Here is a 57,671-nt window from a genome sequence, read left to right on the forward strand (position 1 = left end):
CAAGACTGCGTAGATTCAAAAATATCACCATTATTAGCCAATGAAGCTACTTGAGTAAAATTAACACCAGCATTTGATGATTTATAAACACCTCTAAAACCATAGCTATTATCCGATAGCAAAACATAGACCACGTCAGGATTTGCAGGTGTTACATCTATAACCATTCTAGAAATACCATTAAAAGGTAACCCTCCAGTAACCAATGTAAACGATTCTCCGCCATCAACAGATTTATAAAACCTGTTGCTAGATACTGCGTATAAAATATTTGGATCTGTTGGCTTAATTTTTATGTCTTTAATATTTAATCCTACAGTACCATTAGAAGCGCTAGACGAATTAAGATTGCTCCAATTTGTACCTCCATCAATAGTTTTATAAACGCCATTACTAGTAGCTACCCATAACATATTAGAATTTGATGGATTGATATAAATATCATTCATAGAGTTTGGTGCATTTCCAGGATTTAATCCTGTAGTATTCCACGTTAATCCACCATCTATAGATTTCATGACACCTACACTAAAAGAATCTCCTGCGTCATCATCTCCTGTAGCTATATAAATAATATCACTATTATTGCTATCAATAGCAATTCCCGAAACTCCTATTTGAGGTAAATCATCTGTTGTGGTAATCCACGACAAACCAGAATCAATAGACTTCCATAGACCTCCAGCAGGTGCTCCTGCATAAATTGTAGTAGGTATATTTGGATCTTGCACTACAACATTTATTCTACCTTGTCCAGAAGACCAAGATCCAGTATTAGAATGCGTGAAAGGACCAACAGGTTGCCAATCACTCTCATCAACCATTATATTGCTACTTTTTAAGTTGCTTTTTGAATTAACAACGTCTAAATATGTATTCCATAACTCCAAAGATGTTGGAAGTGTACCGTCTGGTTTTACATAATTTGACCAATACGTTTCCCATCTTTTAAATGGTTTATAACCACTCCCTTTTTGTTTAGGGTCTCTAGTTTCCCAATAGGTATTAAAGGCGTCAACTATATCCTGAAATTTTGCAGGTTTTGATTTATCGTTTGACGTTTGCTTAAGACTACTCATCCATGGAGCATCTTGATTAAATTGAGCAAAAGTTAAAGTACTAAAAAGCACAAAAACTAAGAGTAACATTTTTTTCATTTTTTCTAACATTTTAAAATCAAAAATAGAAGTTTTTTATTTAACTACTGACGTATTAACAAAAAACATCGACAAAATACATTATTTTTTAAGTATTTAGTAGTTTTTTAATAATTTCAACTTTAAAAAGCTATCTGATACCTTTTTTAAATTTGTCACTTCACTTACATTATCATTTGGAATTGCTATTGACAAGACGTAATGTTTAACCTTCCATACATCGCCAACTTTTTCAACAATTCCAGATCCTCTGCAAATTTCCATTTGTGTATCTAATAATTCGTCAAACCACGCTAATTTTTGATTTTCATAAACATAAATATTTCTTGATATTGTAGTAAAACGCCATGCTTTTCCTTTATCAAAATAAGGTTTAGCAAATGCCTTGAATTGATTGTTTTGCCAATTTTCGGTTGCATCTGTACCTATAAACACGCCATCTGTGGTCATTAAATTAAAATAAGCATCAAAATTGGCTTCTGCAGCAGCTTTATGCCAAGCTTCCAAACTATAATTTATATCTACTTTTTGCTTTGCAAAATCCACTTGCACTTCTGCTACTTTACACGAAAACAATAGGGTAAGACCTATTAGACAAAAAAATACGTATTTTATTTTAATAAGGCTTTATAATAGTTTGACTATCTTTTTCTATCTTTTTGTTTATCTGAAGGTTTAAATTAGAAAGCGCAACAAACACTTGTTGTATTGCCAATAACTTATCTTTTTTTGAACTTGTATTTAAACTTTCAATTTCTTGAAACTTAAAAAGCATAGTTTTTAGAACCAAAACTCTAGCTTTAATAGGCTCAGTATTGATACCTTCAGGTATTGTTTCTTCTAAATCTTTAAGGCTAGAAACAAACAAATCTGTATCTGCATTAAAAAATGAAAAATCAGGAAGTTTGATTTTTTCTATTCCGTTAACAACATTTAAATATGGTTGCCAATTTGAAATAACCTTATTAGTCTTTGCATCTAAACCAATGTCTTTATAATTAACTTTAGAAATATCTTTCTTAGTTAATTTTAACGAATCCGTTACAACTGTATTTTGCTTTGATACCTCTTCAGCTGTTATTTCTGTGTTTTCCTTTTTACAAGATGTAAATAATAACACAGTAATTACTAATAATTTTATAAATCTCATGATTAAAATTAAATGTTTGACACACAAATATATTAGATTAAAGAGTTAAATATTATTAAAACTTAAAATTGTTTATTCTGACCACTTTTATAATTTTTTTATTAATAAATCTTTAAAATGTTATTACTTTTGAGCGCATATTTTACACATAATCCAACAAAATGAGCGAAAAAATATTAATTATTGGAGCAGGAGGACAAATAGGTTCAGAATTAACCTACAAACTTAGAGCTATTCATGGTGATGCTAATGTTATTGCAAGTGATTTAAATTACAATAACCTTGATTTAGTCAATTCTGGCACATTTGAGATTATCGATGCTATGGATTATGCATCCATTAAAATATGTTGCGAAAAACATAATATTGATACCATTTACCTAATGGCAGCTTTATTAAGTGCTACAGGAGAAAAGTATCCAATGAAAGCTTGGGATTTAAACATGCAATCACTTTTTCATGTATTAAATTTAGCCAAAGCTAAAGCTATTAAAAAAGTATTTTGGCCTTCTAGTATTGCTGTATTTGGACCTACTACTCCAACAGAAAACACTCCTCAATACACTGTTATGGAACCAACTACTGTTTACGGAATTACCAAGCAAGTTGGTGAACGTTGGTGTGAATATTATCACGAAAAATATGATGTAGATGTAAGAAGCTTACGTTATCCAGGAATAATTAGCTGGAAAACGCTACCTGGTGGAGGAACAACAGATTATGCTGTAGAAATCTATCATGAAGCTTTAAAAAATAAAAATTACGAGTGTTTTTTAACCGAAAACACAGCGCTACCAATGATGTACATGGATGATGCTATTAAAGCTACTGTAAATATTATGTCTGCAAATTCTGACAAAATAAAAATTAGATCTTCTTATAATCTTTCTGGAATTAGCTTTACCCCAAAAGAGATTGCAGAATCTATAAAAAAAGAGATTCCAGAATTTAAAATCAGCTATAAGCCTGATTTTAGACAACAAATTGCAGACTCTTGGCCAAGTAGTATTGATGACACTGAAGCTAGAGAGCAATGGGATTGGAAACATCAATTTGATTTAGATGGAATAACCAAAGACATGCTAAGCAACTTAAGTAAAAAGTCTTAGTTGTATTAAATAATCTAATTTGTAGATAGTTAAATATCTAAAAAAGAATCTCTAACTAAATTTATACATTATCGAAACAAACGTTTAATTACAATGAAAATAAGGATATATCTGTTATTTATTGTACTAATAGCAAGTCAACTTGCTCAAGCACAATATACTCCTTATTTTGAAAATTTTTCGTTTTCGCAATATGATGCAGGAAACCAAAACTGGGGCGTTTCTAAAGCTGAAAACGGAAAAGTCTATGTTGCAAATAATAATGGTTTACTAGTATATAATGGTTTAAATTGGAAACTAAACGCATTACCCAACAAAACTACAATCCGCTCTGTTTTAGTTGTTAAAGACAAGATATATACTGGCTCGTATGAAGAGTTTGGCTACTGGCAATACAACAACAAAGGAGAACTAATTTATCATTCGTTGTCGCATTTAATTAATCGAAACAAATCACTTAATGAGGAGTTTTGGCAAATTCTACAACATGACAACAAAATAATCTTTAGATCTTTTTTAAACGTTTATGTTTTAGACAACAATACCATTACAAAAATTGAATCTACTGATACAATCATCTCTTGTTCTGTATCTAACAATACGGTTTATGTTAATACATTAACCAACGGAATATTTACACTAAAAGACAATACCTTAACACCTTTCTTATTTAGCGATGATCTTGTTGACGCTAAAATTATTGGAATAGCCAACTACCAAAATAGTTTATTAATTACAACTGCTTTAAAAGGAAGCTTTACGTTAATAAATAACAACCTACAACCAACTAAGCTTCCAATTAATGATATAATAAAAAAACATCAACTTAATAGTTTTTTAAAATTAGAAAACGGAAATATGGTGTTTGGAACTATAAAAAATGGAATTTATGTTACAAACAACTTAGGGCAAGTCATATTTAATATTAATAAAGAAAATGGACTAGTTAACAACACCGTTTTAAATATAATAGCAGATAATGATGCTAATATTTGGGTTTGTTTAGACAATGGATTATCCAAAATAAATTTAAAAAACAACATAACATACTATAATGATGTTTCTGGTAAACTAGGTGCAGTTTACGATGTAATAAAGTATAATGACACCATTTATATTGGTAGCAACACAGGTCTATATTATTTAAACAATCAACATCAATTAATATTTATTGAAGGGTCTCAAGGACAAGTATGGGATCTTAAACTGATAGATAATCAGTTATTTTGTGGACATAATGATGGTACTTTTTTAGTAAAAAATAACACCATACAGTTAATATCAAACTTTACAGGAGGTTGGACAATAAAAAAAATACCTGATAACAACAGCTATGTTCAAGGAACTTATGGTGGATTAGTAAAATTTAATAAAACAGAAGAAAGCTGGGCTGCATCCTACTTAGGACAACCAACAATCCCAATAAAATATTTAGAGTTTGAAGACAAAAATAATATTTGGGCAGCACATGCTTACAAAGGCTTAATAAAAGTAAAGTTAAATAACACCTTTGATTCCATTATTGATTATAAGGAATATAACACAAAAGCAACTGCTTCCGACTACAACATTAAAGTCTATAAAATTAAAAACAATATTTGCTTTAAAACCAATGATGGATGGAAAACCTACGAGCCATTGGCTGACAGCATAATTCCATATAAATTTTTAAACGACAAAATAGGTCCTCAATCTGATGTCGTTTCAGAAGATTTAACTAATAACTTATTTTTTAAAAACAATAAAGGCATCATTCAACTTAAAGCCACTAACAACGATAAATTGGTTTTAACTAGAGATTATTATGATGACAGACTAATTGTTGGGTATGAAAACATATCACAAATTAATGACTCTATCTATGCGCTTAACTTAAATAATGGCTTTTTATTACTAAATGCAAACCAAAATTTTACCGTTAAAAAACCAGTTAAACCACTAATCGAAAAAATACAAGTAAACGACATTAGAGTAAAGATTGACACTTCGGTAATAGAGTTACCAAATAACGGAAAACTAAGCATATCTATAGCCTCTCCAAACTCTAACAATCATTTTTTTGAATACAGTTTAAGCACAAATCCTACTAAATGGGACAAAGTAGATAATGAAAACTTAGTATTGTCCAACATCAAAAACGGAGACTTTTCAATATTATTCAGGACTTCCAATAAAGCAGGCGAAACCTCTCCAGTAAAAACAATAAATCTTCATGTATTACCACCATGGTACAAGTCTAGTACAGGTTTTATAATATACGCATTAGCCTTAATTTTAGCTTTAGGTATAATGTATTTACTTCATAAAAGAAAAATGAAGAAAGAACAAAAACTACTAGAAATAGAATTTAAAAAAGAGCAACAACAGATTTTAAAAGAAAAAAATATTGAAAATGATCGTAAGATTATTAAACTTAAAAATGAATCACTTCAAAACGAGATCAAATTAAAAAGCAAGCAATTAGCAAATACAGCTATTGCCTTGGTTAAGAAAAATGAAGCTTTATTAGAAATAAAAAAAGAACTTCAAATTAACGAAGGTCAGTTCCAAAATAAACAAGTTAGCAAACGTCTTCAGAAAAAAATTGATCATACCATTGGTCATAAAGACGAATGGGAAATATTTGAATATAACTTTAATCAGGTGCATGAAAAATTCTTCAATCAATTAAAAATTAAACATCCTAAACTATCGCATAAAGACTTAAAATTATGCGCATATATTAAGATGAATTTAGTAACAAAAGAGATTGCGCCTTTAATGAATATTTCTACCAGAGGAATTGAAACACACAGATATCGTTTAAAACGAAAATTAAATTTAAGCTCAGAAGACTCGCTTACAGACTACCTAAACAGCTTCATTTAAACGCATTTTTATCTAAATTATAACACAAATCACTACGTCAATACTACGTCACTATATCGTTTTAGTGTACTATTTACTGATTAATACTATGGTTTACAATACGTCAGCACTAGCTTTGTTAACATTAACTTAACCTTGACGTAATCAAAATGTATTTGTATTTTAAAATTAAAGATAAATTGATAGTAATTTTACTTCACTAACATTCTAAAATAAAAATACATGAAATTAAAACTTAATTTTCTATTCTTCTTTTTATTGAGCATTAGTATTTTAGCTCAAGACAAAACTGTAACAGGAGTTGTTACAAGTGCGGAGGATGGTTTACCCTTACCAAACGTTAATGTTATAGTAAAGGGTACAGCTAAAGGAACAAGTACTGATTTTGATGGTAACTATGCTATCACACTTTCTCAAGGCAATATAGTAGAGTTTAGTTACATTGGTTTTAAAACTAAAAATGTTACTATTACTAATAATAACGTTATAAACATCGCTTTAGAAGTGGATGCACAATCCCTAGAAGAGGTTGTTGTTATTGGTTATGGTGCACAAAAAAAAGCAGATGTAACAGGAGCTATCACAACAATAAAATCTGAAGACATCCAAAAAACACCTAACAGTAATGTAATGCAATCTTTACAAGGTAAGGTTGCTGGTGTACAAGTGACAAGCGTAGGGTCTCCAGGAGATTCGCCTTCTATTAGAATACGTGGTGTTAACTCTTACGCTGCAGGTGGAACACCTCTTTTTGTCGTTGACGGAATGTTTTACGACAACATCGATTTTCTAGACAGTAGCCAAATACAAAGCGTATCTGTTTTAAAAGATGCGTCATCAATTGCTATTTTTGGAAGACGTGGTGTTAATGGTGTTATTATCATAGAAACAAATGGTGGTAAATTTGAGAAAAAACCAGAAATCACATATAGTGGATATACAGGTATACAACATGCACAAAATGTGGTAAAAATGGCTAATGCCGAACAATTTGTAACTATGGCTTACGAGTCTGGATCAGAATCTGATATTCAATTTGTACAAAATGCAATTGAAAGATTTGGTAGAAGCAGAATTAATCCGAACGTACCAAATGTAAACACAGACTGGTATAACGAAGTGTTACGAGATGCGACAATTACAAGTCATAATATTGCTATAAATGGTGGTAGCGAGTCTACATCTTATGGTGTCAATGCAAGTTATTTTTCTCAAGATGGTATCTTAGATATGAAAAACGAATACGAGCGTTTTAACCTTCAATCCAATCTTGATTTTAAAGTTTCAGACAGATTAAAAATTGGCGTAAATTCTATTTTTAGTAATGCTACTAAATATAATCCAGAAAATGGCGCATGGTTTCAAGCCTATTTTGCAGTGCCAATTCTTCCAGTTAATGACTATGCAAATACAGACGCATCGCCAATTCCGTTTTCAGACGCTACGCTTTTAGGTTACAGAGGATCTCAAAACCCTTTTCCTTCAATGACCTACAATAACAACCAATTAAAGATAAAAAAAATATTAGCTAGTGTTTATGCAGAGTATGATCTTGTTCCTGACAAGCTTTCTTTTAAAACATCTTATAGCCACGACTACTCTACAATAGCAGAGCGTAATGTAAGATTACCATATTTCATTTCACAAAACTCACAAAGAGAGACGTCTTCTATAAGAAGAGCAAATCTAACCTACTCTACTCAGTATTGGGACAACACCCTTACTTATAAAGACAACTTTGGTGATCACAGTTTTAAATTATTAGCTGGATCGTCATATGGTGATGAGCAAACTAATAGTTTTAGTGCTACTGGTAATGACGTGCAAGGAATAGATTTAGAAAGTTCGTGGTATTTAAATTTTGCAGATCCAACCTCTTTTGCCAGTCAAGTTAACGAAATTGGAGACCGCTTTTACACTTTAGCATATTTTGGAAGATTAGAGTATAGCTTAAAAGATAAGTACTTGTTAAATGCTACAGTTAGACGTGAAGGTGATGCAAAATTTCCTAAAAAAATATGGGAAACAACACCTGCATTTGGTGTAGGATGGGTTGTCTCTAAAGAAAATTTTATGCAAAATAGTAATGTTATAGATTTTCTTAAACTACGTGCAAGTTGGGGGCAATTAGCTAATGGACAATTAGGTGGAAGTGCTGGTACCAGAACAGTATCTCAATTAACAACTGCAATCGACGACACACAAACTAATGGAATTATTAGCTCTAGCAACTTTACAGATTTAGAAAGAGAAATACTAGAAGAGACTAATTTTGGTATTAGCGCAAGGTTATTTAATAGCAAATTAACATTAGAAGCAGATTACTTTATCAGAGACACTAAAAAACTAGTCGTTCCGGTTGATCAAGCAATTGTAAGTAACACTTTATTGGTTAATGCTGGTGAAATGAGAAACCAAGGTCTAGAAATTGCTGCTAATTGGAGCCAAACAATTAATGATAATTGGAGCTTTTCAGTAGGCGGAAACTTTGGAACTTTAGACAATAAAGTAACAAAAATAAACACAGACCAAGGTTATTATGATACTGGTAGTGCAGAATTTAGACAAAGATTAATGGTTGGAGAGCCTGTAAATGCTTTTTATGGATGGGAAATTGACGGAGTCTATCAAAACGAAGCACAAGTAGCTGCAGATCCAACAGCTCAGTATGAGCTTTCAGAAAACAGTAACCAACTTGTACCAGGTGATTTTATTTATAAAGACCAAAATAATGATGGTAAAATTGATGCAGATGACAGAGTGGTGTTAGGCTCATATTTACCTGATTTTACATATGGTGCTAATATGCAAGTAAGCTACAAAAACTTCGATTTTTCTGTTGCAATAGCTGGACAAAGCGGTAATGAAATTTTAAACAGAAAAAGAGGTGAAGTATTATTTACTAATGACACTAACATCGATGCAGATTTTGCCATAAACAGATGGCATGGAGAAGGAACAAGTAATGACTATCCATCTTCTGAAGGTAGAAGAAAAGGTTGGAACCAAAAAATGAGTTCTTTCTTTGTTGAAAATGGATCTTATTTCCGTGTTCAAAACATACAACTTGCCTACACTATCCCTTCTAAGTTAATTGATGGTAAAAACTTACCAGAAACTAAAATAACTTTTACAGCAGATCGTCCATTTACATCTTTTAGCTACAATGGATTTAATCCAGAAGTTGCAAATGGTGTAGACAGACAAACATATCCAATCCCAGCAGTTTATACTGTTGGTGTTAATATTAAAATATAAAAATGCTAAAAATGAAAAATTTAAAACAACTTTTAAAGCCACTAGCATTGTTGTTAGTTGCATTTATCACCACAGTATCTTGTAGTGACAAATTAGAGGAAAATGACGGTCAATTGTCTGCAGATGATTTAGATTTTACTGCATCAGAAGACATGATATTACCATTAATTGGTGCTTATTCTGAAACCTATTCTAGAGGCTGGGAAGATCCATTATTAATAGGCGTACGAGGTGATGACGTAAACGCTGGTGGTGTCGGAGATGCTCAAGGCGGATTTACTAACGCTGACCTTTACAATTATGACAATGGTTATTGGATGTACAATCAAGTTTGGGAAAACTTTTATGGAGATATTACAGATATCGTAAACTCTGGAGAAACAATACTTAAATATAAAGAGTTTGCTACTGGAGACAATATAAGTTTAGCTGATCAATATATCGCAGAAACTAAAGTATTAAGCGGTTTTCAACACTTACAAATGTCACGTCTTTGGGGAGATATTTTTATTATAACTAACTCTAACGTATCTACAGACATAGATAATGGTGTAGACACTAAAGAAGACGTTATGCTTTACGTATCAGAACTTATGGATGAAGCCATCCCTTTTTTATCTGACATGAGACCAAACGAGAGAACAGATGTTCCTGGTGGAGTTACTAAATACACAGCCTTAGCCATTAAAGCTTTAGCAAATTTAGAACTTGAAAACTATCAAGCTGTTGCAGATATTACTGCAGAAATTATTAGCTCTAATAAGTTTACTTTATTTCCTGATTTTTACGAATTATTTAAAAAACCAGGAAAACTAAGCAACGAAAGTTTATTTGAATTACAATTTTCAGATTACAACACTGATACAGGTAACACAAACAACCATCTATATGCACCTTTTGGACCTTCAAGTTGGACACCTGCAGTGTCTACAGCTTCTGGTGGATGGGGTTTTTATGAGCCTAGCTTAAAGTATATTAAATTTATGATAGATAGAGATGAGGAAACGCGTCTTGTGACCAGCGTATGTTTTACACCACGTGGTATTGCAGAGATTATGCTAGATCCTAGCTACTCAACTTTACCTAGCTATATAAGTAACACAACTCCAGATGGAGACGTATTTAATGACTACACTAGAGCAATGTTTGCAAGTGGTAAACACTACTTACCTTCTAACCAGTTAACTCCTGGAAGAAACGATTATGGGTCTAGTAAAAACTTTAACGTTATAAGATATTCAGAAATATTATTAATGTATGCAGAAGCACTAACTCATGGTGCATCAGGCTCAATTATGACAGCTGATCAAGCAGTCAGCATGGTTAGAAATCGTGTAGGAATGAGTCCATTATCTGGAGTAACAACAGATGATGTAATGGATGAAAAATTTGCAGAATTAGGTATGGAATGGGGAATCAGATACTTTGATATGATTAGACTTAATAAGTATGATGAGTTAAGCTACGAAGGTAGGACGTTTACGGCTCAAGACGAGCTTTTACCTTACCCACAAGCACAACTTGACTTACTTCCATTAGAATAATATTAAAACCCTTTAATCATGAAAAATATTAGTAAATATATAGTATCACTAGTTGTATTAGTCTTAATGTCATCTTGCTACGAAGGTATAGACCCATTAACAGAGGTTAATCCTGGACCAGATGCTGGAGCACCAACTGTAAATGTGATTTTTCCAACAGAAGGTACAGCAATTCAAGACATAGCAATTGAAAGCGCAATTGATATTCAGTTTGAAGTTTCGGATGATATCGAAATTCAAATCATCTCTGTTAAAGTAGATGGTAATCAAATTGCAACCTTTAATTCGTTTTTAGACTATCGCAATTTCAATGCAAGTGTACCACATAGCGGAATCACAAGTGGTGAACATACTGTAGAGGTTAGCGCTACAGATATCTCAGGAAACATAACTAGTACATTAGTTAATTTTAGCAAAGAGCCTCCTTATTCTCCTTTATTTAATGGAGAATTTTTCTACATGCCATTTGATGGAACATTTACTGAGCTGGTAACCATTACTGATCCAGCGCAAACAGGTAATCCTTCATTTGCAGGAGAAAGCTTTTTAGGTACAAACTCTTATAAAGCAACAACAGATTCTTATCTAACATTTCCTTTAGATCAAACCAATTTAGGCAACCAATTTACTGGAGCCTTTTGGTATAAAGTTAATGCTTCTCCTGATAGATCTGGAATTTTAACTATTGGAGATGATGAAATAGACAGAAACCAAGGCTTTAGATTATTTAGAGAAGGTAGTGCGACAGAACAACGTATCAAAATAAATATTGGTACAGGAGCTTCTGACAGTTGGAATGATGGAGGCGTAATAGATGTTACTGCTGGAGAGTGGATCCATATTGCATTTACAATTTCGGCAACAGAGAGTGTTATTTATTTTAACGGAGTACCAGTAAACACTATAGCATTATCTAATCCTATAGACTGGACTGGATGTAATGATATTAACATAGGTGCAGGAGGTCCAACATTTAGTTATTGGAATCATTTATCGGATAATAGCGCAATGGACGAGTTAAGATTATTCAACATAGCAATGACACAAACAGAAATCCAAAACATGATTAATGTGACTAATCCATATACACCAATCTATAATGGCGAAACATTTTACATGCCTTTTGATGGCAGTAATACCGATTTAATTAGCTTACAAACTGCTTCAGAAGTAGGAACACCACAGTCAACATCTGATAGTTATTCTGGAAGCGACGCTTTTACAGCGACAACAGATTCATACTTAACATTCCCTACAAATAATCTTTTTGGTAGCGACCAGTTTAGCACAACCTTTTGGTATAAGGTAAATGCAACACCTGATAGATCCGGAATTTTAACCGTAGGCGATGATGCTGATGACAGAAACCAAGGCTTTAGATTATTTAGAGAAGGTAACGCGACAGAACAACGTATAAAAGTTAATATCGGAACAGGTACTGCTGAAAGTTGGAATGATGGAGGCGTAATAGATGTTACTGCTGGACAATGGGTACACATAGCCTTAACAGTATCTCCTACTGAAAGTAAAATTTACATTAATGGAGCCGAAACCCTAACATCTGCTCTTGGAGCAAGTATTGATTGGACTGGTTGTACACAAATGGTTATTGGTGCTGGTGGACCAACCTTTGATTATTGGGGACACCTATCTGATAGTAGTCTAATGGACGAATTACGTATATATAACACAACACTTACACAGGCTGAAATCCAGTCTATGTTATAATATTTATTAATAGCACCCTTTTTATTTTGATTTAGTTCTCCTATGCTTTAGCTGTATTATGTTTTTAATACAGCTGAGGCAATTAATCTCATAACTCAATGAAAATCCTTCCTAAAAACTTTACCCTTATCTTTTTAATTTTCATAGTGTTAACGAGCTGTAAAAGTAAAAAAGAAACACCTATATCCGATTTTAAGTCAGTCAAATTACAATTAACAGATAACCAATTATTAGACACCATACAAAAACAAACGTTTGATTATTTTTGGGAAGCTTCAGACCCAAATTCTGGTTTAGCCAGAGAAAGAGTTCATATGGACAACATCTATCCAACTACTCCAATTAACACAGTAACAACTGGAGGAAGTGGGTTTGGATTAATGGCTATTTTAGTTGGGATAGAAAGACAATGGATTACAAGAGAGCAAGCATTGGACAGATACTTAAAAGCTATTACATTTTTAGAAACAGCCGATCGATTTCATGGTGCTTGGCCACATTGGCTTAATGGTGAAACCGGAAAAGTAATTCCCTTTAGCAAAAAAGATAATGGTGGTGATTTAGTAGAAACTTCGTTTTTAATTCAAGGACTTCTAACGGTTTCTGAATATTTTAAAAACGGAAACCAAAAAGAACAACAATTAGTTAACAGAATAGACAAATTGTGGAAAGAAGTAGAATGGGATTGGTATACAAAAAACGGAGAAGATGCACTATACTGGCATTGGTCATCAGAATATCAATGGGAAATGAATTTTCCCGTTGGAGGCTACAATGAATGTTTGATTATGTATGTACTAGCAGCTGCTTCGCCAACACATCCAATCAAAAAATCAGTATATGATAATGGTTGGGCTAAAAAAGGAGACATTGTAACATCAGACAGCATGTACGATATTCCTTTAGTCTTAAATTACTATGAACATGATGACTCACCTATTGGCCCATTATTTTGGGCACACTATTCCTACCTTGGTTTAAACCCAAAAATAATTAAGGATAAATATGCAGACTATTGGCAATTAACAACTAATCATGCAAAGATACATTATCAATATGCTGTTAAAAACCCTAACAAATTTAAAGGCTATGGAGACAGTCTTTGGGGACTAACTTCTAGTTACTCCATGAAAGGATATTCAGGACATAGACCAGGAGCAGATTTAGGAGTCATTAGTCCAACTGCTGCATTATCTTCATTTCCATATACGCCTAAACAAAGTATGCAAATGCTTAGATATATGTATACAAAACAAGATACTTTAATCGGCAAATATGGTCCTTATGATGCTTTTAGCATAGAACACAAATGGTATTTGCCAAGATATTTAGCTATTGATCAAGGACCAATTCCCATAATGATAGAAAATTATAGAACAGGCTTATTTTGGAAACTATTTATGGGTAACAAAGATTTACAAAACGGACTTGCCAAATTGGATTTTAGCCTAAAAAACATAAATTAAAAATGAAAAATATACACTTCATATTAATCACAATAGTCCTATTGTTTTCTTGCGCATCAGATGATGGACCAGGTTACCAAGAGCCTTATATTCCTAACAACAATACTCCAGTTATTGAGCCATTAACGGATCAAGCCTTGATGGATTTAGTACAAGAAAAAACTTTTAAATACTTCTGGGATTTTGCAAATTCACCGTCAGGAGCAGCTAAGGAACGTTATCATCCTAGTAACCCTTCATTAAACCAAAATATAGTTACTACAGGAGGTAGTGGTTTTGGATTAATGGCGATTATTATTGGTATTGAAAAAGGCTATATTACAAGAGACCAAGGCGTACAAAGATTAACTACTATACTCGACTTTTTTGAAAATGCAGATCGTTTTCATGGTGCTTGGTCACATTGGATCGATGGTAACTCAGGACAAGTCATCCCTTTTAGTCCTGAGGATAATGGTGGAGACTTAGTAGAAACTGCATTTTTAGCACAAGGACTAATTTGTGTCCAAGAATATTTTAAAAATGGATCAACACAAGAACAAACCCTAGCAAACCAAGCAGATGTCCTTTGGAAAGGTGTAGAATGGGATTGGTACACACAAGGTCAAAATAAACTATATTGGCATTGGAGTCCAACAAATCAATTTGCTTTAAACCTAGAGTTAAAAGGCTATAATGAAACACTAATTGCATTCATACTTGGCGCAGCTTCACCAGATCACAGCATATCAAGCTCAGTATATACAGATGGCTGGGCTTCTAATGGAACTATAGTAACTGCAGACACACAATATAATATCCCTACGGTTTTAGAACACGCAGGATCAGGGACTGGACCTTTATTTTGGGCACACTATTCCTATTTAGGATTAAACCCAACAAATTTATCAGATCAATATGCAAATTATTGGACTTTAAACAAAAACCACACAGACATTAACTACGCTTATTGCGTTGATAATCCTTTAAATTATTTTAAATATGGCACAGATTGTTGGGGTTTAACAGCCAGCTACTCTCGCAATGATGATGGTACCATTGGATATTTAGCACATCAACCAGGAAACGATATTGGAGTAATATCTCCAACTGCTGCGATTAGCTCTATACCATATACACCAGAAAAATCTTTAGCAGCAATGCAATTTTTTTATAGTAAAAGTGACATTTTACTGGGACCTGCAGGTTTTTATGATGCCTTTAGCCCAAAAGAGGATTATTGGGTAGCAGACGCTTATTTAGCGATAGATCAAGGTCCGCAAATAATTATGATAGAAAACTACAGGACTGGACTAATTTGGAATTTATTTATGCAAAATCAAGACGTTCAAAATGGTCTAAACACACTAGGCTTTAACTATTAAAATCATTTAAAATGAAATTAAAAATAGTATTACTAATCCTTTTTGTAAGCATTACTACATTGGTTAATGCACAAACCGAAACTTTTACAAAAAAATCCTACATCAAAGATAATGATACCTTAAATTACCGGTTATTGCTACCTAAAGATTTTTCAGAGGACAAACAATACCCTGTAGTTTTGTTTCTTCATGGCGCAGGAGAGCGTGGCAATGATAACACAAAACAACTAGCACATGGTAGTAAATTGTTTTTAAGTCAAGAAGCTAGAGACTCATTTCCTGCAATAGTGATTTTTCCTCAGTGTCCCAAAAATGACTATTGGGCTAATGCAGAGGTAGACAGGACTACCTATCCTTTAACAATTACGTTTCCATCTGACCTTCCTCCTACCAATGCATTAAATCTAGTTATGCATTTAATGGAAGATATGACTAAAAAATCTTATGTAAATAAAAACCAAATATATGTTGGTGGACTATCAATGGGAGGCATGGGAACCTTTGAAATTCTTTACAGAAAACCAGACCTTTTTGCAGCAGCTATCGCTATTTGTGGTGGTGGCAACCCAAATACCGCAAAATTATTTGCCAAAAAAGTACCAATGTCCATTTATCATGGCGCAAAGGATGATGTTGTAAAACCGCAACTATCCTTAACAATGGTTAACGCTATTTTAGAAGCAGGTGGCACACCAAACTTTACATTATACGCTAAAGACAATCACAATAGTTGGGACTCAACTTTTGCTGAAACAGAATTATTATCATGGCTATTCTCTAATACAAAATTAAAAAATGAATAAACTATTTAACTTTAAAACAGCAACTATTATATTGGTTACTGCAACCTTTATATCTTGTAACACTAACAGTAAGAATACCAAAAAAGAATCAGAAAACCCTTTTGAGGCACAAGTAGATTCTATCCTAAATTTAATGACTATTGAAGAAAAACTTGGTCAACTAAATCTACCTTCATCTGGAGATATCACTACAGGAGCATCTGAAAGTTCAAATGTTGCTAAAAATATTGAAGAAGGTAAAGTTGGAGGTCTTTTCAATATAAAAACTGTAGAGAAAATTAGAGAAGTTCAAAAAATAGCTGTCGAAAAAAGTAGACTAGGTATCCCTTTAATTTTTGGAATGGACGTTATACACGGTTACAAAACAACATTTCCAATTCCGTTAGGGTTATCTGCAAGTTGGGACATGGAAATGATTGAGAAAACAGCAAGAGTTGCAGCTACTGAAGCTAGTGCAGATGGAATCAACTGGACCTTTTCTCCTATGGTAGACATCTCAAGAGATGCACGTTGGGGAAGAGTATCTGAAGGTAGTGGAGAGGACACGTATTACGGAAGTCAAGTAGCGCGAGCGATGGTAAGAGGTTACCAACAAAACGATTTAACCGCTAATAATACACTATTATCTTGTGTTAAACATTTTGCGCTTTATGGAGCCTCAGAAGCTGGTAGAGATTATAATACTGTAGACATGAGTCGTATTAGAATGTATAACGAATATCTTCCTCCATATAAAGCAGCAATTGATGAAGGTGTTGGATCTGTAATGGCATCATTTAACGAAGTAGATGGTGTTCCTGCTACCGGAAACAAGTGGTTATTAACAGATTTATTAAGAGATGATTGGGGATTTGATGGCTTTGTCGTAACAGATTATACAGGAATAGAAGAAATGGTTTATCATGGTGTTGGAGACTTACAACAAGTATCTGCTCAATCTTTAATAGCTGGCTCTGATATGGATATGGTTGCTGAAGGATTTTTAAACACACTAAAACAATCTTTAGAAGATGGTAAAGTATCTATCAACGATATTGACACTGCTGTTAAACGTATTTTAACAGCTAAGTACCAACTAGGATTATTTGATGACCCATATAAATATTGTGATACAAATAGAGCTAAAACAGAAATTTTTACTCAAAAAAACAGAGATTTTGCTCGTACAGTAGGCGCAGAATCCATGGTACTTTTAAAAAATGAAAACCAAACATTACCTATAAAAAAATCTAGTACAATTGCTTTAATTGGACCATTGGCCAATACAAGCGTAAATATGGCTGGTACTTGGAGCGTTGCTACAGATCAAGAAAAATCTAAAACTGTTTTAGATGGTTTAAAATCGGTAGTTAACGATAAAGCTAATATTTTATATGCCAAAGGAAGTAACGTAGATTACGATTTAGAACTTGAAAAAAGAGCTACCATGTTTGGGAAAGATATTCCGCGTGATGGAAGATCAGACAAACAATTATTGGACGAAGCGTTGGCAATAGCTAAAAAAGCAGATGTTATTGTTGCAACATTAGGCGAAACAGCCGAGTTTAGCGGAGAAAGCAGTAGTCGTACTAATTTAGAAATTCCGCAGGCTCAAAAAGATTTATTAAACGCCTTATTAAAAACAGGTAAACCAGTTGTTTTAGTTTTATTTACTGGTAGACCACTAGTTTTAGTCGAAGAAAACGATACCGTTCCTGCCATTTTAAATGTATGGTTTCCTGGTAGTGAGGCTGGTTTATCAATAGCAGATGTTTTATTTGGAGATGTTAATCCATCAGGAAAACTAACAGCTACCTTTCCAAGAAACGTTGGTCAAATTCCTATTTTTTATAATCATAAAAATACAGGAAGACCTTTAGGAAATAAAGAAGGTAAATTTGAAAAATTTAAAAGCAATTATATAGATGTTAGAAACGAACCTTTATATCCTTTTGGTTATGGTTTAAGCTATACCACGTTTGAATATAATAACCTAAAAATTAACAATTCCACTATTACAATGGATGGAAAAATCAACATAACTGTAGACGTAACAAACACTGGAAATTATGATGGAAAAGAAGTCATACAGTTATATATTAGAGATGTTGTAGGCTCTGTAACAAGACCTGTAAAAGAGTTAAAGGGTTTCAAAAAAGCATTTATTAAAAAAGGAGAAACTCAGACGGTAAGTTTTGATATTTCTGTTGAAGATTTAAAGTTTTATAATTACGATTTAGACTTCGTGGCAGAACCTGGAGACTTTGAGATTTTTGTTGGTACAAATTCGGATGCATCCTTAAAGACTTCTTTTAAATTAACTAAATAATTTCATTAATGAAAAAAACGATAGTTACTCTATTAATATGCTTAATCTTTACTGGGTTGCATGCTCAAAATATATTTTCGCCTTCAAAAAATATTAAAGTAACTTTTGATATAAACAAAAAAGGCCAACCTACATATCAAGTCTTTTACAAAAACAAAGCTGTTGTTTTACCTAGTACAATGGGTTTATCCATTAAAGATGCAGAGGATTTAACACATAACTTTGAGGTCGTTAATACTGAAAACCTTTCTTTTTCTGAATCTTGGCAACCGGTTTTAGGAGAGCAATCCTCAATTTTAAATACGTACAATCAAACCCGAATTTATTTAAACCAAAAAGAGACCAATAATAAGCTGAATATTGTTTTTAAAATTTATGATGAAGGTGTTGCTTTTAGATATGAGTTTCCGTTGGACAACACTATAAATTATTTTACTGTTTCTAACGAGAATACACAATTTAATCTAACCAATAATCATGAAGCATTTTGGATTCCTGGAGATTATGATAGTCAAGAATATGCCTATAATAAAACTAAAATATCAGACATTGATAATTCAAAAATAGACTTAAACAATGGTGTTGGATTAAAATCTATTACTAGTCAATATCGTGTACAATCACCGTTAATGCTTAAATCTAGTGATGGCTTATATATTAATATTTTTGAAGCAGCTGTTGTTAATTATCCAATAATGCATTTGGATGTTGATGTAAATAATTTTCAATTTACTTCTAACCTAGTGCCAAATGCATTAGGAGACAAAGCCTATTTAAGAACACCTTCTGTATCACCATGGAGAACACTAATGGTTAGTGATGACGCTAGAGATATTGTAAGTTCTAAAATGATATTAAATTTAAACGAACCTAACAAAATTGAAGATACCTCTTGGATTAAACCTATGAAGTATATTGGGATTTGGTGGGAAATGCACGTAGGATTATCTACTTGGGATTATGCTGGAAGTCAAAATGCACAAAATGCTGGTACTGCATTTGGCGAAATGATTCCATCCGGAAAACATGGTGCTACCACAGAAAACACTAAAAAATATATTGATTTTGCTGCTAAATATGGTTTTGATGGCGTTTTAGTAGAAGGTTGGAATACTGGTTGGGAAGATTGGTATGGCAAATGGAAAGAAGATGTTTTTGATTTTACAACACCATATCCTGATTTTGATATTGAGGCAATTTCAAAATACGCTAAGTCAAAAGGCGTCAAAATGATAATGCATAATGAAACCTCTGGATCTGTTGCAAATTACGAACGTTACTTAGATCGCGCATTCATGTTAATGCAAACGTATGGTTATCCTGCAGTTAAAACAGGATATGTTGGAAAAATAATTCCGCGTGGCGAGTTTCATGATGGACAAACGATGGTTAATCACTTTAATTTTGTCGCAGAACGTGCTGCAGATTTTAAAATTATGATTAATTCCCACGAAAGTGTTAGACCTACTGGATACAGCAGGACCTATCCCAATTATATTGCTGCGGAAGCTGCTAGAGGAAACGAATTTAATGCATGGAGCAATGGTAATCCACCAGATCACGAAACCATTTTACCTTTTACACGTTTACTTGGTGGACCAATGGATTACACGCCTGGCATATTTGAAATTAAAATGAATACTTACGATAGCACTAAAACAGAACAAGTACATACCACTATAGCAAAGCAACTAGCTTTATATGTCACTATGTATTCGCCTTTACAGATGGCAGCAGACTTACCTGAAAATTATCAAAAACACCTTGATGCATTTCAGTTTATAGTCGATGTACCAATGGATTGGCAAAACTCTATTTACTTAGAAGCAGAACCAGGAGAATATCTAACAGTAGTAAGAAAAGATAAAAACACAGAGCGTTGGTTTTTAGGCGCTATAACTAATAAAGACCCTAGAAAAACAAGTATCTCTTTAGATTTTTTAACTACCGGAAAAAAGTACAAAGCAACCCTATATCTAGACGGTAAAGATGCAGATTGGAAAGACAATCCTAAAAGCTATCAAATTATAACTAAAGAAGTCACTAGCAAATCTGATTTAAAGTTAAAGCTGGCTCCTGGTGGAGGAGCTGCAATTAGCTTTGAATTGATAGATTAATACATATAAGACAACAGATTTATGCAAAAATCAAATATAATTATAAGAAGCCTTTCGCTTTTACTAATAGCAACAGTAATTTTTTCTTGTAAATTAGAAAAAGACAATCAAACTACAGAATCATCAAACGCTAGTAATGGTAATAAAAGAGATTACAAAACTTATTGTAATCCAGTAGACATAGATTATTCATACATGTCACATTACAGAGCAGAGAATAAAGTGTCTTACCGTTCTGGTGCAGATCCTGCTTTAGTAAATTTTAAAGGCAAGTATTACATGTTTGTCACACGCTCTCATGGGTATTGGATGAGTGACGATATGAGTAATTGGACTTTTATAACACCTCAAAACTGGTATTTTAAAGGTAGTAATGCTCCTGCAGCAGCTGTAAAAGACGGTAAAATAATAGTATATGGCGATCCTTCTGGAAGAGGTCCAATTATAGAAACTGATAATCCAGAGTTAGGCGATTGGAAAACTAAATATGCGGTTTTAAATCCGCCTGGAGGCATTCAAGATCCTGATTTGTTTGTGGACGACGATGGTAAAGTATATTTATACGAGGAGTCCTCTAACCTCTATCCAATTCGTGTGGTTGAATTGGATGCTGATAATTATTACGTCCCAAAAGGAGAGCAAAAAGATTTATTTAATTTGCATCCTGATAAATATGGTTGGGAACGTTTTGGACAAGACCATAAATCAGACATCGAGCCTTATTTAGAAGGTCCTTGGATGGTAAAACATAATGATACCTATTATCTAGAATATGGTGCACCTGGCACACAATGGAATGTTTATGCTGATGGTGTAAGAACTAGTAAAAGTCCGTTTGGTCCTTTTGAGTATGCACCTTATAATCCAATATCTTATAAACCAGGTGGTTTTTTAAAAGGTTCTGGACACGGAAGCACAGTAAAGGATAACAATGGTCAATATTGGCATTATGCAACTATGGCAATTTCTGTAAACTATAAATTTGAACGCAGAATAGGTATGTATCCTGCAGGTTTTGAAGACAATGGTCAAATGTATGTTAATACTGCTTATGGTGATTACCCACACTTTTTACCTGACACAAAGGTTGACAAGCATAAAGAGCGTTTTACAGGTTGGATGCTATTGTCTTACAATAAACCAGTAACCACCAATTCTGGATTAGTGACAAAAGAGATAAATGTTGTGGATGAAAGTGATAGTGGTTATATGTTAGGTCAGATTAGAGAATTTGATATTTCTAAAATTAATGATGAAGAAATAAGGTCTTATTGGGTATCTGAGGTTAATGACGATTCTATTTACGTTCAAGTTGATTTAGAAAAGAAAATGAGCGTTAAAGCCATTCAAATTAATTTTCAAGATTTTAATAGCGACATATATGGAAGACCAGACGATTTAAGACAGCAATTTGTTATTGAAGGGTCAATTGATGGTAAATCATGGCAAACCATCTCAGACTACTCTAAAAACACTCGTGACATGCCTCATGGTTACATTGAACTAAACAAACCTATGAATGCAAGGTATGTTAGATATAATCATGTGTATTGTAGCAATAACTATTTATCAATTTCTGAATTTAGAATTTTTGGAAATGGTTTTGAAGCTGTACCGCAAACACCAGCTAATTTTAAGGTAGAAAGACAAGCGGATCGCAGAAACACCAATTTAACTTGGGACAAGGTAGACAATGCGACTGGTTATGTTATTTATTGGGGAATTTCAAAAGATAAATTAAACCTTTCTGCATTAATGTACGATTCGCCTAATTACGAATTAAGAGCATTAACAACAGACCAAAGTTATTACTATCAAGTAGAAGCTTTTAATGAAAATGGAATTTCTGCTAAAAGTGAAATCTTATTTACAGAATAGTTTATCATTTAAAAATTGTTAAAAAAGCCACTAAGTATAGTGGCTTTTTTTTATGTCTTCTACTTTAGCATTCTAAAAACTTCTATTAATTAGCTTTAATCAATAGCGCTAGAGCAATCTAAATCAACACTATAAACAAAAAAATCCGATACATTTCTGTATCGGATTTATAACTTGCTCCTCCTCTTAGGCTCGAACTAAGGACCCTCTGATTAACAGTCAGTTCAAGTTAGGTTGCAGATTGTTGCTTTTGATTTCAAATGACTGATATACAGTCTTATATGTTTTTAACATATTTCTCTTAGTTTCTTTTAGTTACCTAACATCCCAAAAATGTTTGACCTATGTTTGACCTAGATTTTTAAGTACTCCTAGTTTTATGCCTTCCTCTATATCTAGCGTTAGGCTAATTTCTTTAAAATTGAAGACAGTAAATGTTTGACCTAAAACAAATTTGTCTCTAACTAATTTTCTTTCACAGTATAGATAATCGTTTAACTTCTCTATCAAACTATCTAAATCCTTCAGGTCTAATTCAAATATCATACCTGATAGTATATCACCATTATACTGTAGTACTATATTTCGCAATAACTTCAATCCAAAAATTGTTTTAAAATCATCTTTTATGTACTCATAGTTTTCATACTCTAAACCTTTATAGAAAGTTGATTTCAAAGTTTGAAGATTAAATTCGTTTAACTCATACTGTTCCCCAATCTTAAAGCGAAATTCTTTTAATAAGGAATTACACATACCTTAATTAAAAGTATATTGATACTGATAACTTTGTTGGTTTATAGTTTCTTGATGCACATTAATACCATCTAAAAAACCATAAAAACGCATTTCAACTTGAGATGAATCTTCAATATAAAATTCTAACTCAAAGCTTACCGCATTCTCTGGAATTTCTATACTAACTATATTTTGAGTATAATCGAAATCTGAATTAATTGTTGACTCTGTGCCATCTTCTAAAGTCAATATAGTTGTTAACCCTACAGACACCCAACTTTCAAGAGTTCCTGTTGTAAACTCTACTATATGAGATTGACTAATTTGTTGTTCTTCTCCCTGATTCTCATCATCACTTGAACAAGCTACTAATGACAAAATCGCTATTAATGTTAAAAACATATTCTTCATAATTTATTATTTATTGGTTAATTGATTTTTTATTAAAATGGTAAGTCATTATCTACTTCATCTATAAAGCTTACTGGTTCTTGCTGCGCTAGTGTTTGAGGTATAGGTTGTTCACTATTTACAAGCTCTATTCTCCAACCTTGAATAGCATTAAAGTATTTAGCTACTCCCTCAGGGTTAATCCACTCTCTACCTCTTAAATTAAGGGCTATTTTTACTTCTTGACCTACAACAAAACTATCTAGTAAATCACACTTATCTTGTATGAACTCTACTAAAATATGTTGAGGATACTGTTCTTCTGTAGTTACAACAACCTCTCTTTTTCTAAAACCATTGCTACCTATATTTTGAACATCATTTAAGACCTTTATTTTCCCTGTTAATTCCATAGTTTTTATTTAAAATGGTAATGGTAAAATGTATTTATAATACAAATCCATCTCCTTTGTGTTTTTCTTAACTTTTGGTTTAGCATCTAATTTCTCTACATGCCAACCATATAAATGATGTTTATACTCTTTAGTGCCTTCTGAATTTTGCAGCTCTCCTCCTGTGAGTCTTGCAAATACTTTTACAAACTGACCTACACTTAAATTATCTAAGTGTTTTACCCTTCCATCTGTAAAAACCACTTGAAGTTCACTACAGCAGAAATCATCAATTAACAGTACTATTTTACGTCTTGTGTATGCTCTTGTATTTTCAGTTTTTTTATAAACTTCTAAATCATCTATTGATTTGATTTTTCCTTCAAAGTGGATAGCTTTAGCTTCTTCTATAATACCCATGTATTTAAGTGTGTACTTAAAATCTTCAGGGTTTAATGTTAGTTCATCTAATTCTAAACGATAATGGGTAAGCTCCCTACTATCATAAAATACAGAAGAAAATAATTGATATTCATTTTTGTTTTCTACTTGATATGAAAACCAATTTTCAAGTTTCAACACACTGTCTTTAACTCCGTTATAATTATCTAATTGTTGCCTAAAGTAAGCTTCCTTTTTATACAGCCTTAATAAAATATCTAACTTACCATATAAGACCTCAAAATCCTTTTTCATTAATACCTCTATCGAATTCAGTTTAGAAGCATATCTTTTATCTTCTAGTATTGTAACCACATCATCATAGAAACCTCTGTACCTTTCTAACCATAGCTCGATAGTCTTCATATTGCAAACACTTTTAAAGCTGAATGCATTGTATTCACAAATCGGATTGGAATCATTTAGATGTTTGCTATATTCTGAAATGCTTTCTTGGTTTTCATATTTGTTAATTTCATCCATTCTCTTCTATACCTTTATTTATAAGTGACTTTCAAAACGAAATTTTTTGAGATAGTTTTTTAGGAATTCAATAACTTCAAACTGTTCATTCTCCATTATAAATAATGATTGTTCTTCTGATGAAATAATAACGAAGTCTATTTCATTAACTTTTGTAGTTAGTATTCTCTTGGGAAACAAAACATCTACTTTTTTAGTAAAAAGGTTCTGTTCAGAAATGGTTAAATGGTCAACAACTATCCTATACGGAACTTTGAGCCCTTTAAATGTTCCGAAAAGGAATGCTAAACTGATTAATATGTATATAAAATTACTTGTTAGATTACCATCACTATCTACATCCTTAGAACTCTCATGTAAAACTACTAAAACTGGAAATGCAATCAAGGCGACATAGAAATAACTAGATATAAGATATTTGTGCAACATCTTTAAGTGATTTACATTTCTAAAAACTAGCTTATCTTTAGAACTCTTACCCCTATCTAGTTCATAAGAACAAAAACTATCTGACTCTAAATTTATCTGCTCTTTAATATTACTCAATTTATGTTCTAAACTGAAATGAAAATCAGTTTCTGTTATTCCTGTATTTTGAAATTTTGAAATTTTTACTTTCATAATATTTTATTTATAAACTTGAAATTGCCATAAACACTTATAGATAATAGATTTAACAAACATACTTTTTTTATCATTTATGATAACCATAACAGCTTACTTAATTATCATTTTTGACAACTAGATAATGTATGTTTTAAAATGGACGATAAAGACCAACTTCAAATAGCAATTGGAAAGCGAGTTAAAATGTTAAGAGAAGAGCAAGGTATTGCTCAACAAGACCTTGCTGCCAAATGTAATATTGAAAAATCTAACTTTAGTCGTTTAGAAGCTGGTGGAACCAACCCTACTTTATACACCTTAAAAAGGATTGCTGATAATTTAGGTATCACTTTATGTGATATTGTAAACCTTGAAGATAAAAAGTAAGATTTAGCTATTAATATTAATCTATAGGGCTTACAAACAGTAATTTTTTACTTAAAAAGCCTACTCACACACTCTTTTATACATAAACAAAAGACAAAAAGTCCCACTTGTTCCAATTCACTATATATAGAAATGGAAAAAAGAGGACTATTTTATCAATCCATTATCACTAAAACTATAAAAATCATCTTTAGTTACTATTAAGTGGTCTAACAGCACTATATCTAGATACTGTCCTGCTTGTTTTAGCTTTTGTGTTAAATTCTTATCTGCTTCACTTGGCTGAAGGTTTCCTGAAGGATGATTATGTGCTATTATAATGTTTGAAGCATTACACTTAAGAGCAACGCTAAACACTAATTTTGCATCTACCACAGTAGCAGAAACACCTCCTTTAGAAAGCGGATAAACACCTAATATTTGATTACTCCTATTCATCATTAGTACCTTAAACTCTTCTTGTAATTCTATTGTAGAATCACTCCAACAAGCTCTTATAATATTATAAGACTGTTTACTATTACTTATTTTTAGTCTATCCCCATTATTGTTTGAGTATGATACACTTATTTCGGAAATTTTCATAATGAATATATTTGTTATTAGAAACCTCAACACCTTACAAAATTCATTTATATCTACTTACACCCACCTTCAAGATTAATAATATATCCTTATAGTAATAAAGTAAACTCGCTACAGTTATACTATCTTTTATTTATGAAGGTATAAGCAATCAAGCACAAAATTGTAAGGGTATTTTAAAACTCAAAAAACAAAGCCCAATCTATTTACATAGACTAGGCTTATATTTTTACTCTGCATGCTCAAGAATACCATTCTGTGAAAACACATCAGAATTAGCTATAATATTATGTTTAGGCATAAAAGTTTCTTGCTTTGGCTTTACAGCATCTTCTGTAACATAAACCCATCTGTGGGATAATGTAATTTCCTCTCCTGTTTCCTTTACAACATATTCAAAAGGCTCACAGTCTTCTTTAATGATGCTTCCTGGCATTTCTGTACCAATAAGCCCAGTACACACCTGCTCATCAAATGTTGAAGGTATATAAGCTTTCTTAGCAGTAGCATAAAAGTTTCCTGTAACTTTGCTTAATACCATTTCAATTCCTCCTTGTAGTTCCAGAACGAAGAATGAAGTACCATCCTCTTTCTGTCTCTCTTTGTAATTTACGATTCTAACCATTTTTCTAAAAGTTTTTGAGTTGTAGTATACCACACACAGAAAATCAATTACCAACAGCATATAAATCTCAACTATCACCTTGAATTTATTAACTCTGCCAGAAAATCTTCTTTACTATATAAAGTGGTAGGGGCATCTTTATCCCCAGAACTTAGTGGGGGTTTTGCATAAGGTATCTGGCACTCTCACAAAGCATTCCAAAAAAATATTTTATAGATTTTTTTTACACCAAAATTTCTAGTTACATTTAGACAATCTTTGACAAGAACTAATTTGACTACCAAATGATACTCTCAGAATTACTAAAATCCAAAAGGGAATCTAAAAACCTATTAATGCGAGAAGTAGCTTCTATGATAAATACAGACACTGCTTTAATAAGTAAAATTGAAAAAGGAGATAGAAAACCTACTAGAGAGCAAATAGGTAAATTAGCTATTGCTTTAGATATAGAACATAGTAAGCTTTTAAAGTTATGGCTGAGCGAGAAAGTATATGAAGATGTAAAAGGAGAAGATTTAGCTATAGACGCCATTAAAATAGCCTTAAAAAGAATTAAAACAGAAGAAAAGAACTAACTGTATGCCAACATTAAACTGGATAGGAAAAGAAAAAGTAATCAACCATCACCAAGATGTACCCTATAAAACATTAGAGCCTCAATACACCTTTACTAATGGTAAAGAGAGTAAAGATGCTACTTCAGAAAACAAAATTATACATGGGGATAACCTGGAAGCCTTAAAAAGTTTATTGCCAGAATATGAAAGTAAAATTGATTGTATTTATATTGACCCACCTTATAATACTGGTAATGAAGAATGGAAGTATAATGATAATGTAAGCCACCCTAGATTTAAAAAATGGTTAGGTGAGATTGTAGGTAAGGAAGGAGAAGATTTATCGAGACACGACAAATGGTTATGCATGATGTACCCTAGACTTAGATTGATAAGTAAATTATTATCTAAAGATGGTGCACTAGTAATAAGTATTGGCTACCATGAAATAGCTAATTTGACAATTCTTTGTAAAGAAATTTTTGCCACTAGACAAATTATTACTATTACAATACAAACTTCTGGAGGAAAACCATCTAAAGGCTTTAATTATCAACATGAATATTTAATTTATATAGTTCCAAAAGATTTTAATCCGAACAACCTAAAACATTCTGGAGGGAAGTCTAGAAGCCCATTTGAAGGACTAACTTTAGCTACATTTGATAAAATCCAAAGACCTAATCAAACTTACCCAATTTTTGTTAACCTTAAGGATGGTAAATTACATTCTACCGGAAAATCTCTACAGGAAAGAATAGATACAGGAGAGTATACAAAAGATAAGAAGTCTTTTATATATAATTATAATGAAGCACCTGAAGGTACTTGTGCTATATGGCCAGTAACAAGTAAAGGAAAAAATTGTGTATGGAGATTAATATCATCAAGACTTCAATCAGATTGGAAAAAAGGGTATATAAAAATAAGTCCGAATCGTTCTAATACGGCTAAAAATAAATTTAGTATTCAATATTTGCCAAGTGGAGTTATAAAAAAAATTAATTCAAAAATATTAGAAGTCACAGGAACTGAAAACAATTCTCCGACATTAGCATTTGGTGATAATAAAACTGAAGGAAGTCAAATCCCAACACTATGGTTAGAAAAGGATTTCTATACTGTTAAAGGAACCAATTTACTTAAAGATATTTTTAAAGAAAAAATGTTTGATTATCCAAAATCACATGAATTAATTGAGGAAATAATAAGGTCAATCTCACATCCCAATTCCATTGTTCTAGATTCCTTTGCAGGTTCAGGTACAACTGCTCACGCAGTTCTAAACCTTAATAAAGAAGATGGTGGTAATAGAAAATTCATTTTAGTAGAAATGGAAGATTATGCTAATACCATTACCGCAGAGCGTGTAAAAAGAGTAATTAATGGTTATGGAGAAGGCTCTAAAGCTATTGAAGGTACTACTGGAGATTTTACATACTATGAGCTAGGAGAACCTTTATTTTTAGATAATGGTTTTTTAAATGAAGACATTGCCTTAGATAAAATACTAGAGTATGTTTGGTATAGTGAAGCCAAAACACCTTTTACTAAACCTAAAGAAGATTATCTATTAGGTGCTAAAAATGATACTGCTTATTATTTCTATTACCAAAAAGACAGTATAACTACTTTAGATGAAAGCTTTTTAAGGTCTATAAAAACTAAAGCTAGTCAGTATATTATTTATGCAGATAATTGTTTGCTAGACCAAAGCATAATGGACAAGTATAACATTGTATTTAAAAAGATACCAAGGGATATAACTAGATTTTAAGATATGGATGAAAGTTTAAATAAGTTTATTTTATACACAGCTCCTACAGGAGAAGTAAGAGTTGATGTGTTATTACAAAATGAATCTGTTTGGTTAACTCAAAAAGCCATAGCAGAGTTGTTTGGAGTACAAAGACCTGCAATCACAAAGCACTTGATTAATATTTTTGAATCTGGTGAATTAGAAGAAAAAATGGTTAGTTCCATTTTGGAACACACCACTCAACACGGTGCTATTAAAGGAAAAACACAAAAGACAGAAACAAAATATTATAACCTAGATGCTATAATCTCTGTTGGGTATCGTGTAAACTCTACAAAAGCTACACAGTTTAGAATTTGGGCTACAAAAACCTTAAAAGAATACATCATTAAAGGTTTTGTTTTAGATGATGATAGATTAAAACAAGGGCAAACATTGTTTGGTAAAGATTATTTTAAAGAACTGCTTAGAAGAGTACAATCTATAAGAGCAAGTGAAAGAAGAATCTACCAACAAGTTACGGATATTTTTGCTGAATGTTGTATTGACTATGATAAAAATGCTGACATTACCAAGAGCTTCTATGCTATGATACAAAATAAGTTTCATTTTGCTATAACAGGAAAAACAGCAGCAGAAATAATTTATACTAAAGCCAATAAAAAAGACCCTAAAATGGGACTTACTACGTTTAAAAATAGTCCTGATGGTCGCGTTTTAAAACAAGATGTTGTTGTTGCTAAAAATTATCTGGAAGAAAAAGAGATTAAACAATTAGAAAGAACAGTGACTTCTTACTTTGATTATATTGAAGGTTTGATTGAAAGAGAAAACACCTTTACCATGGCTGGGTTAGCAGAAAGTGTAAACAAGTTTCTAACCTTTAATGAATACAAAGTACTACAAGGAAAAGGTAAAATATCAAAACTTCAAGCAGATAAAAAAGCCATAAAAGAATACGAGGTTTTTAATAAGACACAAAAAATAATTTCTGATTTTGATAAGGAGATTAAGAAATTAAATAAAAAGTAAAAATGGAGTTAAAACCATACCAACATAAAGTCATTAAAGATTTAGAGCATTTTTTGTCTTACACACAAAAAGTGGCTACACCTGCCAAAGCATTCAATCAATATTGGGAAGATAAGTTAGGCATACCCTATACCCCACAATTAGATGGTTCTTTTACAGGTATGAAACCTTATAAGGATAATATTCCAAATGCATTACATATAGCCATAAAAGTACCTACTGCTGGTGGTAAAACATTTATTGCATGCAACGCTATACACACCATAAACAAGCATTTTTATCAAGGTAATGCAAAAGCAGTTGTTTGGTTAGTCCCTTGGTCTAATTTATTACAACAAACAGTAAAAAACCTTTCAGACTCTAATCACCCATATAGAGAAAAGTTAAATAGTCTATTTGGCAACAGAGTTGAAGTGTATGAAAAAGACCAACTATTACAAGGTGCAAATTTCAATCCTACTTCTGTAACAGAACAGCTCAATATTTTTGTTTTTAATTTTAGTAGTTTACGCATAAATTCTAGAAAAAAAGAGGATAGAAAAGTGTTTCAAGAAAATGGCGCTTTAGAGTCTTTTAGAAACACTATTGTAGATAAAGACCTTGTGTTACCAGATACAGATGAAACAGCTTTAATTAATGTTATCAGAAGCCTCAACCCTATTGTAATTGTAGACGAAAGCCATAATGCTGAAAGTGATTTAAGTGTTGAAATGCTGAACAATCTAAACCCTTCTTTAGTTTTAGATTTAACCGCTACACCAAAAGAAAACAGTAATATTATTTCTTTTGTAAATGCATTGGCTCTTAAAAAGGAAAGCATGGTCAAACTTCCTGTTGTAGTCTATAATCATCATAAAAAAGAAGAGGTTATAACTAGTGCTCTACACCTACAAAGGCAATTAGAACTTTTAGCTATTGAAGAAGAAAAACTAACAGGGAAATACATTAGACCTATTGTATTATTTCAAGCTCAATCTAACATAAAAGGAAAGAACAACACTACTTTTCAGAAGATTAAAGAGCAGTTAATAAAAATTAAGATTCCAGAGGAACAAATAAAAATAAAAACTAGTGGCATTGATGAGCTAAAAAGTATTGACCTAATGGCTAAAGACTGCCCTGTAAAATATATTATTACCGTAAATGCTTTAAAAGAAGGTTGGGATTGCCCAAATGCATATATTTTAGCATCATTAGCAGACAAATCTTCCCCTGTGGAAGTAGAACAAATTTTAGGTAGAGTTTTAAGACAACCTTATGTGGTAAAGCATAAAGAAGCGTTATTAAATATGTCTTTTGTGTTAACAGCTTCAGCAAAGTTTAATGAGACCTTAGATAGTATTGTTAAAGGTTTGCAAGAATCTGGTTTTAGTAAAGATGATTATTATGCAGAAGAAGCACCTGAAGAAGAATTAACTCCAAATGAAATACTTACAGATAACTTATTTTCAAATGAACCTGAACCTGACAGCTATGTTAAATCTGATGAAGATTTTGATGTAGAAGCTGTTGAGTTTAATCCGGAGGAAGAAGTTACATTAGACACGATTAGTAAGCAAAATACTTTAGTATCTCATATTACAGAAAAGGCAAAAGTTGAAGGACAAACTTTTGAACAGAAAGTAAATGATATTGAAATTGATGATACTACTTCTATTTTTACAGATATTATGAAAACTGCACCTAAAGTTTATAAACTGGACTCCCAATTTAAAGAAGTTGCAACTACTATTAAATTACCTCAATTCTTTAAAAAAGTGGAAGAAGGAGAGCTTGGTGAGGTTAGCCTGTTTGAAGAATTAAATTCTGAAGACCAATACCTAAATAAGGTAAGTTTACTTGATGGTTTTAAGCTATCTAATTACAGTACACAAGTTACTTTTGATGATATTTCTAAAGAGATATACGCAGTAGATTTTAATGAGCAGAAAAAGACTGCTACTGCACAAAAAGTAAGCAAAAGAGCTAAAGAAATTTTAGTTGACACTATATTATCTAAACCTAAAGCATCACAGGTAAACCAAATTAGTAGCATCATAGTTTCTAAACTTGGAGACATGACACCTATTTCGCAACAAGAATTACAAAAATATGTTAGTCGCGTTTTTGATAATCTATCTAGTGAGCAAATTAGAGATATAGTAGATAATGATTTTATTTATGTAAAAAAGATTAGAGATAAAATCAATGAACTAACAGACACTTATGCTAAAGAGCGTTTTAAAGTTCTTATAGATAGTAATAAGATTATTGTAAAAGACAATTTTGAATTCCCTGAAACATTAACCTTTTTAAACCCTAGTACCACTATTGGCAAATCTCTATATGATAGAGAAGCTAGCATGAACAATTATGAGCAAAAAATGATTATGGAAGTAGCTTCACTTGAAAACATAGTCTTTTGGCATAGAAACCTTGAAAGAGGTAAAGGGTTTGCTTTAAATGGGTTTAGTTCTAACCATTATCCAGACTTTATTCTTTACACTAAAAAAGGAAACATCATACTATTAGAAACCAAAGGAGATGTGTATGATAATGATGACAGTAGAAATAAAAATATTTTAGGTAAGACTTGGGCTGAAAAAGCAGGAGATAACTTTAAATACTTTATGGTATTTGAATCTAAACAGGTTGAAAATACTTATACAGCTAGAAGTGTAATTGAAGTGATTAAAGGGCTATAAAGTAATAGCTATGGGATTTCAATTTTAATAGTAAGATGCCTGCAAGAAAGATATTTTCAGAAAAAACTTTTTATTATATTTTTAAATAGTAATTTAGCTTTTCGATTATGTCAGATTCAAAATTAGAAATAAAAATTATAGAAGATCAACAAGGTGCCCATATTGATTTGGACAACCTATCTGTTGATGCCTCAAAATCTCTTCAAATTATTCTTGAATCATTTACAAGGATTGCACAAGAAGAAAATAATGAAGATTTTAGTATTTCTATAAAAAAAGGAAGTGCATGCATTGCACTTAGTGCTCCCGAAACTAAATTACATATTGTTCATAAAAAAGTAATAGATGTATTGGAGTACAACTCCTCTAATGAAACTTATGTTGAAAGCTTAAAAGCTATTCAACAAAGAGTTGGATTTAAAGATTTTAAATTTGAAATCATATATAGTGATTCTCAAAATAATGAGATTGTAGACTTGCTCCCTGGATTTAAACAGAATAGAAAATTTTCAAGAAAAAAAAGAATTGCAAGGAAGAATCAGCCTTTAAAAATAAAATTTATTCAAGGTAAACTTTACGAGATTGGGGGAAAAAGACCCAATATTCACATTCAGCAAGGATTAGAATCACACAAAATAAAATGTACTGAACTACAAGCTAAAAAAGTTAAAGGTCTTCTATACAATGAAGATGTTATGTTTTCAGCATGGGAAACAATCGGAGCAGATAAAAAAACGGTTTTAACCTATTGTGACAACTATGTAAATAAAGATTTATTTGATGAACTCGAAAGCTTTATGGTCTTAAATTTAAATCAAAATGGAACAAAACCTATAAAAGATTTACATAATATTTTAGTTGAAAATATAAAAATAGCAGACTTTGGTAAAGTAAAAAAAATAATTAAACTTTTTAAAACAGAATTAACTGACGTAAACAGGCTCAGAGCAATACTATTATGTACTAAGCCATTTAAGGATAGAGATGACTTAAACGAGTTATTAATTTCAGTTTTTGATTTAATAGAGAAAAAGTTAAAGAAAGTTTAGTTTATGCTTACAATAGAACAAATAGACAGGAATTTACTAAACATAGATACTGATCAATTGAAGGATAATTTTATAGCAATTGCTGTTCAAGTAGATAGCCATGGGATTGGATATCATTCAGGATTAATCATATCGGTTAATAAAGAGGTTTCGCTATTTCATTATACAGGAAAAGATGTTATGATTGATGCACCTCCAAAAAAAGGTGACTGGGTTTTGTGTAAAGAATTAGACATAATTGATGAGCAATTTTCTTTAGGATTCTTAGCTCATTGTGAATTAATTGCTGAAAACTCAAATCCAACATATGGGTTTATGTTTGAAAACTCTTACTGGAAAGAAGGTGTCTATTTCAGTGAAGCCGAAGTTAATGAAATAACTACTTGTGTTGGTTTTTGCATAAGTACAATATCTGGCTATTTATTAGAAGATCATTTATACTTAAAATTAGATGAGTGGAATATAGATTCTACTGAAAGTTTTAGACAAAAATACTCATCCTTTTATGACAGAACATTAGACAAAATGAAGCTTGATCATCCTGATAAATACGATCATTTTGTTTTAAATTATGTAAAAAGAATAACACCTTCAGAATTAGCTGCATCTGCATTCATTGACAAGACTCCTATTGATAAAGAACAAATTAATAGTATACTGGAAAAAGTAGAACAGAGCATTAGTAATAAAAGATTAAATAGCGCCTAAATAAATTAGGCACTATTTCTACTCAACTCAAAAACCAACGATGTTTAGAATCACCATTGATAGCATTTGCCAGACCTTGAGTAAAATCAAAGGCATTGACATTTCTTGATAGAAAAGAGTCTATGTAAGAGCTCTTATTAGCTCCTGTGAAGAGATTATATACATTCCAAAGGTTAATATCTCCATTCTCGTTTCTACAAAAGCTATCATCTAAATAATAGTCTTTAGCTACTGTAGAAATCTGTCCATCATTAAGCATTAATTCTGGAATTAGAGTCTTTTCCTCTTTAGGTAAAAAGTTATATAGTCTTGCTCTACCTATAAGCTGAGCAAATTGCTGTTCTGTTAAATTATGCTGAGATAACTGCTTCATTTCCTGTAAATGAGATTGTGCATTGTAATTCTCAATTAAGTCCATAATTTTAGACTGTAATTCAGAATAGTTCCCTACTCGCATTTCATCTTGATACCCATCTGTAGAAATACATAGGTTACAACATACCATATTTTGAAAACCTACAAAAAACTTGAATTTCTCATACGTTTTTCTGTTATACAAGTTTTCTTGATTGTAAGCTCTAACACCTCCAACAGTTAATGATACATCATGACCATTTATGTTTTCTGTAATAGATGGTATTCTAATGATAAATGCCATTCTTTCAAAGTACTGTGTTTTCTCATGTTCTAAAAGCTCTTTTACTGGCTTGTAAATTGCTTCAGCAGTTCTGCCTTTAATTTGATGAGAAACTCTAACCTCTGGTACTTCAATTGTATGATGTGAAAACACCTTACCAATACAGTCTTGAGCTATCTCTATAAACTCTTGATGTGCTAATGTCTTCTCATTATCTTTACTGAATACTGGAATGATGCAATCATGCTTTAAAGTAGAAAGGCTAACCTCTTTTGTGTTAGCCTCTATAAATGGGTTATGTTGATATACTTTATTTTTTGAAGGTATTTGCAAAGGATGCACAATTTCAGGAATACCTTCAAGATTATTAAATACTCCTTGACGTTGCTTGTTAAGCTCTGTTACTGATACTATTTCCATTTTGACTAAAATTTTGTGGTTTAACTAATTTTTCTAATAAATCTTTTTTAGCTTGATACAAAGCTTTTAATGGTAACTGAAAACTTGGGTATTCTTTATACAGTTCCATTAACTGACTAACAGATAAACACTCTTCTATTCGCTGTTTTACATCTTCCTCTTTTACAGGTGAAGTACACCATTCTAAAATGCGTTTTCCTGTAGAAGTATTAATCATAAATTCTGGTCTACCTGAAAACAGATTGGTTCTGTCTTTACTCGCTATCGCAAAGTGCTTAATGTCTATATCAAATACTATGGTAAATTCATAAGACACATCATCCCTTTGCACAGCTTTAAGTCCAACTTTTTCAGGTACATATTTTCCATCTTTTTGTTGCAGTACATAATCCTGTTTTGTTCTCATTGTAGCTATAACATGTGCATCACATTGTAAAATCTTATTGATAAATGCTTTCTGCCTTGGAGTTACCTTATTCCAGTTAGCAAAAGAATTACCAGGTAGTTTAGAATGATAATCTAAGAGCTCATCCCACACTTGAGATATAGAATCTAAAATTATCACTTCCATTCCTGCCTTTTCACAAACAGTGATTGCTTCTATGAATTTCTCTGGTGTATAAGGTGGTTGTAATGGCAGTACATTGTAGTTACCTAAATGAGCATAAAGGTCAGCTGAGCCATTTTCTGTGTCTATTACAGCTACTTTTTCTAATTGGTCATTAGTTAGTCCTTTAGCCAATAAAAGAGAGCTTAAACTCTTGCCTGAGCCTGATGAACCTTGCAGAGCCATTTTAATTTTTGCTTGTTGTCTTTCTGATTTTCGTAATTGCATAATTTATGTTTTTGAAGGTTTATATTAATTTGAATTATTTTTAACTTGAATTTGAATGGATTCAGTTTATAATGAAAAAGACCCTCGGTGTTGAGAGTCTTTTTAATAAATTTATGAAGCATATTTCAGCTTGGGCTCTTCGAGTAATTTACCCATTGCATCATCTATAGTTTTATCATCAAACTCTTTTAGATATGCCTTAGTAACACTTACATCATGATGTCCCATGGACTCACCAATTAGATCCGTAGAAATTCCTGCAAACTTTAAATTGGTTGCGAAGCTGTGCCTTATCACATAAGAGGTTACATTTTGTTCTACACCTTGGATTTCAGCTATCTCTTTAAGTTGCTTATTAAATTTACTTATTGTTTTATGCTTTCTGTTCTCTATTTGCATTGGTGTTAACTTGTCTTTTAACAAGATAGGAAATACGTAGTTTGTTTCACTTTTTTGAGTTTTGTAATAAGCTATAATTTCCTTTACAGGTGCTAACATCTTTACTGAAAATCTACCTTTAGTTTTAGAACGAATATATAAAACCCTATCCCCTTGTATGTTCTCCCATTTTAGTTTCATTAGGTCAACAAAATTCATTCCTCCCATATAATAACTAAAGACCATGTAGTTTTTAGCATCAATCAAATGAGGATTTTTATTGGTATCTAAAGCCTCCATTAATCTCATTTCATCTCTAGTTAAAGCTTTTTTTATTCCTTTGCCTTTTAACTTAGAAACCTTATATACTTTAAAAGGGTAGTATTTTTCACCTACAACCCCTTTCTTAATAGCATCGTTAAACAAAGCTCTTAGTTCTCGCATTTTTACTCCAATACCACCATCAGTATTGCCATTACTTCTTAAATAAGTTTCATATTTATCAAGTAAGACAGGGGTTATCTCTCTAAACACTAAATTCTTGTTAGAATGAAACTTAAAGAATGAATTATATACATCTTTATAAGCTCTTGCATTTCCTGTTCTTCCCGCTCTATTCAAATCTGAAATTTTCTCTTTCCAGAATTCAGACACCGTAACCTGTGAAGACTTTCTACCTCTAAACTTAGCTTCAAATTGATTTAGCGTAAAATCAATGTTATCTAAAGCAAACTCATCTATTATTTTTAATGCTTTTTCTTGTAGCTTTAAAAGAAGTCTGTTTCTCTGTGAAGCATTTGGATATGATTTTTTAAACTCGTTCTTTTTAGAGTCCCAATCTTGCTTTTCACAAAGCATCCCTAAAGAGATAAGTTTAGACTTTCTGTCTTTTACTATTCTTAATATTACTGGTAATTCGTTTTGTTTGTTGGGTTTGTTTCTTAGTGTGATATTAATACTTGCCATAATTATGATTTTAAGTATGCGACATTTTCTCAACTATATATTACATATACTATAATGGTTGATAAAATGTCACAATGTTAGTTGGAAATGAATACACTAAAAGCTTTCCTTAATTCGCTTTCTATATTTAGCTTTTCTTTATTTAGATTGTGCTTTAATATCAATGCATGGAGTTTCGTCTTTTCTCTATACTTTGCTTTTCTGCCATTTTGTGTATTAAAAGATTCCCAATACCTCTTACTTAAATATTTATCCAGTGACATCTTATCTTTCCCCTTAACATTTTCATAATTATCTACAATAATTATATCGTTAAATCTCAACATAAATAAATCAAATAGTAGTTTTAGCTTTTCCTTATTAACTAAATCACTTACAGTAATAACACCTATTTTCTTTAGGTCTAAACTCTTATTTAGTGTTAGGTTTACTCTTAGGTAATTTTCTAAACCAAGTCCCTTTTTACTTGCATAAACACAAATAGTATGGTTGGTGTATTCAAACTCCTTTAACTCTGTGTTTTTCTTGTTCTTTTTATTATGATTATAATAATTTAATTTATGCATAAGAATGTTCATTTTTATTAAATCTTTCCCTGCAATTTTTGTTGGTACACTAAAGCCGTAACTAATCTTAGATATTTTAGTTTCATCGGAGTCGATTATATAGCTTTTAAAATTTTCTAAAGCTATAAAGTACTCCGAAAATGTTAGGTTTTTATATTGATGCATATAACCTCTAGAAACATGACGATGTATGCTCTTTAGATTACCAATAATAAATGCTCGATACTTATCTATTAAAGCTGAAACTCCGTTTTGATAGGCTTTTATAGGGTAGCTCTCTTCACCCGTTTTGATATCAACTACTCCTTTAACATCATCAAAAACATTACTTCCTGTAATAAAAAGTTGATATTCTGATTTAGTTTTGTGGTATGATCTTATCATATCTATCATAACCTTAGTGCTCTAAAGGTTTAGACAAATAATGATCAATCTTCAAAGTATATTCATCATCAGTACTGACTCTACTGCCTGTTATCCACTGCTCTAATTCTAGACGCTTTAAATATATTTTCTTGCCACCAGGTTTGTAATGAGGAATCTCCTTATTACTTGTCATTTTGTAAAGCCTAGAGGTTGATAATCCCAAGAACTCTGAAGCTTCTTCAATTGTTAAAATATCTTTTTGCTTAATGTTTAGAGCTAAAAGAAGTTTTTTTATTTCTTTAATTTCATTTTGAATAAAATCCATAATTATAATAAATTATGGATAGTCGACTATCCTTGTTAATGTTGAAACAAAGAAACCGCGAAGAAGACCTTACATTAGTTTACCATACCTTGACCGTATAGTAAAGCTATATTTATAGTGAAGAAATAATGATGTCAATTCTATCCTTAGAAGCTGGATTCTCTGACATAGCTTCTCTAGATTGTTTTAGGTTTTTTAATTCATTTCCTTTATGGTCTCTAAACACATATCTAATGAATTTATAAAGGTCGTTTATGATAGTTCGACTTAAAAATCTGTTATCTATAAGCTCGTCTAAAAAGTAAAGTAATGATGGCTTACTAACATAATTTTTATTCTTACCTGTAATTAGCCAATTAATACCTTCGTCTATTTCTTTTCCTGTAAAGGCATTAATAAACTCCTCTAGTGAACAAGAGATAATTGATGGTTTTTCATTAAGCTGTTTATATAACGTTTTAATTTTAGATAATTGCTCTTCAGGTGTCTTTGCTATAAACACAAAGGAAGGTGTGTAAGAATAGCTTGTAGATTGTTTTGAATACTGGTTAATCAAGCTATCTAATTGTTCCAAATACGAGAGTAAAAAAGGAAATTCTTTACAAGCACTATTACTAAAAAGACCGTTTAGTTTTATTCTTAAAAAACCGGCATAAGCCCTAACTTCTTTTTTTTCAGAAAAGCGTTTCTGAAAACCTAGTTCAATGAAGTCTTTAGCTCTTTTAACTTCCTGCTTAAGCTTTGATTTGGAAGAGTGTTCAAAAGAAAAAGTGATATACTCTGATGCAACTTCGTCATGGTGAATATTAAGCACTTTAACAGTATGGTTGACTTTATCTATCTGGTCGGTATTGTTGAGATAAAGTTCTTCCGTAATATGAATATAAAATTCTGTTAGGTCATTATAAATTTCATTTTCTAAATACCAATCAAAAAATGCTAAAGGGTGTTCCGTTGTACTTTTCATGAAATCAAAACTACAAAAATTGAAGAATGTTTGACCTATGTTTGACCTATCTATAAAATAAAAGCCTTTACATTTCTGTAAAGGCTTACTATCAAACTTGCTCCTCCTCTTAGGCTCGAACTAAGGACCCTCTGATTAACAGTCAGATGCTCTAACCAACTGAGCTAAGGAGGAGTGTTTTTCGCTATTGCGAGTGCAAATATAAAACGTTTTTTGACTTCTGCAAAACAAAAATTAATTTTTTTTAATTAAATATTGCTTTAAAGATATCATTACCGTTTGCAAACAGTACTAAAGCAATCAAAATGAAGAATCCAACTAGCTGTGCTTTCTCTAAAAACTTTTCACTTGGCTTACGTCCAGAAATCATTTCGTATAATAAAAACATAACATGTCCTCCATCTAAAGCCGGAATTGGAAGTAAATTAAGCACACCTAACATAATTGATAAAAATGCTGTTAAACCCCAAAAGTCTGGCCAACTCCATGTACTTGGAAACACATCGTAAATAGCTTTAAAGCCTCCTACACCTTTATATGCTCCTGTGCTTGGATTAAAAATAGCTTTTAATTGTCCAAAATATGAGACGATCTGACTTTTAAATTTTGTAGCTCCTACTCCAAAACTTTCAAAAAACCCATATTCTTGTCTTACTATATCATAATATCCTAAGGACTGCAACTCTTTAGCACTTGCAGACGTCATTATATCCAATTTACCTTTATCGTCAACGATTAACTCTCTACCAACAGTCATATTTCCTCTTCTAAAAATAGCGCTTATCGTTTGACCTTTGTTAGCTTCTAAAATTGGCTCTATTTGGTCATAAAACTCTGCAGGCTGACCATTTAAAGCATACATTATATCTCCAGTTTTAATATCTACATTTTTATTTAACGAGGTATCTAAAACTTTATTGACAATAAAAGGTTTACGCATCCCAAACAAGCTTCTATCCTTACTTGAAGACAATTGACCTAAAAAGTCTACAGGAAGATCTATTGTGTTAGTAACGCCTTCTCTTTTATAAGTCACGCTGTTTGCTCCAATTATATTTTTGCTAATGTCAGATCTATTAATGATGTCAACATCGTCTACTTTTATAATTTGATCACCTGTTTTAAAGCCTAAATCTGTTAATAATGGATTTTCAATTAAAAAACCACCTTTAATACTAGAGGCAGCTATATCTGTGTCTCCATAAGCAAAAGATCCAATAATATAAATTACTAATGCCAAAACAAAGTTTACAAAAACACCACCTAACATTATAATTAATCGTTGCCAAGCTGGTTTAGATCTAAATTCCCATGGTTGAGGTGGTAAAGCCATTTGCTCTTTATCCATACTCTCATCAATCATTCCTGCAATCTTAACGTAACCTCCTAAAGGTAACCAACCAATTCCGTAAACGGTTTCTCCAATTTTCTTTTTAAATAACGAGTATTTTACATCAAAAAATAAGTAGAATTTTTCAACTCTTGTTTTAAATAATTTAGCAGGAATAAAATGTCCTAATTCGTGTAAAACAATTAATAATGACAGACTTAACAAAAACTGTCCAATTTTTATAATAAACTCCATGTAGTGTTTCTATTCTTTTTAATAATCGCCAAAAGTAAGTATTTACACTTAGTTTAAAAAGCAATAGCTTTAATGGTTTTAAGAATTAACAAATTTTATGAGTAATGTCATGGGACTTGCTAAACTTTTCATCGTATTTTTGCATTATAAAATTAAAACCTACAAAATGCTTTCTTTTTTCAAGGATTATAAGTTGTTTGCTATTGTTTTTGGTATAATTTCAATAATAATAATTTCTATTTTTTACAATATTTTAAAAGTAGAAAAGCCTTTACCAATTTATCAACCAGCAATGGTTAATACTGAGTTGGTTGATAGCACAATCCAACATCAAATTAATTATCATAAAATAGCCAACTTTAGTTTAACTAATCAAAACGGTAAAACAATTACTCAAGCAGATTATAAGGATAAAATTTACGTAGCAGATTTCTTTTTTACTACTTGTCAAACCATTTGTCCAATAATGACTGACAATATGGAAAAAATCCAGAAAGAGATTATTAATGATGATGATGTTATGTTACTATCTCATTCTGTTACTCCAGAGATTGATACAGTTGAGCAGTTAAAAAGCTACGCTTTAAAAAAAGGAGTTAATGATAAAAAATGGAACTTAGTAACTGGAGATAAAGGAGAAATATATAGACTAGCAAGAAAAAGTTATTTAGCAGTAAAAGACGACGGAATGCCTGATGATTATGGGATGGTCCATACTGAAAACTTTATGCTAATTGACAAAAAAGGTCAAATTAGAGGATATTACGATGGTACCAAAACGGAAGATATTACCACACTTTTAAACGATATTAAAAAGTTAAAAAAAGAATACGAAGAGTAGTTTTTGGCTTTCAATTTTTTTAAGCTGAAATTTTGCCATACTTTTGCTTCTTTAAAATCAATCTAAATAAGCTTGAGCCATACATTAGACACATTAAAAAGAGGAGAACGCGCTATAATTATAGACGTGTCTTCACATTTGATACCATTAAAACTCCTAGAAATGGGTTGTTTACCAGGCAATAGTGTAGAGCTGGTTCAGGTCGCTCCATTTTCAGACCCATTGTACCTAAATATAAATGGAAGTCATTTAGCAATCAGAAAAGAAACCGCTATTCATATCATTATCGAAAAAGAAGTTTAATGAGTAAGCAAATCAACATTGCCTTAATTGGTAACCCAAATACTGGAAAAACATCTGTTTTTAATGCCTTAACGGGTTTAAACCAAAAGGTAGGAAACTATCCTGGAATAACCGTTGAGAAAAAAGAAGGGATTTGCAAATTACCTAGAGGTGTTAAAGCACACATCATTGACCTTCCTGGTACATATAGCCTAAACGCATCGTCACTAGACGAAAACGTAGTTATAGAATTATTACTAAACAAAAACGATAAAGATTTTCCGGATGTTGCAGTCGTAGTTAGTGATGTTGAAAACTTAAAACGAAACCTACTACTTTTTACACAAATAAAAGATTTAGAAATCCCTACAATCTTAGTCATTAATATGGCTGACAGGATGAAATATAAAGGGATTTCATTGGATATTGAGCATTTAGAAAAAGAATTACAAACTAAAATAGCTGTTATTAGTACCAGAAAAAATGAAGGTATAGATAACTTAAAACAGTTAATTTCTAATTATAAAGAACTATCAACTACGCCTTGCTTAAATGCATCGGAAATAGATAAAGAATATTTTGACAAATTAAGAAAAGCCTTCCCTAACCAATTACTTTACAAATTATGGTTAGTAATTACCCAAGATGTAAATTTTGGTAAGATGGACCGTAATGAAGTCGAAGCTATTGCTAGTTTTAAAACTAAATCTAAAAGCGACTTAAAACGTTTACAACAAAAAGAAACCATTAAGCGCTATCAATTTATAAATAACACGCTTAAAAAAGGACAAACCATTGATGCTAGTCAAGCTAAGGATTTACGCACTAAATTTGATCGCATACTTACGCACAAAGTTTGGGGTTATGTTATTTTCTTTTTTATACTACTAACTATTTTTCAAGCCATTTATGACTGGTCAACAGTACCAATGGACTTTATTGATAGCGTGTTTGCAAGTCTAAGTGATTGGGTTAAAAACACTCTTCCTGAAGGTGCTTTTACTAATTTATTAGCCGAAGGTATCATATCTGGTTTAGGAGGAATAGTTATATTTATTCCTCAGATAGCCTTTTTATTCTTGTTTATAGCAATTTTAGAAGAAACCGGTTATATGAGTCGCGTGGTCTTTTTAATGGACAGAATTATGCGTCGTTTTGGTTTAAGCGGAAAAAGTATTGTGCCTTTAATTTCTGGAACTGCATGTGCGATTCCTGCAATTATGGCTACCAGAAATATTGAAAGTTGGAAAGAACGATTGATTACTATTTTAGTAACACCTTTTACAACATGCTCTGCTAGATTACCTGTATACTTAATTATAATAGCATTAGTTATTCCGGAAGGACGTTTTCTAGGGTTAAGTTACCAAGCTTTAACCTTAATGTTATTGTATTTACTAGGTTTTGGAGCTGCTGTTATATCGGCATATATTTTAAATAAAGTATTAAAAATAAAAAGCAAAACCTTTTTTGTGGTTGAAATGCCAAACTACAAATTACCATTATTTAAAAACGTTGCGCTTACAGTTTTAGAAAAAACAAAATCGTTTGTATTTGGAGCTGGAAAAATAATACTAGCAATTTCAATTATACTTTGGTTTTTAGCATCTTATGGTCCAGGAGAACAATTTAATAATGCAGAAAATATTGTTACTACAGAGTATGCTACTCAAAATTTAAATGAAGAAGAACTAAATCAAAAAATCGCTTCTCACAAACTAGAGCATTCGTTTATTGGTATTGCAGGACATGCTATTGAGCCCGTAATTAGACCTTTAGGTTACGATTGGAAAATAGGTATAGCAATAGTTAGTAGTTTTGCTGCAAGAGAAGTTTTTGTAGGTACTTTAGCAACCATTTATAGTGTTGGTAACGATGATGAAGACACTATTAAAAACCGAATGGCAGGAGAGGTTAATCCTATACTAGGAGGTCCTTTATTTAATTTTGCTTCAGGTATTTCATTATTACTTTTTTATGCTTTTGCAATGCAATGCATGAGTACTTTGGCAGTTGTTAAAAAGGAAACTAATACCTGGAAATGGCCAACGTTACAATTGGTAATTATGACAGCAATTGCATACATATCTGCATTAATAGCTTATCAATTTTTAAAATAAAATTATGAACGCAATTGTCCAAAACATACTGGTATTTATCACGCTAGGGTTTGCTTTATTTTTTCTTTATAAAAAATATTTCGTTAAAACGAAATCAAAAAAAGCATGTGGTACTGACGACTGTGGCTGCCACTAGCAATAAATAGTTTTAAAACAACTATACCTCTTTTAAAAACAAGTTTTTAGCTACGTTTTGAGAGACCATTAACTCATACTCTCCAAACTTAATTTTAACTGAGTTATCGTAAGGCTCTTTTTGGACAACGACAATCTTAGTACCTAAAGCTATTTTATTACTATCCAAGTATTTTAAAAATGCTGAAGAAGTATCATCCACACCTACACATTTATAAGTTTTACCAATAATGGCTTGTGATAACATGATTTTTTCGATGTATTTAAAATTTCCATGTTTATCCGGAATTGGATCTCCATGTGGATCATGATTAGGATACTCTAAAAAAGCATCTAATTCATCAATCAATTTTTCTGATCTGATATGTTCTAAATGCTCAGCAACTTCATGGACTTCATCCCAAGTAAAATTTAATTTTTCTACCAAAAACACTTCCCAAAGTCTATGCTTTCTAATAATATTAATAGCAATGGATTGACCTTTTTCGGTTAAATTAACACCTTGGTACTTTACATAGTTAGCATATCCTTTTTCAGATAATTTTTTAAGCATATCAGAAACCGAAGACGCTTTAGTCTGTATAGATTCTGATATAGCATTAGTACTAACAACCTCTGCACCTTGCTTACCTAAATGATAAATTGCTTTAATATAATTTTCTTCTGTAAGTGTAATCATAAACCTTGTATGGATATAAGACAAATATAAGAATTAAATAAAACAAATAATAAATTTAGACTAGTCTAAATTTATTATTACATTTGTAAAAAAATATTTTAAGACATGAAGTACATTATTGCAATTATGTTTTGTTTTTCATCTTACAGTCAAGCCCAAAATGCTTTTGAAATATCAGGTGTAGTTACCTCCAACGGACTACCTCTACCCTTTGCAAACGTTTATCTTGAAGGCACAACAAAAGGGACTACAACATCAAGTGATGGATCCTTTACTATCCAAAATATAAAAGAAGGACAATACACACTTATCGCTTCGTATACTGGCTTTAATACCCTTAAAAAAAGAATTGAGGTTATAGATAATTTAAAAATAAATTTTGAATTAATACAAAATCAATCGTTAGACGAAGTCGTTGTTACTGGAACTTTAAAAGCAGTTAACAGATTAGAAAGCCCTGTTCCTGTTGAAGTATATACTAGCGCATTTTTTAAGAAAAATCCTACTCCAAATATTTTTGAAGCGCTTCAAAATGTAAATGGCGTGAGACCTCAACTAAACTGTAATGTATGCAATACTGGAGACATCCACATTAATGGTTTAGAAGGCCCATATACTTTAGTTTTAATAGACGGAATGCCAATTGTTAGTGGTTTATCTACGGTTTATGGCTTGTCAGGAATACCTAATTCATTAATAGATCAAATCGAAATTGTCAAAGGTCCTGCTTCGTCTTTGTATGGTAGTGAAGCTGTTGGTGGTTTAATAAATGTCATTACTAAACATCCTGACAATGCTCCTATATTTTTTGCTGACAGCAATATTAGTGGTTGGGGAGAAATAAATACAGATGTTGGTTTTAAAACTAATGTTGGTGAAAAAGCAAGTGTTTTGGTAGGTGCTAATTATTTTAACTATTGTAATCCAATTGATAATAACAACGACAATTTTACAGACTTAACATTACAGGATCGTATTTCTCTTTTTCAAAAATGGAATTTTAAACGTAAAAGCAATAAAAAATTATCTGTTGCTGGTCGCTTTTTTTATGAAGATCGTTGGGGAGGAGAACTACAATGGAACAAAAGTTACAGAGGAGGAAATGAAGTCTATGGTGAAAGCATTTACACAACTAGATATGAACTACTTGGTGAATACCAACTTCCTTTAAAAGAAAACATAAATTTTCAATTTTCATATTCAGATCATGATCAAAATTCAGTGTATGGTGACACACCTTATTTAGCACAACAACGTATTGCTTTTGGACAATTAACTTGGGACAAACCAACAAAAAATAATGATTTATTATTTGGTATAACAGGACGCTACAATTACTATAATGACAACACAACAGCAACTATTGAGGCCGATAAAATATTTATTCCTTCGGTATTTGTACAAGATGAAATAACGTTAACAGAAAAACAAAAATTATTATTAGGACTTAGGTATGACTATGATAAAAGACATGGCTCTATAGTTACACCAAGGTTGGCCTACAGGTACAAACCAACAGATAATGATATATTTAGGATTAATGCAGGAACAGGCTTTAGAGTTGTTAATTTATTTACAGAAGAGCATGCAGCACTTACAGGATCAAGAGATGTTGTTATTGAAGAAGCTTTAAATCCGGAACAATCGTATAACATCAATCTTAACTACCTAAAAAAAATATACACAACAAAAGGCATGATTTTTACTGTAGACGCGTCCTTGTGGTACACACATTTTACAAATGCCATTATACCAAATTATGACACAAATCCTAATCAAATAATTTATGATAATTTAGATGGTTATTCTACCTCAAAAGGAGTCAGTTTAAATGTCGATGCTATTTTTGGTAGTGGTCTAAAAGGAAGTTTGGGAGTAACATTTCAGGATGTAAAGCAAACTGAAAACAACGTAACAACAAGACAAATTTTAACCGAAAAGTTTACAGGAACATGGTCTTTTTCATATAAAAACTATCCAACTAATTTAACCTTTGACTATACAGGAAACATTTATGGACCAATGCGCTTACCATTATTAAGCGATCTAGATCCTAGACAAGAATATTCACCTACGTGGAGTATCCAAAACATTCAAGCAACTTACGATGGACTTGAAAATTTTGAAATTTATGGAGGTGTTAAAAACCTACTAAATTGGACGCCTAATAATGGCAATCCATTTATCATTGCCAGAGCAGATGATCCTTTTGATAATAATGTACAATTTGATGCTCAAGGTAACGCACAAGCAACACCAGACAACCCTTATGGATTAACATTTGACCCCTCATATGTTTATGGACCAAACCAAGGCAGACGAGTTTTCCTAGGTATAAGATATACATTAAACTAATTGTTTGTATTTTAGTACTTTCGTAATAAATATTTAGACCAATGAAAAAAATAATACTCCTTTCCATAATAACCTTAGGTTTTTTTAGCTGTAATAACACTACAAAAGATAACGGGAAGTTAAATATTGTGACTACAACCACAATGATTACTGATTTAGTAAAAAACATTGGTAAAGACAGTATAAATGTTAATGGTTTAATGGGAAGTGGTGTGGATCCTCACTTATACAAAGCAAGTGAAGGTGACGTAACCAAATTAGTCAATGCAGATATAATTTTTTATAACGGTTTGCACCTAGAGGGAAAACTTGTAGAGGTATTTGAAAAAATGGAAAACTCAACCAAAACACCAATTGCTTTAGGAGAAGACATTGACAAAAAAACATTGATAGGTTCAGATTATTTTGCTTCTAATTACGATCCACACGTTTGGTTTAATATTGAATATTTTAAGCAATTTGCTAAAAAAGTTACTGCTGTTTTAATCGAAAAAGACTCAAAAAACTCAAAATATTATAAGGCAAATGAAGATGAATACATAGCAAAGTTAAATACACTACAAAAAACGATTACCTCTAAAATTGAAACACTTCCAAAAGACAAACGCATATTAGTGACAGCACATGATGCTTTTAATTATTTCGGAAAAAATTACGGATTTGAAGTCGTAGGTTTACAAGGTTTATCTACAGCAACTGAAGCAGGAGTAAAAGATGTTCAAAATTTAGCTAATTTTATAATTGAAAAACAACTGAAGGCCATTTTTGTTGAAAGCTCTGTACCAAAACGTACAATTGAAGCGCTACAAAAAGCAGTAAACTCAAAAGGTCATGATGTGAAAATTGGAGGCACATTATATTCTGATGCCTTAGGAAGCGCAGGAACTGTTGAAGGCACCTATATTGGTATGTTTAAATACAATGTCAACACTATAGTTGATGCTTTGAAATAAGTTAGTAGTTAGTAAAAAAATAGGATTAACCAATAATTTTATAAAAAGTAATGTCCTATTTCAATTCGAAGAATTGAGAGCCAAGGCGAAGAATAAATAAAGAAAAGCTTCGAAAATAGGAGAACGCAGTTCGACGCGAAGTTTTCGAATTGGTTTTCAGTTTAAAAACTGAAAAATTCCTTGGCTTGGATGTCCTTTTTTGATTCGTTTTTTGGACAAACAAAAAATGAATAAAAACAAATTAAAAACCATGAGTGACAATAAGAGCAAAACTACTGCTTCCTCAGGAAATATAGCAGTAAAAGTAGATGACCTGACAGTAGCATACAACTACAAACCTGTACTTTGGGATATTGATTTAGAAATCCCAGAAGGCGTCCTTATGGCTATTGTTGGACCAAATGGAGCTGGAAAATCAACACTAATAAAATCTATCTTAGGCATATTAAAACCTATAGCAGGAAGCGTCACTATTTATGACAAACCCTACGACAAGCAACGCAAATTAGTTGCTTACGTACCACAAAAAGGAAGTGTAGATTGGGACTTTCCAACAACAGCTTTAGATGTTGTTACTATGGGGACTTATGGTAGTTTAGGTTGGATAAAACGACCAGGACAAAAACAAAAAAAAGCAGCCTTAGAAGCTTTAGAAAAAGTAGGCATGTTACCCTTTAAAGGCAGACAAATTAGTCAATTATCAGGTGGACAACAACAACGTATATTTTTAGCTAGAGCATTAGTGCAAAACGCATCAATCTATTTTATGGACGAGCCTTTTCAAGGTGTTGATGCCACCACAGAAATAGCTATTATTAATATTTTAAAAGAATTACGTAAAGCGGGAAAAACAGTCATTGTAGTGCATCATGATTTACAAACTGTTCCAGAATATTTTGATTGGGTTACTTTTTTAAATGTGAAGAAAATTGCAACAGGTCCAGTTAAAGACATCTTTAATGATGATAATTTAACCAAGACTTACGGTATTAACTACAAAGTAAGTATTCAAGAATAATGGATATACAAGAATATTTTTCTTTAGTCTTTAGCGACTACACACTTCGAACCATTACACTTGGAACAGCAATTTTAGGTGCAGTCACTGGTATGTTAGGTAGTTTTGCTGTACTTAGAAAACAAAGTCTGTTAGGTGACGCCATATCACATGCTGCTTTACCAGGAATTGCAATTGCATTTTTAATTACAGGTGCAAAAGACAGTAATACATTACTTTTAGGAGCTTTAGTAAGCGGATTAATTGGAACCTTTTGGATTAGAGGTATTGTAAAAAAAACACATCTAAAAAGTGATACCGCTTTAGGATTAATATTATCGCTGTTTTTTGGATTTGGGATGTTATTACTGACTTTTATTCAAAAACAACCCAATGCTAATCAAGCAGGTTTAGATAAATATTTATTTGGTCAAGCTGCAACTTTGGTAGAAAGCGATGTTTGGCTAATGGCTATAGTTACAGGATTATGCTTATTTGTATTATTGCTATTTTGGAAAGAATTTAAAATTTTACTCTTTGATGCCGATTACACTAAAACTTTAGGTTTTAATACTAAAGTCATCGATATTTTAATTACCAGTTTTATAGTCTTAGCTATAGTTTTAGGACTGCAAACCGTAGGTGTTGTTTTAATGAGTGCCATGTTACTAGCTCCAGCAGCAGCAGCAAGACAATGGACTAATAGCTTGTCAAAAATGGTGCTTTTAGCAGCTATATTCGGAGCGTTTTCTGGAGTTTTTGGAACAGCTATAAGTGCTAGTCAAACTAATCTATCCACAGGACCTGTTATTGTATTAGTAGCTGCTGTGTTTGTAGTATTCTCGTTTGTGTTTTCTCCTAGTCGTGGTTTATTATTTAAACAGATTAGATTTATAAAAAATAGACGCGATTTAGAACTTCATAAAACCTTAGCCTTTATGTATCATATTGCTGAAACACACGAAAATATTTCGCATCCACATACCATAAAGCTTCTTAATAACTTTCAAGGATTTACACGTAAAACTCTTCAAAAGTTAGTCGAAAAAAATTACGTAACACTAGATGGGAACATGTGGAGTTTGACAAAAATAGGTTTTGAAACTGCTTCCAACCTTTACACAAAACAATCAACAGAAGATGAATAGTGCTCAAATAGAAATACAATTAATTGCTAGTTTAGTCGCAATTGCATGTGCTATTCCTGGCACCTTTTTAGTACTACGTAAAATGGCAATGATAAGCGATGCAATAAGTCATTCCATCTTACCAGGAATTGTTGTTGGTTTCTTTATTACGCAAGATTTAAATTCGCCATTATTAATTGTATTGGCTGCATTAACAGGTGTAATCACAGTGGTATTAGTAGAATATATTCAAAAAACAGGTTTAGTAAAGGAGGATACAGCAATAGGCTTAGTATTTCCTGCATTATTTAGTATTGGTGTTATTTTAATTGCTAAAAATGCTAACGATGTCCACTTAGATGTTGATGCTGTTTTGGTAGGCGAATTAGCTTTGGCTCCTTTTGATAGGCTAATCGTTTCTGGTGTGGATATTGGGCCAAAATCACTATGGATTATTGGCATAATATTACTAATTACAATTACGCTTTTGATTGCCTTTTTTAAAGAATTAAAAGTAAGCACCTTTGACAAAGGTTTAGCTGCGTCATTAGGCTTCTCTCCTGCTATTATTCATTATGGATTAATGACAGTGTCTTCCGTAACAACCGTTGGTGCTTTTGATGCTGTTGGAGCCATTTTAGTTGTAGCATTAATGATTGCGCCTGCTGCAACCGCTTATTTACTTACTACCAATCTAAAAAAGATGCTAGCTTTAGCTATGTTTTTTGGAATATTTAGTGCCATTTCAGGTTACTGGTTGGCGCATTTGTTAGACGCATCCATTGCAGGATCTATTACCACAATGTTAGGTTTAATATTTTTAGCTGTGTACTTATTTGCTCCAAGCAAAGGTGTTATAGCTGTTATGTATCGCGAAAAACAACAACGTACAGAAGTTAGCCTATTAACCTTTTTACTGCATTTAAAAAACCATAATGAGGTTGAAGAACGTCACGTAAATCATTTAAGAGAACACATAAATTGGCAAAAAGTAAGAGCCAAAACTGTATTGGAATTGGCTCTTAAAAATAATATGATTGTTGTTAATAATGATATTGTATCATTGACTAAAAAGGGAGACACCTTTACCTCCAAAGCAATTGATTATATTATCACTAATAAAGATGCGCAGATAGAAGATATGAAGGACGATTTCTTTTTGTTTAGAGGTTAATTAAAATCCTTATTTAAATTTCGTAATTCTGTTTTTAATTGGTCAAGACTAACTTCTTTAAAACTTAAGTCTAACATTGTAATTTGCTTTGTGCTCACCTCTTTAAGTCCTAAAAACAGCCTATCATCAACCTTTTTAATAGCGACTAAAATAACTGCTTCATTTGCTGTTACTGTTCCAAAATCATAACTATCACCAACGCTTCTACTTGGTAAAATCGAGTTTAAAGATTTAAATACCATCTTGACATCTGCACCATTAGCATCTTTAATTTTAAGTTTAAATTTTGCTGCGTTTTTGGTGCTTCTTATAAAACGATCACAATTAATCCAACCTAATTTTGAACCATAAAAAGCATATCTAGACACATCGTTAGCTGTTACAGTACCAACTAATCCTGTGGTCGTGGAATCTTTGTTTTGTAATCGCTCCTCAAATTTTTTCTCAAAAGATGTTTTATCCTTTACAGTAATTAGATTTGGGTTGTTTTTTGCACTACCTCCAAGACTAAAATTAATTGGCAAGCTATAAGGTACAATTACAGTATAATCACGTTGCTTACCTGGCTTTAGTTTTGGTATTAATTTTAAAACTCTAATAGCCTCTTTAGCCAATAAGGTATGCGCTGCAAAAACTTGAATATCAACAACCTCTCCATCTTTATCAATTTTAAACGATGTTAAAATCTTATGTTTTCCAGTTAGGTTTAAATCTTCAGCGATACTAGTATTAAAATTTTTAGATATTAGTTTTGAAAGCGCTTGATCAAAACATTGTTTTTTCGCTGTATTTGTCCCATTTTCACAACCAGGAAACACAGGAACTTCTTCTACATATTGAATCGGTACTTCCACGTCTTCTTCTTCAATTAAAACCATTTCAGTAGAAGTTAAAACAGCATTACTTTTGTGTGTGATATTATCTAAAGTCCAATTAACGCCATCTTTAATTTCTTCACCTAAAAAAAGCTGCATATCTTTTTTCTTACTTGCGTCTGAAGAGAATATATATTCAATACTACTTCCAGGTTTTAACTGTAATTGTTTGTTGTCTTTTAATGCTTTTATAAACAGCATTCCTCCTGTTTCCAATTGGTTGTCATCAGATTTAGTTGTTAGATTGGCTAGCAACATATCTGATAATTTATAATACTCTGTAACTTCTATATTAACCTTTCCTCTAGCTAATTTCCCGTTTGCATCAATAAAACATTTTGCTGGAATGATTAAAACGGTACCTTCTTTAAAAGTTATAGTCGTTTCTTTTTCGTTATTAATCGTTTGTATTTCGGGTTGTTTTTTTACTGAATTATAAAATGATGATAACTGGTCGTTAATAAATTTTGTTTCAGTAATTTCTTCAAGTTTTTTAGTATTTGAATTTACAATGGTTTCAGTAGATCCAAATTCTCTTTCAACTTTTTGAATATTTATAATAATTGAATCGTTTTTTGGAATTATATGCTCATAAGTTGGGAAGTTTTTTTCAAATTCTTGTTTAGTATAAGATCCTATTTTTTCAATTATAATAGTATCCTTTACAACTGTTATTCCTCCATAAAGATTAGTTAAACTATCTACTTCTACTTGTTTTACTATTCTTTTTACAACTACAAATTTCTTTTTTGAACTATCAATTTGTTTTAAGATTTCTACTTTATCAATAATAGGAATTGAATCAATATTAGTTTCAATTAAATTTTGATTTTTATGATCAAAATCTTGAGTTGTTTCTGTTTTTAAAAACAAGTTATAAGCTAAGATTAAAACTAAAGCAATAACACTTATTAAGCCAATAGTTTTAATCCATTTTAGTTGAATATAACTGGTTTTTGCAGAAGCAATTTCAGCTTTAAGTTGCGTGCGTTTTATACCTTCTAAGACTATTAAATGCTCTTGGTAAATTGCAATAAATTCCGCATCAGTTTTAAGTTTGTTTTCAAAAGCTAAAACCTCTGTATTTGATAATTCTTTATTTAAATATTGATTGATTAAGTCTATATGTTGTGTGTAATTTTCCATGTCTGAGCCGAATTAAGATTGATAATTTTGATGAAAGATGTCTTTTGCTTTTTTCAAGCATTTATACTTCTGGTTTTTAGCAATTTTTTCTGATTTAAATTGCATTGTAACTGCTATCTCTTTAAAAGGAATTCTTTTTAAATAAAATAGCTGAAGTAGTTGCTGACATCGTTCTCCTAATTCGCGAAAAGCGTTCTCGGCAAAGCGATATTTTTTTTCTTCTAATACATGTTGAAATATTGAGACTTCGTTATCTTTTAAATCGTGAAGCTCTTGAGTAGTAAACTTAGATTGCATATCCTTCCATACAAATCTAGATACGGAATATAAATAGGTGTAAAACGAAGCTGTTAATTTAAAATCAGACTGTTCTAAATTACGATTTAGGATTATTAATGCTTCCTGAAACACATCTTGTGCATCAGATTGTTTTCCACCTTTGGATAAGACTAGTTTTTCTATTCTGGGATATAAACTATACAGTTGTTTAAACGCTTTGTCGCGTTGACCTGTTTTAAAGAATTCTAATATTTTTTTATCATTCATAAAATATCTTTATTCTTTAATGGTCAAAACATAAAAAGGTCTCCTATGGTTTTATTAAAATCGTCTTTCTTTTTGTAAAAACTCGTAAGCTTTTTGGACTTGTTTAAACTTATCTTCTGCTCCTTTTCTATGCTCTTCTCCTAAATGCTCCACACGATCTGGATGGTATTTTTTAGCCATATTACGGTAAGCCTTTTTAATTTGATCTACTGTAGCTGTTTTGTCTATTTCTAAAATAGTATACGCATTATTGCTACTGTTATAAAACATAGCTTTTATACTGGAATAATCACGACTACTAATGCCTAAGTAGTTAGAAATTCGGTTAATTTGATCCTCTTCATCATCGGTAACCATCCCATCTGCTTTTGCAATTCCGAATAAAAAATGCAATAATTGCAAACGTGATGCATGGTCCATCATCTGTTGGATTTGGCCACAGACATCTCTTGTAGACACGTTTTGATTACTTATATTTTTAAATAATTTAAAAGCCTTATTAGCACGATCTTTACCGTAAAGCTCAACAAATTTGTTGCGCACAAAATCCAATTCGCGTTGGTCTTGTACACCATCTGCTTTTATAATTACAGAGGCTAAGATTAGTAAACTCACCTCAAAATCTCCTGACGTTGTTTGCGCACGACGTTGTTGTTGGGTTCTGTAATTAGGTTGTGTTCTGTAATTTGGTTCTCTTTTTTGCTGTTTGTTTGGGTTACCATTTCCTAAAAGGTTTCCTTTTTCTGACATTGCATCTCCTAGACTACCAATTGCCAACCCTATAATTGCACCAATTGGACCACCTAACGTCCATCCTAAAGTTGCACCTATCCATTTTAATCCAGCCATAAATTTTGTTCTAATTTTTAAAAAAGTAAATATACTACTTTGTTGGTATACTTTTAATTGCTTTTGTTACTGTTGTTAGCTGTTTTGTGCGTTAAGGATGGAGCGGTCTGTCTGAGCTCCTCGCAGAGAGCGAGTAGCGATAGCCTGACCTTATGACACCATAAGTGTTATAAGGTAACGCCATAATAATTTTTGCATGGTTTTTGATTATCTTTGCATGAGATAGATTTATAAATAAAAAATTACAAGAATATGTATCCAGCAGAATTAGTAAAACCAATGCGTGAGGACTTAACTAACGTAGGTTTTGAAGAATTACATACAGCTGACGCAGTAAATACTGCAATTGCAAAAGAAGGGACAACTTTAGTGGTTGTAAATTCGGTTTGTGGTTGTGCAGCTGCAAACGCAAGACCAGGAGCAAGAATGAGTTTAGCAAATGACAAAAAACCTACACATATAGTAACGGTTTTTGCAGGTGTTGACAAAGAGGCTGTTGATCAAGCAAGAGCACACATGGTACCTTTTCCTCCAAGCTCACCAAGCATGGCCTTGTTTAAAGATGGAGAATTAGTACACATGCTAGAACGTCACCATATTGAAGGTAGACCAGCAGAATTAATTGCTGAAAACCTTATTGATGCTTATAACGAGCATTGTTAAGCCTTTTTTAAAGGACAACTTAAGCTAAGTATTACAGAAAAACCACGTTTTTTAAACGTGGTTTTTCTATTTTTGATAGATAGAATTTTTAATACAAAATGAGAAAAATTATTGCCTATCCTTTATCTGTTATTTATTTCCTATTTTTTGGGTTAACATTAGTTGTTTTTCACCCAATACAATGGATATGTTTTAATGTTTTTGGATATAAAGCGCATAAAAAAAGTGTGGATTACCTTCAGTTTTGTTTAATGCGATGCGTAAACCTATTAGGCTCTACACATAAATTTATAAACCCTTATCCTTTAGATAATTCTCAACCTGTTTTAATTGTCTCTAACCATCAAAGTATGGCAGACATACCTCCATTAATGTGGTATTTTAGAAAACACCATGTTAAATTTGTTAGTAAAAAAGAATTAGGAAAAGGACTACCAAGTGTATCCTACAATTTACGTCATGGTGGCTCTGTATTAATTGATCGTAAAAACCCTAGGCAAGCGATTGTCGCTATTAGGAAATTTGCAGATTATATAGAAACTACTAATCGTGCTGCTGTTATTTTTCCGGAAGGCACCAGAAGTCGTGATGGACAACCTAAACCATTCCATACTAAAGGTCTTGAAACCCTAATAAAATATGTGCCTAGTGCAATTATTATTCCTGTAACTATCAATAATTCATGGAAAAATTTG

General features: G+C 31.8%; 49 protein-coding genes and 1 tRNA gene (2 of these 50 running past the window's edge). 28 read left to right on the forward strand and 22 right to left on the reverse strand.

Annotation, left to right across the window (positions count from 1 at the left end; translation table 11 throughout):
* From JM82_RS12580 to JM82_RS12590, 3 genes are all read right to left on the reverse strand, one after another.
* Nucleotides 1–1,157, reverse strand: the 5' portion of a protein-coding gene (locus JM82_RS12580; protein ID WP_186439220.1) for a T9SS type A sorting domain-containing protein. The gene continues 2,305 nt to the left of window position 1, outside the view; the window shows 1,157 of its 3,462 coding nt (coding positions 1–1,157); it begins with the start codon at nucleotides 1,155–1,157; the stop codon falls past the left edge of the window.
* A gap of 96 nt (nucleotides 1,158–1,253) precedes the next feature.
* Complete coding sequence (locus tag JM82_RS12585) at nucleotides 1,254–1,733, reverse strand: nuclear transport factor 2 family protein (RefSeq protein ID WP_261375382.1); 480 nt, start codon at nucleotides 1,731–1,733, stop codon at nucleotides 1,254–1,256.
* A 40-nt stretch (nucleotides 1,734–1,773) separates the two neighbouring features.
* Nucleotides 1,774–2,307 (reverse strand): hypothetical protein, encoded by a 534-nt coding sequence (locus JM82_RS12590; RefSeq protein WP_145004504.1) that lies wholly within the window; start codon nucleotides 2,305–2,307, stop codon nucleotides 1,774–1,776.
* A 161-nt stretch (nucleotides 2,308–2,468) separates the two neighbouring features.
* On the opposite strand from JM82_RS12590, the gene JM82_RS12595 reads away from it, so the two are divergent.
* From JM82_RS12595 to JM82_RS12645, 11 genes are all read left to right on the forward strand, one after another.
* Nucleotides 2,469–3,416 carry an NAD-dependent epimerase/dehydratase family protein gene (locus tag JM82_RS12595; protein WP_145004508.1) on the forward strand — a complete coding sequence of 316 codons (948 nt, stop codon included), beginning with the start codon at nucleotides 2,469–2,471 and terminating at the stop codon, nucleotides 3,414–3,416.
* A gap of 93 nt (nucleotides 3,417–3,509) precedes the next feature.
* The gene (locus JM82_RS12600; protein ID WP_145004511.1) at nucleotides 3,510–6,284 is read left to right on the forward strand and encodes a LuxR C-terminal-related transcriptional regulator; all 2,775 of its coding nucleotides are present in this window, start codon (nucleotides 3,510–3,512) and stop codon (nucleotides 6,282–6,284) included.
* Between the two features lie 222 nt (nucleotides 6,285–6,506).
* The gene (locus JM82_RS12605; protein ID WP_145004514.1) at nucleotides 6,507–9,542 is read left to right on the forward strand and encodes a SusC/RagA family TonB-linked outer membrane protein; all 3,036 of its coding nucleotides are present in this window, start codon (nucleotides 6,507–6,509) and stop codon (nucleotides 9,540–9,542) included.
* Nucleotides 9,543–9,553: 11 nt separating this feature from the next.
* Nucleotides 9,554–11,086: a RagB/SusD family nutrient uptake outer membrane protein gene (locus tag JM82_RS12610; RefSeq protein ID WP_145004517.1), complete on the forward strand. Its 1,533-nt coding sequence runs from the start codon at nucleotides 9,554–9,556 to the stop codon at nucleotides 11,084–11,086.
* 18 nt (nucleotides 11,087–11,104) lie between these two features.
* A complete protein-coding gene (locus JM82_RS12615) occupies nucleotides 11,105–12,814 on the forward strand; it encodes a LamG domain-containing protein (RefSeq protein ID WP_145004520.1) in 1,710 nt (569 codons plus the stop codon).
* Nucleotides 12,815–12,912: 98 nt separating this feature from the next.
* Entirely contained in the window at nucleotides 12,913–14,280 is a 1,368-nt protein-coding gene (locus JM82_RS12620; protein ID WP_145004524.1) for a glucoamylase family protein, read from the forward strand.
* 2 nt (nucleotides 14,281–14,282) lie between these two features.
* Nucleotides 14,283–15,644: a glucoamylase family protein gene (locus JM82_RS12625; RefSeq protein ID WP_145004527.1), complete on the forward strand. Its 1,362-nt coding sequence runs from the start codon at nucleotides 14,283–14,285 to the stop codon at nucleotides 15,642–15,644.
* Between the two features lie 11 nt (nucleotides 15,645–15,655).
* On the forward strand, nucleotides 15,656–16,447 hold the full coding sequence (locus JM82_RS12630; RefSeq protein ID WP_145004530.1) for a prolyl oligopeptidase family serine peptidase: 792 nt from the start codon (nucleotides 15,656–15,658) through the stop codon (nucleotides 16,445–16,447).
* A complete protein-coding gene (bglX, locus tag JM82_RS12635) occupies nucleotides 16,440–18,755 on the forward strand; it encodes a beta-glucosidase BglX (RefSeq protein WP_145004533.1) in 2,316 nt (771 codons plus the stop codon). The genes JM82_RS12630 and bglX overlap by 8 nt, the downstream gene beginning before the upstream one ends.
* Before the next feature lie 8 nt (nucleotides 18,756–18,763).
* The gene (locus JM82_RS12640; protein ID WP_145004536.1) at nucleotides 18,764–20,872 is read left to right on the forward strand and encodes a glycoside hydrolase family 97 protein; all 2,109 of its coding nucleotides are present in this window, start codon (nucleotides 18,764–18,766) and stop codon (nucleotides 20,870–20,872) included.
* A gap of 21 nt (nucleotides 20,873–20,893) precedes the next feature.
* The gene (locus JM82_RS12645) at nucleotides 20,894–22,750 is read left to right on the forward strand and encodes a family 43 glycosylhydrolase (RefSeq protein WP_145004541.1); all 1,857 of its coding nucleotides are present in this window, start codon (nucleotides 20,894–20,896) and stop codon (nucleotides 22,748–22,750) included.
* 342 nt (nucleotides 22,751–23,092) lie between these two features.
* Here the strand turns inward: JM82_RS12645 and JM82_RS12650 are convergent, their stop codons facing one another.
* From JM82_RS12650 to JM82_RS12670, 5 genes are all read right to left on the reverse strand, one after another.
* On the reverse strand, nucleotides 23,093–23,428 hold the full coding sequence (locus JM82_RS12650; RefSeq protein ID WP_145004544.1) for a hypothetical protein: 336 nt from the start codon (nucleotides 23,426–23,428) through the stop codon (nucleotides 23,093–23,095).
* 81 nt (nucleotides 23,429–23,509) lie between these two features.
* Nucleotides 23,510–23,899, reverse strand: a complete 390-nt coding sequence (locus tag JM82_RS12655) for a hypothetical protein (protein ID WP_145004547.1) — start codon at nucleotides 23,897–23,899, stop codon at nucleotides 23,510–23,512.
* A gap of 32 nt (nucleotides 23,900–23,931) precedes the next feature.
* The gene (locus tag JM82_RS12660) at nucleotides 23,932–24,291 is read right to left on the reverse strand and encodes a DUF3127 domain-containing protein (protein WP_145004550.1); all 360 of its coding nucleotides are present in this window, start codon (nucleotides 24,289–24,291) and stop codon (nucleotides 23,932–23,934) included.
* A gap of 9 nt (nucleotides 24,292–24,300) precedes the next feature.
* Nucleotides 24,301–25,194, reverse strand: a complete 894-nt coding sequence (locus JM82_RS12665) for a DUF3127 domain-containing protein (RefSeq protein ID WP_145004553.1) — start codon at nucleotides 25,192–25,194, stop codon at nucleotides 24,301–24,303.
* Nucleotides 25,195–25,212: 18 nt separating this feature from the next.
* Nucleotides 25,213–25,815, reverse strand: coding sequence for a hypothetical protein (locus tag JM82_RS12670; RefSeq protein WP_145004556.1), 603 nt, complete (start codon nucleotides 25,813–25,815; stop codon nucleotides 25,213–25,215).
* A gap of 141 nt (nucleotides 25,816–25,956) precedes the next feature.
* Between JM82_RS12670 and JM82_RS12675 the strand changes: the two genes are divergently transcribed.
* Nucleotides 25,957–26,187, forward strand: a complete 231-nt coding sequence (locus tag JM82_RS12675) for a helix-turn-helix domain-containing protein (RefSeq protein WP_114677285.1) — start codon at nucleotides 25,957–25,959, stop codon at nucleotides 26,185–26,187.
* A gap of 147 nt (nucleotides 26,188–26,334) precedes the next feature.
* Here JM82_RS12675 and JM82_RS12680 read toward each other — a convergent pair whose 3' ends face one another.
* Together JM82_RS12680 and JM82_RS12685 are read right to left on the reverse strand one after the other, a co-directional pair.
* A complete protein-coding gene (locus JM82_RS12680; protein ID WP_114677284.1) occupies nucleotides 26,335–26,772 on the reverse strand; it encodes a RadC family protein in 438 nt (145 codons plus the stop codon).
* A 229-nt stretch (nucleotides 26,773–27,001) separates the two neighbouring features.
* Nucleotides 27,002–27,397 carry a hypothetical protein gene (locus JM82_RS12685; RefSeq protein ID WP_145004559.1) on the reverse strand — a complete coding sequence of 132 codons (396 nt, stop codon included), beginning with the start codon at nucleotides 27,395–27,397 and terminating at the stop codon, nucleotides 27,002–27,004.
* Nucleotides 27,398–27,681: 284 nt separating this feature from the next.
* On the opposite strand from JM82_RS12685, the gene JM82_RS12690 reads away from it, so the two are divergent.
* From JM82_RS12690 to JM82_RS12715, 6 genes are all read left to right on the forward strand, one after another.
* A complete protein-coding gene (locus JM82_RS12690; RefSeq protein WP_145004562.1) occupies nucleotides 27,682–27,975 on the forward strand; it encodes a helix-turn-helix domain-containing protein in 294 nt (97 codons plus the stop codon).
* 4 nt (nucleotides 27,976–27,979) lie between these two features.
* Nucleotides 27,980–29,734, forward strand: a complete 1,755-nt coding sequence (locus tag JM82_RS12695; RefSeq protein WP_145004565.1) for a site-specific DNA-methyltransferase — start codon at nucleotides 27,980–27,982, stop codon at nucleotides 29,732–29,734.
* Between the two features lie 3 nt (nucleotides 29,735–29,737).
* Nucleotides 29,738–30,748, forward strand: a complete 1,011-nt coding sequence (locus tag JM82_RS12700; RefSeq protein WP_145004568.1) for a virulence RhuM family protein — start codon at nucleotides 29,738–29,740, stop codon at nucleotides 30,746–30,748.
* 2 nt (nucleotides 30,749–30,750) lie between these two features.
* A complete protein-coding gene (locus JM82_RS12705; RefSeq protein WP_145004571.1) occupies nucleotides 30,751–33,432 on the forward strand; it encodes a DEAD/DEAH box helicase in 2,682 nt (893 codons plus the stop codon).
* Between the two features lie 107 nt (nucleotides 33,433–33,539).
* Nucleotides 33,540–34,481 carry a hypothetical protein gene (locus JM82_RS12710; RefSeq protein WP_145004575.1) on the forward strand — a complete coding sequence of 314 codons (942 nt, stop codon included), beginning with the start codon at nucleotides 33,540–33,542 and terminating at the stop codon, nucleotides 34,479–34,481.
* Between the two features lie 3 nt (nucleotides 34,482–34,484).
* The gene (locus JM82_RS12715) at nucleotides 34,485–35,189 is read left to right on the forward strand and encodes a hypothetical protein (protein WP_145004578.1); all 705 of its coding nucleotides are present in this window, start codon (nucleotides 34,485–34,487) and stop codon (nucleotides 35,187–35,189) included.
* Nucleotides 35,190–35,211: 22 nt separating this feature from the next.
* Here the strand turns inward: JM82_RS12715 and JM82_RS12720 are convergent, their stop codons facing one another.
* The 8 genes from JM82_RS12720 to rseP all read right to left on the reverse strand — a co-directional run bounded on the left by JM82_RS12720 (nucleotide 35,212) and on the right by rseP (nucleotide 42,234).
* Nucleotides 35,212–36,246 (reverse strand): DUF3871 family protein, encoded by a 1,035-nt coding sequence (locus tag JM82_RS12720; protein WP_145004580.1) that lies wholly within the window; start codon nucleotides 36,244–36,246, stop codon nucleotides 35,212–35,214.
* Complete coding sequence (locus JM82_RS12725) at nucleotides 36,218–37,081, reverse strand: AAA family ATPase (RefSeq protein ID WP_145004583.1); 864 nt, start codon at nucleotides 37,079–37,081, stop codon at nucleotides 36,218–36,220. Before JM82_RS12725 ends, JM82_RS12720 begins: the two co-directional genes overlap by 29 nt.
* A 111-nt stretch (nucleotides 37,082–37,192) precedes the next feature.
* The gene (locus JM82_RS12730; RefSeq protein ID WP_261375385.1) at nucleotides 37,193–38,458 is read right to left on the reverse strand and encodes a site-specific integrase; all 1,266 of its coding nucleotides are present in this window, start codon (nucleotides 38,456–38,458) and stop codon (nucleotides 37,193–37,195) included.
* Nucleotides 38,459–38,502: 44 nt separating this feature from the next.
* Nucleotides 38,503–39,384, reverse strand: coding sequence for a hypothetical protein (locus JM82_RS12735; protein ID WP_145004586.1), 882 nt, complete (start codon nucleotides 39,382–39,384; stop codon nucleotides 38,503–38,505).
* A gap of 4 nt (nucleotides 39,385–39,388) precedes the next feature.
* Nucleotides 39,389–39,682: a helix-turn-helix domain-containing protein gene (locus JM82_RS12740; RefSeq protein ID WP_145004589.1), complete on the reverse strand. Its 294-nt coding sequence runs from the start codon at nucleotides 39,680–39,682 to the stop codon at nucleotides 39,389–39,391.
* Between the two features lie 112 nt (nucleotides 39,683–39,794).
* Nucleotides 39,795–40,649 carry a hypothetical protein gene (locus tag JM82_RS12745; protein WP_145004592.1) on the reverse strand — a complete coding sequence of 285 codons (855 nt, stop codon included), beginning with the start codon at nucleotides 40,647–40,649 and terminating at the stop codon, nucleotides 39,795–39,797.
* Between the two features lie 100 nt (nucleotides 40,650–40,749).
* Nucleotides 40,750–40,823, reverse strand: a tRNA-Asn gene (locus JM82_RS12750).
* Between the two features lie 70 nt (nucleotides 40,824–40,893).
* Entirely contained in the window at nucleotides 40,894–42,234 is a 1,341-nt protein-coding gene (gene rseP, locus JM82_RS12755) for an RIP metalloprotease RseP (RefSeq protein ID WP_145004595.1), read from the reverse strand.
* A 166-nt stretch (nucleotides 42,235–42,400) separates the two neighbouring features.
* Between rseP and JM82_RS12760 the strand changes: the two genes are divergently transcribed.
* The 3 genes from JM82_RS12760 to feoB all read left to right on the forward strand — a co-directional run bounded on the left by JM82_RS12760 (nucleotide 42,401) and on the right by feoB (nucleotide 45,477).
* Entirely contained in the window at nucleotides 42,401–43,075 is a 675-nt protein-coding gene (locus tag JM82_RS12760) for an SCO family protein (protein ID WP_145004598.1), read from the forward strand.
* A gap of 72 nt (nucleotides 43,076–43,147) precedes the next feature.
* Nucleotides 43,148–43,378: a ferrous iron transport protein A gene (locus JM82_RS12765; protein WP_145004601.1), complete on the forward strand. Its 231-nt coding sequence runs from the start codon at nucleotides 43,148–43,150 to the stop codon at nucleotides 43,376–43,378.
* Nucleotides 43,378–45,477, forward strand: a complete 2,100-nt coding sequence (gene feoB / locus JM82_RS12770) for a ferrous iron transport protein B (protein WP_145004604.1) — start codon at nucleotides 43,378–43,380, stop codon at nucleotides 45,475–45,477. The genes JM82_RS12765 and feoB overlap by 1 nt, the downstream gene beginning before the upstream one ends.
* A gap of 157 nt (nucleotides 45,478–45,634) precedes the next feature.
* On the opposite strand, the gene JM82_RS12780 is transcribed toward feoB, so the two are convergent.
* Nucleotides 45,635–46,291, reverse strand: a complete 657-nt coding sequence (locus JM82_RS12780; protein ID WP_145004609.1) for a metal-dependent transcriptional regulator — start codon at nucleotides 46,289–46,291, stop codon at nucleotides 45,635–45,637.
* Nucleotides 46,292–46,396: 105 nt separating this feature from the next.
* On the opposite strand from JM82_RS12780, the gene JM82_RS12785 reads away from it, so the two are divergent.
* The 5 genes from JM82_RS12785 to JM82_RS12805 all read left to right on the forward strand — a co-directional run bounded on the left by JM82_RS12785 (nucleotide 46,397) and on the right by JM82_RS12805 (nucleotide 52,897).
* A complete protein-coding gene (locus JM82_RS12785) occupies nucleotides 46,397–48,646 on the forward strand; it encodes a TonB-dependent receptor (RefSeq protein ID WP_145004612.1) in 2,250 nt (749 codons plus the stop codon).
* A gap of 41 nt (nucleotides 48,647–48,687) precedes the next feature.
* On the forward strand, nucleotides 48,688–49,599 hold the full coding sequence (locus JM82_RS12790) for a metal ABC transporter solute-binding protein, Zn/Mn family (protein ID WP_145004615.1): 912 nt from the start codon (nucleotides 48,688–48,690) through the stop codon (nucleotides 49,597–49,599).
* 250 nt (nucleotides 49,600–49,849) lie between these two features.
* The gene (locus tag JM82_RS12795) at nucleotides 49,850–50,617 is read left to right on the forward strand and encodes a metal ABC transporter ATP-binding protein (RefSeq protein WP_145006801.1); all 768 of its coding nucleotides are present in this window, start codon (nucleotides 49,850–49,852) and stop codon (nucleotides 50,615–50,617) included.
* Entirely contained in the window at nucleotides 50,617–51,744 is a 1,128-nt protein-coding gene (locus tag JM82_RS12800) for a metal ABC transporter permease (RefSeq protein WP_145004618.1), read from the forward strand. The genes JM82_RS12795 and JM82_RS12800 overlap by 1 nt, the downstream gene beginning before the upstream one ends.
* Nucleotides 51,737–52,897, forward strand: a complete 1,161-nt coding sequence (locus JM82_RS12805) for a metal ABC transporter permease (protein WP_145006804.1) — start codon at nucleotides 51,737–51,739, stop codon at nucleotides 52,895–52,897. Before JM82_RS12800 ends, JM82_RS12805 begins: the two co-directional genes overlap by 8 nt.
* Here the strand turns inward: JM82_RS12805 and JM82_RS12810 are convergent.
* Genes JM82_RS12810 through JM82_RS12820 form a run of 3 tightly spaced genes read right to left on the reverse strand, consistent with a single transcriptional unit; the run spans nucleotide 52,894 to nucleotide 56,313 of the window.
* Nucleotides 52,894–54,918: an energy transducer TonB gene (locus JM82_RS12810; protein WP_145004621.1), complete on the reverse strand. Its 2,025-nt coding sequence runs from the start codon at nucleotides 54,916–54,918 to the stop codon at nucleotides 52,894–52,896. The two genes, JM82_RS12805 and JM82_RS12810, sit on opposite strands and share 4 nt — an antisense overlap.
* Before the next feature lie 12 nt (nucleotides 54,919–54,930).
* Complete coding sequence (locus JM82_RS12815) at nucleotides 54,931–55,464, reverse strand: RNA polymerase sigma factor (protein ID WP_145004623.1); 534 nt, start codon at nucleotides 55,462–55,464, stop codon at nucleotides 54,931–54,933.
* A 54-nt stretch (nucleotides 55,465–55,518) separates the two neighbouring features.
* The gene (locus JM82_RS12820; RefSeq protein ID WP_145004626.1) at nucleotides 55,519–56,313 is read right to left on the reverse strand and encodes a TerB family tellurite resistance protein; all 795 of its coding nucleotides are present in this window, start codon (nucleotides 56,311–56,313) and stop codon (nucleotides 55,519–55,521) included.
* A 252-nt stretch (nucleotides 56,314–56,565) separates the two neighbouring features.
* Here JM82_RS12820 and JM82_RS12825 point away from each other — a divergent pair, with 252 nt between their 5' ends.
* Together JM82_RS12825 and JM82_RS12830 are read left to right on the forward strand one after the other, a co-directional pair.
* Entirely contained in the window at nucleotides 56,566–56,976 is a 411-nt protein-coding gene (locus tag JM82_RS12825) for a BrxA/BrxB family bacilliredoxin (protein ID WP_145004630.1), read from the forward strand.
* A 98-nt stretch (nucleotides 56,977–57,074) separates the two neighbouring features.
* Nucleotides 57,075–57,671, forward strand: the 5' portion of a protein-coding gene (locus JM82_RS12830; RefSeq protein WP_145004633.1) for a lysophospholipid acyltransferase family protein. The gene runs 141 nt beyond the window's last position; 597 of the gene's 738 nt are visible here — the first part of the coding sequence; its start codon is at nucleotides 57,075–57,077; its stop codon lies off the right edge, out of view.

The sequence above is a fragment of the Olleya sp. Hel_I_94 genome (assembly GCF_007827365.1).
In the GTDB taxonomy this organism is placed as follows: Bacteria; Bacteroidota; Bacteroidia; order Flavobacteriales; family Flavobacteriaceae; genus Olleya.

Excerpts from the sequence above, each read along its gene's own strand:
- JM82_RS12680 (WP_114677284.1), bottom strand. The coding sequence starts at position 26,772 with ATGAAAATTTCCGAAATAAGTGTATCATACTCAAACAATAATGGGGAT.
- JM82_RS12740 (WP_145004589.1), bottom strand. The coding sequence starts at position 39,682 with ATGGATTTTATTCAAAATGAAATTAAAGAAATAAAAAAACTTCTTTTA.
- JM82_RS12630 (WP_145004530.1), top strand. The coding sequence starts at position 15,656 with ATGAAATTAAAAATAGTATTACTAATCCTTTTTGTAAGCATTACTACA.
- JM82_RS12600 (WP_145004511.1), top strand. The coding sequence starts at position 3,510 with ATGAAAATAAGGATATATCTGTTATTTATTGTACTAATAGCAAGTCAA.
- JM82_RS12810 (WP_145004621.1), bottom strand. The coding sequence starts at position 54,918 with ATGGAAAATTACACACAACATATAGACTTAATCAATCAATATTTAAAT.
- JM82_RS12780 (WP_145004609.1), bottom strand. The coding sequence starts at position 46,291 with ATGATTACACTTACAGAAGAAAATTATATTAAAGCAATTTATCATTTA.
- JM82_RS12715 (WP_145004578.1), top strand. The coding sequence starts at position 34,485 with ATGCTTACAATAGAACAAATAGACAGGAATTTACTAAACATAGATACT.
- JM82_RS12815 (WP_145004623.1), bottom strand. The coding sequence starts at position 55,464 with ATGAATGATAAAAAAATATTAGAATTCTTTAAAACAGGTCAACGCGAC.
- JM82_RS12825 (WP_145004630.1), top strand. The coding sequence starts at position 56,566 with ATGTATCCAGCAGAATTAGTAAAACCAATGCGTGAGGACTTAACTAAC.
- JM82_RS12605 (WP_145004514.1), top strand. The coding sequence starts at position 6,507 with ATGAAATTAAAACTTAATTTTCTATTCTTCTTTTTATTGAGCATTAGT.
- JM82_RS12665 (WP_145004553.1), bottom strand. The coding sequence starts at position 25,194 with ATGGATGAAATTAACAAATATGAAAACCAAGAAAGCATTTCAGAATAT.
- feoB (WP_145004604.1), top strand. The coding sequence starts at position 43,378 with ATGAGTAAGCAAATCAACATTGCCTTAATTGGTAACCCAAATACTGGA.
- JM82_RS12670 (WP_145004556.1), bottom strand. The coding sequence starts at position 25,815 with ATGAAAGTAAAAATTTCAAAATTTCAAAATACAGGAATAACAGAAACT.
- JM82_RS12655 (WP_145004547.1), bottom strand. The coding sequence starts at position 23,899 with ATGAAGAATATGTTTTTAACATTAATAGCGATTTTGTCATTAGTAGCT.
- JM82_RS12615 (WP_145004520.1), top strand. The coding sequence starts at position 11,105 with ATGAAAAATATTAGTAAATATATAGTATCACTAGTTGTATTAGTCTTA.
- JM82_RS12690 (WP_145004562.1), top strand. The coding sequence starts at position 27,682 with ATGATACTCTCAGAATTACTAAAATCCAAAAGGGAATCTAAAAACCTA.
- bglX (WP_145004533.1), top strand. The coding sequence starts at position 16,440 with ATGAATAAACTATTTAACTTTAAAACAGCAACTATTATATTGGTTACT.
- JM82_RS12700 (WP_145004568.1), top strand. The coding sequence starts at position 29,738 with ATGGATGAAAGTTTAAATAAGTTTATTTTATACACAGCTCCTACAGGA.
- JM82_RS12735 (WP_145004586.1), bottom strand. The coding sequence starts at position 39,384 with ATGATAGATATGATAAGATCATACCACAAAACTAAATCAGAATATCAA.
- JM82_RS12785 (WP_145004612.1), top strand. The coding sequence starts at position 46,397 with ATGAAGTACATTATTGCAATTATGTTTTGTTTTTCATCTTACAGTCAA.
- JM82_RS12675 (WP_114677285.1), top strand. The coding sequence starts at position 25,957 with ATGGACGATAAAGACCAACTTCAAATAGCAATTGGAAAGCGAGTTAAA.
- JM82_RS12805 (WP_145006804.1), top strand. The coding sequence starts at position 51,737 with ATGAATAGTGCTCAAATAGAAATACAATTAATTGCTAGTTTAGTCGCA.
- JM82_RS12710 (WP_145004575.1), top strand. The coding sequence starts at position 33,540 with ATGTCAGATTCAAAATTAGAAATAAAAATTATAGAAGATCAACAAGGT.
- JM82_RS12610 (WP_145004517.1), top strand. The coding sequence starts at position 9,554 with ATGAAAAATTTAAAACAACTTTTAAAGCCACTAGCATTGTTGTTAGTT.
- rseP (WP_145004595.1), bottom strand. The coding sequence starts at position 42,234 with ATGGAGTTTATTATAAAAATTGGACAGTTTTTGTTAAGTCTGTCATTA.
- JM82_RS12720 (WP_145004580.1), bottom strand. The coding sequence starts at position 36,246 with ATGGAAATAGTATCAGTAACAGAGCTTAACAAGCAACGTCAAGGAGTA.
- JM82_RS12590 (WP_145004504.1), bottom strand. The coding sequence starts at position 2,307 with ATGAGATTTATAAAATTATTAGTAATTACTGTGTTATTATTTACATCT.
- JM82_RS12725 (WP_145004583.1), bottom strand. The coding sequence starts at position 37,081 with ATGCAATTACGAAAATCAGAAAGACAACAAGCAAAAATTAAAATGGCT.
- JM82_RS12660 (WP_145004550.1), bottom strand. The coding sequence starts at position 24,291 with ATGGAATTAACAGGGAAAATAAAGGTCTTAAATGATGTTCAAAATATA.
- JM82_RS12800 (WP_145004618.1), top strand. The coding sequence starts at position 50,617 with ATGGATATACAAGAATATTTTTCTTTAGTCTTTAGCGACTACACACTT.
- JM82_RS12685 (WP_145004559.1), bottom strand. The coding sequence starts at position 27,397 with ATGGTTAGAATCGTAAATTACAAAGAGAGACAGAAAGAGGATGGTACT.
- JM82_RS12760 (WP_145004598.1), top strand. The coding sequence starts at position 42,401 with ATGCTTTCTTTTTTCAAGGATTATAAGTTGTTTGCTATTGTTTTTGGT.
- JM82_RS12640 (WP_145004536.1), top strand. The coding sequence starts at position 18,764 with ATGAAAAAAACGATAGTTACTCTATTAATATGCTTAATCTTTACTGGG.
- JM82_RS12695 (WP_145004565.1), top strand. The coding sequence starts at position 27,980 with ATGCCAACATTAAACTGGATAGGAAAAGAAAAAGTAATCAACCATCAC.
- JM82_RS12625 (WP_145004527.1), top strand. The coding sequence starts at position 14,283 with ATGAAAAATATACACTTCATATTAATCACAATAGTCCTATTGTTTTCT.
- JM82_RS12645 (WP_145004541.1), top strand. The coding sequence starts at position 20,894 with ATGCAAAAATCAAATATAATTATAAGAAGCCTTTCGCTTTTACTAATA.
- JM82_RS12705 (WP_145004571.1), top strand. The coding sequence starts at position 30,751 with ATGGAGTTAAAACCATACCAACATAAAGTCATTAAAGATTTAGAGCAT.
- JM82_RS12745 (WP_145004592.1), bottom strand. The coding sequence starts at position 40,649 with ATGAAAAGTACAACGGAACACCCTTTAGCATTTTTTGATTGGTATTTA.
- JM82_RS12595 (WP_145004508.1), top strand. The coding sequence starts at position 2,469 with ATGAGCGAAAAAATATTAATTATTGGAGCAGGAGGACAAATAGGTTCA.
- JM82_RS12820 (WP_145004626.1), bottom strand. The coding sequence starts at position 56,313 with ATGGCTGGATTAAAATGGATAGGTGCAACTTTAGGATGGACGTTAGGT.
- JM82_RS12790 (WP_145004615.1), top strand. The coding sequence starts at position 48,688 with ATGAAAAAAATAATACTCCTTTCCATAATAACCTTAGGTTTTTTTAGC.
- JM82_RS12620 (WP_145004524.1), top strand. The coding sequence starts at position 12,913 with ATGAAAATCCTTCCTAAAAACTTTACCCTTATCTTTTTAATTTTCATA.
- JM82_RS12795 (WP_145006801.1), top strand. The coding sequence starts at position 49,850 with ATGAGTGACAATAAGAGCAAAACTACTGCTTCCTCAGGAAATATAGCA.